Origin of the sequence: Promicromonospora sp. NPDC059942, assembly GCF_042731755.1 — a bacterium.
GTDB lineage: Bacteria > Actinomycetota > Actinomycetes > Actinomycetales > Cellulomonadaceae > Promicromonospora.
The window spans coordinates 1-57671 of the sequence record NZ_JBHWLR010000001.1; the positions used below are offsets into that span (position 1 = coordinate 1).

51 protein-coding genes (1 of these 51 running past the window's edge) are annotated in these 57671 nt (G+C 71.5%); 30 read left to right on the plus strand and 21 right to left on the minus strand.

Features of this window, described 5'->3' with window-relative positions; all coding sequences use genetic code 11:
• Positions 1-64: 64 nt before the first annotated feature.
• Together ACFV9Q_RS00005 and ACFV9Q_RS00010 are read right to left on the minus strand one after the other, a co-directional pair.
• On the minus strand, positions 65-337 hold the full coding sequence (locus tag ACFV9Q_RS00005; RefSeq protein ID WP_377232579.1) for a sulfurtransferase TusA family protein: 273 nt from the start codon (positions 335-337) through the stop codon (positions 65-67).
• A 45-nt stretch (positions 338-382) separates the two neighbouring features.
• Complete coding sequence (locus ACFV9Q_RS00010; protein WP_377232580.1) at positions 383-1555, minus strand: cysteine desulfurase family protein; 1173 nt, start codon at positions 1553-1555, stop codon at positions 383-385.
• Between the two features lie 366 nt (positions 1556-1921).
• On the opposite strand from ACFV9Q_RS00010, the gene coxB reads away from it, so the two are divergent.
• The 4 genes from coxB (at position 1922) to ACFV9Q_RS00030 (ending at position 6114) form a co-directional block, all read left to right on the plus strand.
• Entirely contained in the window at positions 1922-2845 is a 924-nt protein-coding gene (coxB, locus tag ACFV9Q_RS00015) for a cytochrome c oxidase subunit II (RefSeq protein WP_377232100.1), read from the plus strand.
• A complete protein-coding gene (gene ctaD / locus ACFV9Q_RS00020; RefSeq protein WP_377232581.1) occupies positions 2845-4659 on the plus strand; it encodes a cytochrome c oxidase subunit I in 1815 nt (604 codons plus the stop codon). Before coxB ends, ctaD begins: the two co-directional genes overlap by 1 nt.
• Positions 4656-5057, plus strand: coding sequence for a cytochrome c oxidase subunit 4 (locus ACFV9Q_RS00025; RefSeq protein WP_377232102.1), 402 nt, complete (start codon positions 4656-4658; stop codon positions 5055-5057). The genes ctaD and ACFV9Q_RS00025 overlap by 4 nt, the downstream gene beginning before the upstream one ends.
• Before the next feature lie 205 nt (positions 5058-5262).
• A complete protein-coding gene (locus ACFV9Q_RS00030) occupies positions 5263-6114 on the plus strand; it encodes a hypothetical protein (protein WP_377232582.1) in 852 nt (283 codons plus the stop codon).
• 87 nt (positions 6115-6201) lie between these two features.
• On the opposite strand, the gene trpD is transcribed toward ACFV9Q_RS00030, so the two are convergent.
• Both trpD and ACFV9Q_RS00040 read right to left on the minus strand, forming a co-directional pair.
• Positions 6202-7251, minus strand: a complete 1050-nt coding sequence (gene trpD, locus ACFV9Q_RS00035) for an anthranilate phosphoribosyltransferase (RefSeq protein ID WP_377232583.1) — start codon at positions 7249-7251, stop codon at positions 6202-6204.
• Entirely contained in the window at positions 7248-7709 is a 462-nt protein-coding gene (locus ACFV9Q_RS00040; protein ID WP_377229350.1) for a hypothetical protein, read from the minus strand. Before ACFV9Q_RS00040 ends, trpD begins: the two co-directional genes overlap by 4 nt.
• Before the next feature lie 178 nt (positions 7710-7887).
• On the opposite strand from ACFV9Q_RS00040, the gene ACFV9Q_RS00045 reads away from it, so the two are divergent.
• From ACFV9Q_RS00045 to ACFV9Q_RS00070, 6 genes are all read left to right on the plus strand, one after another.
• Positions 7888-8541, plus strand: a complete 654-nt coding sequence (locus tag ACFV9Q_RS00045; RefSeq protein WP_108495698.1) for a heme-copper oxidase subunit III — start codon at positions 7888-7890, stop codon at positions 8539-8541.
• 106 nt (positions 8542-8647) lie between these two features.
• On the plus strand, positions 8648-9427 hold the full coding sequence (locus ACFV9Q_RS00050; protein WP_377229351.1) for a c-type cytochrome: 780 nt from the start codon (positions 8648-8650) through the stop codon (positions 9425-9427).
• Positions 9424-10494, plus strand: a complete 1071-nt coding sequence (locus ACFV9Q_RS00055; protein WP_377232584.1) for a Rieske 2Fe-2S domain-containing protein — start codon at positions 9424-9426, stop codon at positions 10492-10494. Before ACFV9Q_RS00050 ends, ACFV9Q_RS00055 begins: the two co-directional genes overlap by 4 nt.
• On the plus strand, positions 10491-12203 hold the full coding sequence (locus ACFV9Q_RS00060) for a cytochrome bc complex cytochrome b subunit (protein ID WP_377229353.1): 1713 nt from the start codon (positions 10491-10493) through the stop codon (positions 12201-12203). The genes ACFV9Q_RS00055 and ACFV9Q_RS00060 overlap by 4 nt, the downstream gene beginning before the upstream one ends.
• A gap of 165 nt (positions 12204-12368) precedes the next feature.
• A complete protein-coding gene (locus ACFV9Q_RS00065) occupies positions 12369-12998 on the plus strand; it encodes a superoxide dismutase (RefSeq protein ID WP_377229354.1) in 630 nt (209 codons plus the stop codon).
• Between the two features lie 174 nt (positions 12999-13172).
• Entirely contained in the window at positions 13173-14972 is a 1800-nt protein-coding gene (locus tag ACFV9Q_RS00070; protein WP_377232585.1) for a cytochrome bc complex cytochrome b subunit, read from the plus strand.
• A 52-nt stretch (positions 14973-15024) separates the two neighbouring features.
• Here ACFV9Q_RS00070 and ACFV9Q_RS00075 read toward each other — a convergent pair whose 3' ends face one another.
• Both ACFV9Q_RS00075 and ACFV9Q_RS00080 read right to left on the minus strand, forming a co-directional pair.
• Entirely contained in the window at positions 15025-15306 is a 282-nt protein-coding gene (locus tag ACFV9Q_RS00075) for an Lrp/AsnC family transcriptional regulator (protein ID WP_253867636.1), read from the minus strand.
• Positions 15300-17174: a DEDD exonuclease domain-containing protein gene (locus ACFV9Q_RS00080; RefSeq protein WP_377232586.1), complete on the minus strand. Its 1875-nt coding sequence runs from the start codon at positions 17172-17174 to the stop codon at positions 15300-15302. Before ACFV9Q_RS00080 ends, ACFV9Q_RS00075 begins: the two co-directional genes overlap by 7 nt.
• A 165-nt stretch (positions 17175-17339) precedes the next feature.
• Between ACFV9Q_RS00080 and ACFV9Q_RS00085 the strand changes: the two genes are divergently transcribed.
• Together ACFV9Q_RS00085 and ACFV9Q_RS00090 are read left to right on the plus strand one after the other, a co-directional pair.
• Positions 17340-17609, plus strand: a complete 270-nt coding sequence (locus ACFV9Q_RS00085) for a hypothetical protein (protein ID WP_377232587.1) — start codon at positions 17340-17342, stop codon at positions 17607-17609.
• A 20-nt stretch (positions 17610-17629) separates the two neighbouring features.
• The gene (locus ACFV9Q_RS00090) at positions 17630-17875 is read left to right on the plus strand and encodes a type II toxin-antitoxin system RelE/ParE family toxin (protein ID WP_377229358.1); all 246 of its coding nucleotides are present in this window, start codon (positions 17630-17632) and stop codon (positions 17873-17875) included.
• 59 nt (positions 17876-17934) lie between these two features.
• On the opposite strand, the gene ACFV9Q_RS00095 is transcribed toward ACFV9Q_RS00090, so the two are convergent.
• Together ACFV9Q_RS00095 and ACFV9Q_RS00100 are read right to left on the minus strand one after the other, a co-directional pair.
• Positions 17935-18765: a phosphoribosylaminoimidazolesuccinocarboxamide synthase gene (locus ACFV9Q_RS00095; protein WP_377232588.1), complete on the minus strand. Its 831-nt coding sequence runs from the start codon at positions 18763-18765 to the stop codon at positions 17935-17937.
• Between the two features lie 47 nt (positions 18766-18812).
• The gene (locus ACFV9Q_RS00100; protein WP_377232589.1) at positions 18813-19883 is read right to left on the minus strand and encodes an acyl-CoA dehydrogenase family protein; all 1071 of its coding nucleotides are present in this window, start codon (positions 19881-19883) and stop codon (positions 18813-18815) included.
• 98 nt (positions 19884-19981) lie between these two features.
• On the opposite strand from ACFV9Q_RS00100, the gene ACFV9Q_RS00105 reads away from it, so the two are divergent.
• Positions 19982-20896 carry a cupin domain-containing protein gene (locus ACFV9Q_RS00105; protein WP_377232590.1) on the plus strand — a complete coding sequence of 305 codons (915 nt, stop codon included), beginning with the start codon at positions 19982-19984 and terminating at the stop codon, positions 20894-20896.
• Here ACFV9Q_RS00105 and ACFV9Q_RS00110 read toward each other — a convergent pair.
• The 6 genes from ACFV9Q_RS00110 to ACFV9Q_RS00135 form a co-directional block, all read right to left on the minus strand.
• Positions 20893-22587: an alpha-amylase family glycosyl hydrolase gene (locus ACFV9Q_RS00110; RefSeq protein ID WP_377232591.1), complete on the minus strand. Its 1695-nt coding sequence runs from the start codon at positions 22585-22587 to the stop codon at positions 20893-20895. The two genes, ACFV9Q_RS00105 and ACFV9Q_RS00110, sit on opposite strands and share 4 nt — an antisense overlap.
• Positions 22584-24176: a glucoamylase family protein gene (locus ACFV9Q_RS00115; RefSeq protein WP_377232592.1), complete on the minus strand. Its 1593-nt coding sequence runs from the start codon at positions 24174-24176 to the stop codon at positions 22584-22586. The genes ACFV9Q_RS00110 and ACFV9Q_RS00115 overlap by 4 nt, the downstream gene beginning before the upstream one ends.
• A gap of 84 nt (positions 24177-24260) precedes the next feature.
• Complete coding sequence (locus ACFV9Q_RS00120) at positions 24261-25448, minus strand: glycoside hydrolase family 1 protein (protein ID WP_377232593.1); 1188 nt, start codon at positions 25446-25448, stop codon at positions 24261-24263.
• Positions 25449-25458: 10 nt separating this feature from the next.
• Complete coding sequence (locus tag ACFV9Q_RS00125) at positions 25459-26355, minus strand: carbohydrate ABC transporter permease (RefSeq protein ID WP_377232594.1); 897 nt, start codon at positions 26353-26355, stop codon at positions 25459-25461.
• A complete protein-coding gene (locus ACFV9Q_RS00130; protein ID WP_377232595.1) occupies positions 26355-27245 on the minus strand; it encodes a carbohydrate ABC transporter permease in 891 nt (296 codons plus the stop codon). Before ACFV9Q_RS00130 ends, ACFV9Q_RS00125 begins: the two co-directional genes overlap by 1 nt.
• A gap of 3 nt (positions 27246-27248) precedes the next feature.
• The gene (locus tag ACFV9Q_RS00135) at positions 27249-28526 is read right to left on the minus strand and encodes an extracellular solute-binding protein (protein ID WP_377232596.1); all 1278 of its coding nucleotides are present in this window, start codon (positions 28524-28526) and stop codon (positions 27249-27251) included.
• Positions 28527-28728: 202 nt separating this feature from the next.
• On the opposite strand from ACFV9Q_RS00135, the gene ACFV9Q_RS00140 reads away from it, so the two are divergent.
• Positions 28729-29736 (plus strand): LacI family DNA-binding transcriptional regulator, encoded by a 1008-nt coding sequence (locus ACFV9Q_RS00140; RefSeq protein WP_377229368.1) that lies wholly within the window; start codon positions 28729-28731, stop codon positions 29734-29736.
• Positions 29737-29809: 73 nt separating this feature from the next.
• Here the strand turns inward: ACFV9Q_RS00140 and ACFV9Q_RS00145 are convergent, their stop codons facing one another.
• On the minus strand, positions 29810-30574 hold the full coding sequence (locus tag ACFV9Q_RS00145) for a lysophospholipid acyltransferase family protein (RefSeq protein ID WP_377229369.1): 765 nt from the start codon (positions 30572-30574) through the stop codon (positions 29810-29812).
• Between the two features lie 55 nt (positions 30575-30629).
• Here ACFV9Q_RS00145 and ACFV9Q_RS00150 point away from each other — a divergent pair, with 55 nt between their 5' ends.
• Entirely contained in the window at positions 30630-31355 is a 726-nt protein-coding gene (locus ACFV9Q_RS00150; RefSeq protein WP_377232597.1) for a hypothetical protein, read from the plus strand.
• Positions 31356-31517: 162 nt separating this feature from the next.
• Here the strand turns inward: ACFV9Q_RS00150 and ACFV9Q_RS00155 are convergent, their stop codons facing one another.
• Positions 31518-32462, minus strand: a complete 945-nt coding sequence (locus ACFV9Q_RS00155; RefSeq protein ID WP_377232598.1) for an ROK family glucokinase — start codon at positions 32460-32462, stop codon at positions 31518-31520.
• A 165-nt stretch (positions 32463-32627) separates the two neighbouring features.
• On the opposite strand from ACFV9Q_RS00155, the gene ACFV9Q_RS00160 reads away from it, so the two are divergent.
• Entirely contained in the window at positions 32628-34460 is a 1833-nt protein-coding gene (locus tag ACFV9Q_RS00160; RefSeq protein ID WP_377232470.1) for an AMP-dependent synthetase/ligase, read from the plus strand.
• Between the two features lie 90 nt (positions 34461-34550).
• Here ACFV9Q_RS00160 and ACFV9Q_RS00165 read toward each other — a convergent pair whose 3' ends face one another.
• Complete coding sequence (locus ACFV9Q_RS00165) at positions 34551-35099, minus strand: GNAT family N-acetyltransferase (protein ID WP_377232599.1); 549 nt, start codon at positions 35097-35099, stop codon at positions 34551-34553.
• Positions 35100-35341: 242 nt separating this feature from the next.
• Here ACFV9Q_RS00165 and ACFV9Q_RS00170 point away from each other — a divergent pair, with 242 nt between their 5' ends.
• Together ACFV9Q_RS00170 and ACFV9Q_RS00175 are read left to right on the plus strand one after the other, a co-directional pair.
• Positions 35342-36568, plus strand: coding sequence for a pyrophosphate--fructose-6-phosphate 1-phosphotransferase (locus ACFV9Q_RS00170; protein WP_377229187.1), 1227 nt, complete (start codon positions 35342-35344; stop codon positions 36566-36568).
• Positions 36569-36644: 76 nt separating this feature from the next.
• Positions 36645-38006, plus strand: coding sequence for a class II 3-deoxy-7-phosphoheptulonate synthase (locus ACFV9Q_RS00175; protein WP_377232600.1), 1362 nt, complete (start codon positions 36645-36647; stop codon positions 38004-38006).
• A 19-nt stretch (positions 38007-38025) separates the two neighbouring features.
• Here the strand turns inward: ACFV9Q_RS00175 and ACFV9Q_RS00180 are convergent, their stop codons facing one another.
• Positions 38026-38391 carry an Rv2175c family DNA-binding protein gene (locus ACFV9Q_RS00180; RefSeq protein ID WP_377229185.1) on the minus strand — a complete coding sequence of 122 codons (366 nt, stop codon included), beginning with the start codon at positions 38389-38391 and terminating at the stop codon, positions 38026-38028.
• 118 nt (positions 38392-38509) lie between these two features.
• Here ACFV9Q_RS00180 and pknB point away from each other — a divergent pair, with 118 nt between their 5' ends.
• Entirely contained in the window at positions 38510-40405 is a 1896-nt protein-coding gene (gene pknB / locus ACFV9Q_RS00185; RefSeq protein ID WP_377232601.1) for a Stk1 family PASTA domain-containing Ser/Thr kinase, read from the plus strand.
• A gap of 72 nt (positions 40406-40477) precedes the next feature.
• Here the strand turns inward: pknB and ACFV9Q_RS00190 are convergent, their stop codons facing one another.
• Both ACFV9Q_RS00190 and ACFV9Q_RS00195 read right to left on the minus strand, forming a co-directional pair.
• Positions 40478-41641 (minus strand): polyprenyl synthetase family protein, encoded by a 1164-nt coding sequence (locus tag ACFV9Q_RS00190; RefSeq protein WP_377232602.1) that lies wholly within the window; start codon positions 41639-41641, stop codon positions 40478-40480.
• Positions 41642-41650: 9 nt separating this feature from the next.
• Positions 41651-42262: a hypothetical protein gene (locus ACFV9Q_RS00195; protein WP_377232603.1), complete on the minus strand. Its 612-nt coding sequence runs from the start codon at positions 42260-42262 to the stop codon at positions 41651-41653.
• A 197-nt stretch (positions 42263-42459) separates the two neighbouring features.
• Between ACFV9Q_RS00195 and ACFV9Q_RS00200 the strand changes: the two genes are divergently transcribed.
• The 5 genes from ACFV9Q_RS00200 to ACFV9Q_RS00220 all read left to right on the plus strand — a co-directional run bounded on the left by ACFV9Q_RS00200 (position 42460) and on the right by ACFV9Q_RS00220 (position 51466).
• Positions 42460-44274: a DUF4192 domain-containing protein gene (locus ACFV9Q_RS00200; protein WP_377232604.1), complete on the plus strand. Its 1815-nt coding sequence runs from the start codon at positions 42460-42462 to the stop codon at positions 44272-44274.
• A 62-nt stretch (positions 44275-44336) separates the two neighbouring features.
• Entirely contained in the window at positions 44337-44702 is a 366-nt protein-coding gene (locus ACFV9Q_RS00205; protein WP_377232605.1) for a universal stress protein, read from the plus strand.
• A 596-nt stretch (positions 44703-45298) separates the two neighbouring features.
• Positions 45299-46990: an RNA polymerase sigma factor gene (locus tag ACFV9Q_RS00210; protein WP_377232606.1), complete on the plus strand. Its 1692-nt coding sequence runs from the start codon at positions 45299-45301 to the stop codon at positions 46988-46990.
• Between the two features lie 119 nt (positions 46991-47109).
• Entirely contained in the window at positions 47110-48702 is a 1593-nt protein-coding gene (locus ACFV9Q_RS00215; protein WP_377232607.1) for a SpoIID/LytB domain-containing protein, read from the plus strand.
• 103 nt (positions 48703-48805) lie between these two features.
• Positions 48806-51466: a LamG-like jellyroll fold domain-containing protein gene (locus ACFV9Q_RS00220; RefSeq protein WP_377232608.1), complete on the plus strand. Its 2661-nt coding sequence runs from the start codon at positions 48806-48808 to the stop codon at positions 51464-51466.
• Between the two features lie 147 nt (positions 51467-51613).
• On the opposite strand, the gene ACFV9Q_RS00225 is transcribed toward ACFV9Q_RS00220, so the two are convergent.
• Entirely contained in the window at positions 51614-51820 is a 207-nt protein-coding gene (locus ACFV9Q_RS00225) for a hypothetical protein (protein WP_020014335.1), read from the minus strand.
• 231 nt (positions 51821-52051) lie between these two features.
• Here ACFV9Q_RS00225 and ACFV9Q_RS00230 point away from each other — a divergent pair, with 231 nt between their 5' ends.
• The 6 genes from ACFV9Q_RS00230 to ACFV9Q_RS00255 all read left to right on the plus strand — a co-directional run.
• Positions 52052-54175, plus strand: a complete 2124-nt coding sequence (locus ACFV9Q_RS00230; RefSeq protein WP_377232609.1) for a type IIA DNA topoisomerase subunit B — start codon at positions 52052-52054, stop codon at positions 54173-54175.
• A 68-nt stretch (positions 54176-54243) separates the two neighbouring features.
• A complete protein-coding gene (locus tag ACFV9Q_RS00235; RefSeq protein WP_377232610.1) occupies positions 54244-54693 on the plus strand; it encodes a DUF4430 domain-containing protein in 450 nt (149 codons plus the stop codon).
• Positions 54672-55316, plus strand: a complete 645-nt coding sequence (locus ACFV9Q_RS00240; protein WP_377232611.1) for a DUF6580 family putative transport protein — start codon at positions 54672-54674, stop codon at positions 55314-55316. The genes ACFV9Q_RS00235 and ACFV9Q_RS00240 overlap by 22 nt, the downstream gene beginning before the upstream one ends.
• Positions 55317-55690: 374 nt before the next feature.
• Entirely contained in the window at positions 55691-57118 is a 1428-nt protein-coding gene (locus ACFV9Q_RS00245; RefSeq protein WP_377232612.1) for a lipase family protein, read from the plus strand.
• 225 nt (positions 57119-57343) lie between these two features.
• On the plus strand, positions 57344-57640 hold the full coding sequence (locus ACFV9Q_RS00250) for a WXG100 family type VII secretion target (protein ID WP_182617607.1): 297 nt from the start codon (positions 57344-57346) through the stop codon (positions 57638-57640).
• A 4-nt stretch (positions 57641-57644) separates the two neighbouring features.
• On the plus strand, positions 57645-57671 hold the 5' end (the start) of the coding sequence (locus ACFV9Q_RS00255; RefSeq protein WP_377229172.1) for a hypothetical protein. Its footprint extends 255 nt past the window's final position; the window shows 27 of its 282 coding nt (coding positions 1-27); it begins with the start codon at positions 57645-57647; the stop codon falls past the right edge of the window.

Below are 57671 nucleotides of genomic sequence, written 5' to 3' on the forward strand. Positions count from 1 at the left end.
GGGTTTTTTCGCTTTGGCGCCGTCAAAGGCGAGGAAACCCGGGCCTCAAAGGGAAGTTCACAAATCAGCCGAGGCGGACCGTGACGGCCCAGCCGTCCCAGTCGTCGTCCTGGTCGGCCGGGTCCTGGGCCGTCGGGGCCTGGGCCCGGTGCTCCCGGGTTCCCACGTGCTCGTGGCCGCGCATCCGGCACCACGCGGGGACGTCGTGCTTGGCCGCCGGGTCGGTCGACAGGACGGTCAGCTCCGTGCCCGCGGGCAGGCCCTTCGCGGCCGCGGCGAGCCGGATCACGGGCAACGGGCAGCGCAGCCCGCGGGCGTCCACCAACGTGTCAGACACACAGGTCACTCTAGTGACCTGTACGTCCGACACCGGCGACGTTTGTTAGAGGCCGCCGACGCCCAGCATCTCCCGCACCCTCGACACCGCGCCCGGGAGCACCGCGCAGAAGCGGTCGACCTCGTCGGCCGTGGTGGACCGGTCCAGGGCGATCCGCACGTTGCCGTGCGTGAGCACGCCCATCGCCGCCAGCACGTGCGACGGCTCCAGCGTGCTCGCGGTGCACGCCGAGCCCGAGCCGACGGCGAACCCGAGCCGGTCCAGCTCCGTCACGAGCGCCTCGCCGTCCACGTAGAGGAACGAGAACGTGGCCACGTGGGGGAGCCGGTCGTCCGGGTCGCCCACCACCTCGACGTCGGGGATGCGGGACACCTCGGCCCGCACCCGCTCCACCAGTGCCCGACGACGGGCCTCCTGCGCCACGCGGTCGGACTCGACCGCCTGCAGCGCCACCGCGGCGGCGAACGCGAGCGGCACGCTCACGCCGCCCGGGGCCCACGGGTCCTCGTCCTCGGGCCCGACGAGCGTGGTGCGCACCCGCTGCCGGACGGCGAGGACGCCGACGCCGGCGGGTCCGCCCCAGTCGGCCGGGTCGGCGGCGAGGAGGTCCCAGGTGTCGGGCACCGCCACGTGGCCGACGCTCGCGCCCGCGTCGACCAGCAGCGGGACGCCGGCCGTGCGGGCGGCGTCGTGCACGGCCTCGACGGGCTGGACCGTGCCCACCTCGCCGTTCGCGTGCTGGAGCGCGGCCAGGGCGACGCCGGGCGCCCGGACCGCGGCGACCATGGCGTCGACGTCGACCCGCCCGAGCCGATCGACGGGCACGGGGCCCGCCGGCAAGCCCGCGGGTTCGGCTCCCCGGGAGGCCAGGCTCGCCGCGTGCAGCACGGCGGCCCGTTCGACGGCGCTGACGACGACCGTGGAGCCGGCGCGCCGTCGGGCGGCGGCCGCCGACGCGACCGCGGTGTGGAGTGAGGCCGTGTGGCTCGGCGTGAACCGGACCTCCTGGGTGCGCGCGCCGAGCACGGCGGCGATCGCCTCGCGGGCGCCGTCGAGCAGCCGGGCCGCGCGGCGGCCCTCGGCGTGCAGCCGGCGCGGGTCGGCCCAGCCGTCGGCGAGGGCCTGCTCGAAGGCCTGCCGGGCGAGCGGGTGCCACGGGGCGCGTCCGCCGTTGTCGAGGTGGACCCGCTCGGGGATACCTGGGGTGGCGTGGCTCACACGTCCTCCTGCTGCTGTGACCTGGCTCGTCCGGCCGCTCGTCCGGCGGCTCACCAGGGGCCCGGTCGGGGCCTGATCTCGGCTTGTGACGGCGGCCTGCGGCGTGCCGCCGCCGTCGTCCACCTGATCCTCGCACCCCCGCCCGCCGGTCCGTCGCGGCGATCGTTCTGACACGACTTGGGTGGGTGTCCTGAACAGCGTCGATGTGTGCCCGAGGTGCGGAGTGCGTCACGCTCCCGTGAGGGCCTTCCGGGCATCATCAGGCCCCGGAGCGCGCTAGGCTGCATCCCATCGAGGACGAAGGTTCTGCGTGGAGCTCGGGAGGAAACCGGTGCGACGCGCCGGACGAGACGTGAAAGGCCTCCCTTGCACTCGAAGCCACCTACCCGCACCCGGCGGGCCATCCTGCGTGCGTCGGCTCTTGCCGCCGCAGTCGCAGTGCTGGCCTCCGGCTGCGCAAGTGAATCCGTCCAGCGCGGATACCTGCCCGGCTACAGCGACGGGGAGGTGACTAACCAGACCGAGCGCATCACCGACCTGTGGGTGGGCTCGTGGATCGCTGCTCTCGCCGTGGGCATCGTGACCTGGGGCCTGATGCTGTGGTGCATCGCGGCCTACCGGAAGCGCAAGGACGACCACCAGCTCCCGGTGCAGACGCGCTACCACCTGCCGCTCGAGCTCATGTACACGGCCGTGCCGATCATCATGGTGCTCGTGCTGTTCTGGTACACCGACCGCGACGTGACGGCCATCAAGACCGTCGACGGCACCGCGACCGAGCACATCCAGGTCATCGGCAAGCAGTGGAGCTGGGACTTCAACTACCTCGACGCCGACGTGTACGACTACGGCGAGCACGAGGCGGACCCCGGCAGCGTCACGGCCGAGGACGAGCTCGACGGCGCCGTCGGCACCTCGACGTCCTTCCCGACGCTCTACCTGCCGGTGAACGAGACGGTCGAGTTCACGCTCGACTCGCGTGACGTCATCCACTCGTTCTGGATCCCCGCGTTCCTGTACAAGCAGGACATGATCCCGAACCGGACCAACACGTTCCAGGTCACGCCGACCCGTGAGGGCACGTATGCCGGCAAGTGCGCCGAGCTCTGCGGCGAGTTCCACTCCGGCATGCTCTTCAACGTGAAGGTCGTGTCCGCCGAGGAGTACGACGCCCACATGGCGGAGCTCGAGGCGAAGGGTCAGACCGGCTCGCTCGGCATGGACCTCGCCCGCACCGCCGGCCCGGTCGACAACCCGGCGGCAACTGAGGAAGAGGAGGCTGGGCACTGATGGCCGCAGCGACCACGACCGAGCTGATCCCGGGCCTGGCGCCCGGGAGGCAGACGCTCGGCCGGACCGTCATCAAGTGGATCACGTCCACTGACCACAAGACGATCGGGTACCTCTACCTGATCACGTCGTTCATCTTCTTCTGCATCGGCGGCCTGATGGCCCTGCTGATCCGGGCCGAGCTCTTCGAGCCGGGCATCCAGCTCGTGCAGAGCAAGGAGCAGTACAACCAGCTCTTCACGATGCACGGCACCGTGATGCTGCTGCTGTTCGCGACCCCGCTGTTCGCGGGCTTCGCGAACGTGATCATGCCGCTCCAGATCGGCGCGCCCGACGTCGCGTTCCCGCGTCTGAACATGTTCGCCTACTGGCTGTTCCTGTTCGGTGGCCTCATCACCACCGCCGGGTTCCTCACGCCGCAGGGCGCCGCCTCGTTCGGCTGGTTCGCGTACGCGCCGCTGTCGACCACGACCTACAGTCCAGGGTTGGGTGGAGACCTCTGGGTCTTCGGCCTGGCGCTGGCCGGTTTCGGCACGATCCTCGGTGCGGTCAACTTCATCACCACGATCATCACGATGCGCGCGCCGGGCATGACCATGTTCCGGATGCCGATCTTCACCTGGAACACGCTGGTCACCAGCCTCCTGGTGCTGATGGCGTTCCCGCCCCTGGCCGCGGCCCTGTTCGCGCTGGGTGCCGACCGCCGTCTCGACGCGCAGATCTTCAACCCGGAGAACGGTGGCGCCATCCTCTGGCAGCACCTCTTCTGGTTCTTCGGGCACCCCGAGGTGTACATCATCGCGCTGCCGTTCTTCGGCATCGTGTCCGAGATCTTCCCGGTCTTCAGCCGCAAGCCGATCTTCGGCTACACGGGTCTCGTCTACGCGACCATCGCCATCGCCGCGCTGTCGGTGACGGTGTGGGCCCACCACATGTACGTGACCGGCGCCGTCATGCTGCCGTTCTTCGCGTTCATGACGATGCTCATCGCGGTGCCGACAGGCGTGAAGTTCTTCAACTGGATCGGCACGCTCTGGCGAGGAAAACTCACGTTCGAGACACCGATGCTCTGGTCCATCGGCTTCCTCGTGACCTTCCTCTTCGGTGGCCTGACCGGCATCATCCTGTCGAGCCCGGCGCTGGACTTCCAGCTCTCCGACTCGTACTTCGTGGTCGCGCACTTCCACTACGTGGTCTTCGGCACCGTCGTGTTCGCGATGTTCGCCGGCTTCTACTTCTGGTGGCCCAAGATGACCGGCCGCATGCTGTCGGAGCGGCTGGGCAAGGTGCACTTCTGGATGCTCTTCGTCGGCTTCCACACCACGTTCCTCATCCAGCACTGGCTGGGTGTGGAGGGCATGCCGCGCCGCTACGCGGACTACATGCCGCAGGAGGGCTTCACCTGGGAGAACCAGGTGTCCACGATCGGCGCGTTCATCCTCGCCGCGTCGACCCTGCCGTTCTTCTGGAACGTCTACATCACCTGGCGCAAGGCGCCCAAGGTCACGGTCGACGACCCGTGGGGCTACGGCCGCTCCCTGGAGTGGGCCACGTCCTGCCCGCCGCCGCGGCACAACTTCGCCTCGCTCCCGCGCATCCGCTCGGAGTCGCCGGCGTTCGACCTGCACCACCCCGAGGTCGTCGCGATGGAGCACCCGGAGTACAACCGCGGTGTGCTCGACAACATCTATGGCGAGGCGGACCGGCGCGGTCAGGACAAGCAGGCCCAGCAGCGCGCCGCGCACGGCGGTGGCGACTCGGGTCAGAGCAGCACGACCATCGTTGACCAGCCGGACGAGGGGACCAGCAAGTGAAGATCGAGAGCCGGCTGTTCCTCTGGGGCACGCCCTTCTTCGTCCTGGCCGGGGTCGTCTACGGCTTCATGACGGACTGGCAGGAGCCGGTCGGCTTCCTGGGCATGCCGCTGGTCGGCGCCCTGGTGGCGATGATCGGCGCGTACCTGACGCTGACGGCCCGGCGCATCGACGCCCGGCCCGAGGACGACCCGAACGGCAACATCGAGGACGCCGCCGGCGACCAGGGCGTGTACGCGCCCTGGAGCTGGTGGCCGCTCGCGATCGCGGGCTCCGCCGCGATCTGCTTCCTCGGCCTGGCCGTGGGCTGGTGGGTGCTCTACATCGGCTTCTGCGTGGCGATCATCGCCCTCGTGGGCTGGGTCTTCGAGTACTCGCGGGGCATCCACTCGCACTGAGAACTTCCGCTTCAACGACCGACCCGGCGTCGGAACGTGCCCTCACCCGAGGGCAGGTTCGGATGCCGGGTTTGTTCGTTTCACCCGCTAATTCACCCGCAGATGACGAGGTGCCGGCCGCCGACCGTGGTGAGATCGAACGTTCGCTGGCCGGTTCCCCGACGCAACCTGTGCGTCCCCCGGAAAGCGCGCAGGAAGGTCAACAGTGCGTTACTCCAAGACGGTGGTGCTGGCGACGGCGGGCGTGCTCGCGGTCGGTCTCGGCGGCTGCGCGGCGAGCTCGAACGGCTCCGCTGACGAGGCAGCTCCCACCGGGTCGGCGCAGGCCCAGGTCGAGCTGACCCAGGCCTCGTTCGTCGAGGAGCTCACCGCGGCGCAGACCGAGGCGGGCACCGTCCACATGTCGATGGGCTACTCGGGTGCGGGAGCGGAGGAGGCCGGACTGGCCGGTGCCCCCCTCGAGGCCGACATCGTCCTGTCCGACCCGAAGAACCCGGCGATGGCGATGACGACGGACATCGAGGGCGAGACCGCCGACATGGTCCTCTTCGACGGCGACTTCTACATGAACATGGGCGAGACGACGTCCGGCAAGTACCTGAGCCTGACCGAGGCGGGCGAGTCCGACAACCCGATGGGCATGCTCTTCAAGGGCATCGGTGACGTCATGCGGAGCAGCCTTGAGGACATGGACCCGGCCGCACAGCTCGAGGGCATGGAGGGGGCCATCACGTCGTTCGAGAAGACCGGCACGGAGGCCGTCGACGGTGTGGAGACGGACGTCTACACGCTGCTCGTGGACCCGGCCAAGATGACCGGCCCTCAGGTGGAGGGCATGCCCGAGGACGTGCTGGCACAGATGGGCGAGATGGAGATCGTCTACAACGTGGACGAGGACAACCTGGCGCGTGCGCTGGTCATGACGATGGACGTCGAGGGCAAGCCGCTGGTGGCCAGCGGCACCTTCTCCGGCTGGGGCGAGCCCGTCGACGTGGCCGCACCGACCGGCGACCAGCTCGTCACCATGGACGAGCTGACCGAGGGCATGCTCGGCTGACGATCGGTGTACCCGTGCGGCGTGCCGCACGGGTACACCGCGCTTGCCCAGCGGTTGGCCGCTTGCCCAGCGGCCGGCCGCTCTTGTCTATCGGCTGGCGGCGATCCAGCGGTCCAGGGTGGCCTGCGCCGCCCCGGAGTCCACGGCCTGGGCCGCGAGGTCGATGCCGGCGGTGAGGCGCTCCACGAGCGTCCCGGAGCCCGTACCGGGCAGCGTGCCGTCGGCGACGAGGCCCGAGGCCGCGTTGAGCAGCACGGTCTCGCGGACCGGGCCCGCCTCGCCCGCCAGCACCGCCCGGGCGACGCCCGCGTTGTAGGCCGCGTCGTGGCCGCGCAGGTCCTCGACCTTGATGCGCGTCAGCCCGAGGTCGTCGACGGGGTCGATGCGGTGCTCGGTGACCGTACCCCCGGACACCTCCCACACGGTGGCGCCCGCCGTCGCGGCGAGCTCGTCCAGCCCCTCGTCCCCGCGGAAGACCAGCGCGGACTTGCCCCGCTCGGCGAAGACGCCCGCCATCAGCGGCGCCATCCGCGCGTCGGCGCAGCCGACGGCGGCCGCGCGCGGCTGGGCCGGGTTGGTGAGCGGGCCCAGGAAGTTGAAGGCCGTGGGCACGCCCAGCTCCTTGCGGGTCACGCCCGCGTGGCGCATGGACGGGTGGAACGCCGCGGCGAAGCAGAAGGTGATGCCCGCCTCGCGCGCGATCTGCGCGACCCGCTCCGGCGGGTGGTCCAGGCGGATGCCGAGCTCCTCCAGCACGTCCGCGCTGCCCGACGACGACGACGCCGCCCGGTTGCCGTGCTTCACGACCCGCAGGCCGGCGCCCGCGATGACGACGGAGGCCATCGTGGAGATGTTCACGGTGTGCGCACGGTCGCCGCCGGTACCGACGATGTCCACCGACGGCCCGGGCACGTCGATGCGCACCGCGTGCTCGACCATGGACTCGGTCAGGCCCGCGAGCTCCTCGACGGTCTCGCCCTTGGCGCGCAGCGCCACGAGGAAACCGGCGAGCTGGACGGGCGAGACCTCACCGGTCATCACCCGGTCCATGGCCCAGCGGGCCTCCTGCTGGCTCAGGTCGGTGCCGGTCATCAGCCCGGCGAGCAGGCCGGACCACGTGGGTGCCTCGAGGTTCACGCGGTACCCGCCGGCGAGGGGGCGAGCAGGCGCGCGACGGCCTCCTGGACCTTGATGGCGTCGAGCGGACGCGCCACCACGCCGTCGGCCAGCGACCAGGTCGCGAGCCACGCGTCCGCCGGGCGGCCCGTGAGGACCAGCACCGGGGGGCACTCGTAGATCTCGTTCTTGAGCTGGCGGCACAGCCCCATGCCGCCGGCCTGGTCGGCCTCTCCGTCGAGGACGAGCAGGTCCCACGTCTCGTTGTCGGCCTTGTCCACCACGGCGGCCGCGGTGGCGGCCTCGGCCCACACGATGTCGGGCTCGCCCGCGTGCAGGCGCGGGCCCACGGCGAGGCGTACCTGCTCGCGCACCGTGCGGTCGTCGCTGTACAGGAGGACTCGCGGGCTCGACGTCGCGCTGGGGGAGGGCGTACCGCTCGTGCCTGCGCTGGTCACATCCGTCGTCATGCCGGTCATGCGTCGATCGTGGCACAGACCCCGCCCTGGCGGCAGATTTGTCCGCTCCCTTTTCATGGCACTCTGTTCAATCGCGTCAGCAAGAGACGGCCCACGTAGGACGTTGAAAGGACTTTGTGAGATTCGACGCGAGCGTCTGTGACGGTTCGGCGTTCGGGACACCCGAACGTCGGCCATAATGGCTGTCGTGTCGACCGCAACGGCTGCAGCCACCCCCACGCACCAGCACGTGACAGTCAATCGTCCGAACCCGGTCTCGGTCGGGACGATCGTCTGGCTCGCGAGCGAGCTCATGTTCTTCGCAGCGCTCTTCGCGATGTACTTCACCGTCCGGCAGACCATGCCGGCCGAGGAGTGGGCGCTACAGGCGGACAAGCTGAACATCACCTTCTCCACGATCAACACGATCGTCCTGGTGCTGTCCTCGTTCACCTGCCAGTGGGCGGTCTTCAAGGCTGAGCAGTTCAAGCCGTCGCGCTCCGGCAAGCTCTTCCAGTTCTGGACCTGGGGCATGCACGAGTGGCTGACCATGACCTACCTCATGGGTGCCTTCTTCATCGGCGGCCAGATCTTCGAGTACACCGAGCTGGTGCACGAGGGCCTGACCATCTCGTCCAGCGCGTACGGGTCGGTCTTCTACATGACCACCGGCTTCCACGGCCTGCACGTGACCGGCGGTCTGATCGCCTTCCTCTTCGTGCTCGGCCGGTCCTTCGCCGCCAAGCGCTTCGGTCACCACGAGGCCACCACCACGATTGTCACGTCCTACTACTGGCACTTCGTCGACGTGGTGTGGATCGCGCTCTTCGCGGTGATCTACCTGCTGCGCTGACCGGGCGCGCGGTCGCCCCCCGGGCAGCCGCGCCTCAGGGCCACGTGCGGTGGCATAGGTTGATAACAGAGAAGCTCAACACTCACAGCGAGACGAGGAAATTTTCGTGAAGGCACTCGCCGCCCGCAGGCATCACCGGCTGGCGCCGGTCGTTCTCCTGCTGCTGGCGCTGCTGACCACGGGCGGCGTCTACGCCGCCCTGGCTCCGAGCACGGCTAAGGCCGAGACCGTCAGCACCGCGGACATCGAGACCGGTAAGAAGCTGTTCCAGGCCAACTGCGCGACGTGCCACGGCGCGAATGCCGAGGGCACCGACGGCGTGCCGTCCCTGGTGGGCGTCGGCGCTGCCGCCGTCGACTTCCAGGTGTCGACCGGCCGCATGCCGATGCAGATGAACGGCCCGCAGGCCGAGGCCAAGCCGCCGCAGTTCGACGCGGAGCAGACCGCGGCGCTGGCCGGGTACGTCGCCTCGCTGGGCGCCGGTCCCGCCATCCCGACCGACGAGCAGGTCGACCCGACCAAGGGTGACCCCTCGAACGGCATGGCCCTCTTCCGCACCAACTGCGCCATGTGCCACAACGCCGTGGGCGCCGGCGGCGCACTCTCGGAGGGCAAGTTCGCACCCGCCCTCTGGGAGACGTCGGAGCGGAACATCTACCAGGCGATGCTCACCGGCCCGCAGTCGATGCCGGTGTTCAACGACGCGAACATCACGCCGGACGAGAAGCGCGACATCGTGTCGTTCCTCGTCGAGCAGCGCGAGGGTTCGGCCGGCGGTAACGCGCTCGGCGCCCTCGGACCGGTGTCCGAAGGCCTCTGGGCCTTCGTGATCGGCCTCGGCCTGCTCATCGGTGCCGCAGTGTGGATCGGAGCGAAGTCCTCGTGAGCGAGAACCAGAACACCCCCGCCGACACCTCGCACGAGGTGACGGTCACCCCTGAGGCGGGTACCGCCGTCGGGCACCCGGAGCGGTTCCCGGACCCGGGCGTCCCGGAGCACAAGCACCGCCTGACGGACACCGACCCGCGCGCCGCCAAGCGCGCCGAGCGGACCGTCACCATCCTGTTCGTCCTGTCGATCCTGGGCACGGTCGGCTCGATCGTCGCCTACGTGATGGTCCCGCCGGACGGCACGACCTCGGGCGTCCGCCTGTCGACCCTGCTGCTCGGCCTCGGCCTCGCGGTGTCGCTGCTCGGCATCGGCATCGCCGGCATCCACTGGGCCAAGTCGCTCATGGGCGACAAGGAGATGGTCCAGGAGCGGCACTCGCTCGCGACGAACGACGAGGACCGCGCCATCGCGGTCCAGGACCTGAACGAGGGTCTCGCCGACTCGGGCGTCGTCGGACGCCGCGGCGTGCTCAAGGGCGCCTTCTTCGGCGCCCTGGCGCTGTTCCCGCTGGCCATCGCGGTGCCGCTGATCGGCTCCGTGGGCGGTGACTGGAACGTCTCCAAGTTCAAGCACACCATCTGGAAGAACGGCACGCGCCTGGCGATCGACCCCTCGGGCCGGCCCATCAAGGCCGCCGACGTCACCGTCGGCTCCGTCTTCCACGTGGTCCCGGAGACCACCGAGGAGTTCCGCTCCACGCACGAGTGGATCAACGAGAAGTCCAAGGCCGTGGTCCTGATGGTCCGCCTCAACCCGGAGGACCTCCGCACGGACCAGTCGCCCGAGGGCGAGACCTGGTCGCACGAGGGAATCGTCGCCTACTCGAAGATCTGCACGCACGTGGGCTGCCCGGTGGCCCTGTACGAGCAGCAGACCCACCACCTCCTGTGCCCCTGCCACCAGTCGACGTTCGACATCGCGGACAGCGCGAAGGTCGTCTTCGGCCCGGCCAACCGCCGGCTGCCGCAGCTGCCGATCACGGTCGACGACGAGGGCTACCTCATCGCGCAGGACGACTTCGCCGAGCCCATCGGCCCGAGCTTCTGGGAGCGCCTTAAGTGAGCACCGCGACCCACGACACCAAGCCCGAGGCACCGGCCAAGCCGACGACGACCGTCGGCAAGGCTGCGGACTACCTCGACCAGCGCACCTCCATCGGCGTCGCCGTCAAGGAGTTCGCGCGCAAGGTCTTCCCGGACCACTGGTCCTTCATGCTCGGCGAGATCGCCCTGTTCTCGTTCGTCGTGCTGATCATCTCGGGCTTCTTCCTGACGATGTTCTTCGAGCCGTCGATGGCGCTCACCACGTACGAGGGTGAGCACCCCGCGACCATGCACGGTCAGCTCATGTCCGTCGCGTTCGCCTCGACCCTCGACATGTCGTTCGAGGTGCGCGGCGGCCTGCTGATGCGGCAGATCCACCACTGGTCGGCCCTGATCTTCATGGCCTCGATCGTGGTGCACATGATGCGCGTGTTCTTCACCGGCGCGTTCCGCAAGCCGCGCGAGATCAACTGGATCGTCGGCATCCTGCTCATGATCCTGGGCCTGGCGGCCGGCTTCACCGGCTACTCGCTGCCCGACGACGTGCTCTCCGGCAACGGCCTGCGCATCACCGACGGTGTGGTCAAGTCGATCCCGCTGATCGGCTCGTTCATGTCGTACATGATCTTCGGCGGCGAGTTCCCGGGCCACCACATCGTGCCGCGCCTGTTCACGCTGCACATCTTCGTGGTGCCGGGCATCCTGCTGGCGCTGATCGCGCTGCACCTGTTCCTGATGGTGCTGCAGAAGCACACCCAGTACCCGGGTGGCGGCCGCACCGACAAGAACGTCGTCGGCTACCCGGCGCTGCCGGTGTACGTCGCCAAGATGACCGGCAACTTCTTCATGGTCTTCGGCGTGCTGGCGCTCATGGGTGCCACGATGTCGATCAACAACGTGTGGAACTACGGGCCGTTCGACCCGTCGCCGGTCTCCGCGGGTGCCCAGCCGGACTGGTACATGCTGTTCCTGGAGGGCTCGCTGCGACTGATGCCGGGCCAGGGCACGGAATGGATCATCTTCGGCTACACGCTGCCGTTGAACGTGCTGATCCCCGCCGTGGTCATCCCGGGTCTGCTGTTCACGTTCCTCATCGTGTACCCGTTCCTCGAGGCACGGGTGACCGGCGACGACCGCGAGCACCACGTGCTGGACCGCCCGCGCAACAAGCCGGCGCGCACCGGCCTGGGCGTCGCGTTCCTGACGGCGTTCATCATCCTGGCCCTGGCCGGGTCGAACGACCTCATCGCCACGCACTTCGCGCTGTCGATCAACGCGATCACCTGGGTGTTCCGCGTCCTGTTCTTCGTGGGGCCGGTGTTCGCCTACTTCGTCACCAAGCGCATCTGCCTCGGGCTGCAGCGCAAGGACCGCGAGCTGGTGCTGCACGGCCACGAGTCGGGCCGCATCGTGCGCTTCGCCAACGGCGAGTACATCGAGGTCCACACGCCGCTCGACGAGCAGGAGCGCTGGCTGCGCGTCAACTACGAGGCGCCCGGCCCGCTGGCGATCGCCCCGAAGACCGACGCCCGCGGCGTGAAGCGCAAGGGCTACGGCGCCGACAAGCGCTGGCAGGGCCTGTCCCGGTTCTTCTACGAGGACCGCGTCTCGCCCGTGACCCCGGCCGAGGTGGCCGCCGCGCACTCGCACGGCGAGCACGACGAGCTGTCCGGCTCCGAGCGCCAGGCCGTCGAGGCGGGCGTCGGAACCACCTCGCGGGAGCACTGAGCGACCTGCGACACCAAGCGATGGCCTGTGTCTCCTGGTCCGCATCTGCGGCCGGGGACACGGGCCATTGCCGTCCCGGCGGGCACCACCTCGGCGCACGACCAGGACGGCGTCCCACCCTGCGCACCGTCCGGTGTGCGGACCGATCCTGGAGGTACCTCAGCAATGGCTGTTTACACGCTCCCTGACCTGACCTACGACTACGCCGCGCTCGAGCCGCACATCTCGGGCAAGATCATGGAGCTGCACCACTCCAAGCACCACGCGACGTACGTCAAGGGTGCCAACACTGCCCTGGAGCAGCTCGAGGAGGCCCGCGAGACGGGCAACCTGGCGAACGTCAACAAGATCGAGAAGGACCTCGCGTTCAACCTCGGTGGTCACATCAACCACTCGATCTTCTGGACGAACATGGCACCGGAGGCCGGCGGAGAGCCGACCGGCGACATCGCCACGGCGATCGACGAGCACTTCGGCTCGTTCGAGAAGTTCAAGGCGCACTTCACCGCCGTCGCCGCCGGCGTCCAGGGTTCCGGCTGGGCCGTCCTGGCCTGGGACTCCGTGGGCCAGAAGCTGGTCGTCGTGCAGCTGTTCGACCAGCAGGGCAACATCCCCTTCGCGCTCACCCCGGTCCTCATGCTGGACTGCTGGGAGCACGCCTACTACATCGACTACCTGAACGTCCGCCCGGACTACATCAAGGCCTGGTGGAACCTGGTGTCGTGGAGCAACGTCTCCGAGCGCCTGGCGCGGGCGAAGACGCAGACCGCGGGTCTCGTCGTCGCCTCGGCCTGACCGCCTGACCACAGATCCGGCGCACCCTCGGGAGGTCTCTCCCCGGGGTGCGCCGGATCTGTCATGTCACGTTCCGGTGCCCCGATTCGTCGCCGAGGGTGGAAGCAAAGCCCGGCACGGTGTCTACTGGAGGTCAACGGTAGGGCCCGTGCCGCCGAACTCAGGGGTGATGACGTGGCAACGAAGCAGCGTCCGAGTGCCGTCGGCAAGGCAGCCGACTACCTTGACCAGCGCACCACCATCGGGGTGCTGGTCAAGGAGCTGGCGCGCAAGGTCTTCCCCGACCACTGGTCCTTCATGCTCGGCGAGATCGCCCTGTTCTCGTTCGTCGTGCTCATCGCGTCCGGCTTCTTCCTGACGATGTTCTTCGAGCCGTCCATGGCGCTGGTGCGGTTCGAGGGCGACTATCCGCCGTCGATGCACGGGCAGCTCATGTCGGCGGCGTTCAGCTCCACCGTGGACATGTCGTTCGAGGTGCGTGGCGGTCTGCTGATGCGGCAGATCCACCACTGGTCGGCCCTGATCTTCATCGGCTCGATCGTGCTGCACATGTTCCGGATCTTCTTCACCGGCGCGTTCCGCAAGCCGCGCGAGATCAACTGGATCGTCGGCCTCACCATGCTGATCCTGGCTCTGGCGGCCGGCTTCACCGGCTACTCGCTGCCCGATGACGTGCTGAGCGGCAACGGCCTGCGCATCATCGACGGCGTGGTCAAGTCGATCCCGCTGATCGGCGCGTACCTGTCCTTCCTCGTCTTCGGCGGCGAGTTCCCGGGCGACCACATCATCCCGCGGCTGTTCACGCTGCACATCTTCGTGATCCCCGGGATCCTGATCGCCCTGATCGCGCTGCACCTGTTCCTCATGGTGGTGCAGAAGCACGGCCAGTACCCGGGCGGTGGCCGCACCGACAAGAACGTGGTGGGCTTCCCGGCCCTGCCGGTGTACGTGACCAAGATGACGGGCAACCTCTTCATCATCGCCGGGGTGCTGACCCTCATGGGCGCCACCATGGCGATCAACAACGTGTGGAACTACGGCCCGTACGACCCGGCGCCGGTGTCCGCCGGCACACAGCCCGACTGGTACATCCTCTTTGTCGACGGCGCCCTACGCCTGATGCCGGGACCGGGCTGGGAATGGGTCATCGGCGGCTACACGCTGAGCCTGAACATCCTGATCCCGGCGGTCGTGGTGCCGGGCATCCTGTTCACGCTCCTGTTCGCGTGGCCGTTCCTCGAGGCCCGCGTGACCGGGGACCATCGCGAGCACCACGTGCTGGACCGGCCGCGCAACCGGCCGGTGCGGACCGGTATCGGCGTCGCGTTGTTCGTCGCGTTCCTGGTGTGTGCCCTGGCGGCGACGAACGACATCATCGCCACGCACTTCTCGCTGAGCATCTTTGCGATCACGTGGGTGCTGCGCGTGCTCCTGTTCGTGGGCCCCGTGTTCGCGTTCTTCGTGACGAAACGGGTGTGCCTCGGGCTGCAGCGCAAGGACCGCGAGCTGGTGCTGCACGGGCACGAGTCCGGCCGCATCGTGCGCTTCGCCAACGGCGAGTACGTCGAGGTGCACACCCCGCTGGACCCGCAGGAGATCTGGCTGCGCACCCAGCACACGTCCCCGAAGCCCTTGGAGATCAAACCCGCGACGGACGCCCGCGGGGTCAAGCGCCGGGGCTACCGGTCCGACCGACGCTGGCAGCGGCTGTCCGAGTTCTTCTACGAGGACCGCGTGGAGCCGGCCACGCCCGCGGAGCTCGCGGCGGCCCACTCGCACGGCGAGCACGACGAGATCGAGGCCAGGACCCCGGCTGCTCTGGGGTCCGGGTCCGGGTCCGGGTTCGGCGCTGGCAGCGGCGGGCAGGGCACGTCCGGTCCGCGGGCTGCCGGACCGCGTACCTCCGGAGAGGGCGCCGCGAGCCGGGGCGACACGGGGCCGGGCGACGCCGGACGGGGCGAGGCGCCGCGGTAGCCGAGCCGCGGTAGCGGAGCCGAGCTAGCGGAGCCGCCGTGGCGGTGCCGAGCTAGTCGTCGAGCCCCAGGGCGAAGGCCTGCTCCAGGTCCGCCTTGGAGAACGCGCGGAACGCGATGAGCGTCTCGGTGTTCTGCACGCCCGGCACCTTGTTCACCGTGTCGGAGACGACGCCGGCGAGCTGCTCGTGCTCGGGCACGCGCACGATCGCCACGAGGTCGGTCTTGCCGGTCACGGAGAAGACCTCGCTCACACCATCGATGTTCGCGACCTCCTGCGCGACCTCGGGAATGCGGGACGTCTCGGCGTCGATGAGGACGATCGCGGTCAGCATGCCGTCATCGTATCCACGTGCCGCGGGTTCTCGGGTCCCGGGACGACGGCGACCTCGTCCGCGACCTCGTCCGCTGCGGCAGAGCCGTCGTCACCTGAGCCCTCGCCCGCGGAGTCCGTGGCGATCTCCGTCCGCACCCGCTCCGAGGCCCAGGTCAGGTCGGCGTGCGCCCCCGCCGCGCGCACCGGGCACGCCCAGGTGTCGCTGACGTGGACCAGCCGGACGCCGGGGGAGTCGAGCCAGGCGAGCAGCAGGTCGGTCTCCTCGGGGTGCGCGGCCGGGGCCGGGGCGACGGGCGGCTCGACGTGCTCCGCCGTCGTGCGCAGGGCGTCCACGAGGGGGAGCGGGCTGGCGCCCGGCGCCGACACGTCGGTCGCGGCGAGCCGGCCGTGCTTGATCACCACGATCTCCCAGCCGCCGGGCCTGCCCGGGGCGTCGCCGATGCCCGACGGGCGGGCGGCGACCAGCTCGGCGCAGGCGGCCAGCGGCCCGAGCCGCTGGGCGCGGTGCGCGCCCTGCACGAAGGCGCGCAGGCGTCGGGTGACCTCGCCGGCCTCCTCGTACCGTTCCTGGTGGGCGAGCGTCGCGATCCGGTCGGAGAGGGCCCGCACCACCGGGGCGGGGTCGCCGGTGAGGGCGGCGCGCGCGGCGTCGGCCACGTCGGCGTAGGACGCGTCGGGTGCCTCCGTGGCCACGCACGGGGCGGAGCAGCGGCCCATCCCCGCCAGGGCGCAGGGGCTGCCGGGGCGCTTGGAGACGAGCGGGATGCGGGCGGTGCACTGCCGCAGGTTCAGGGCGTCGTGCAGGGCGTGCACGGCCTCCTGCGCGGTGCGCCGGGACCCGAACGGGCCGATGTGCGCCGCGCCCGCCACGACGCCGCCCACGACCGACAGACGCGGGTAGGCCTCGTCGGTCAGGCGCACCCACGAGTGCCGCTCCGGGAACTTGGACCGCCGGTTGTAGCGGGGCGCGTGCTCGGTGATCAGCCGCAGCTCCCGCACCTGGGCCTCCAGCGGCGTGGCGCAGGCGACGGGCGTGACCCGCTCGGCGATGCGCACCATCTCGGTGATCCGCTTGCGCTTCTCCGCGGCGGTGAAGTACGAGCGCACCCGCTTGCGGATGTTGACCGACGTACCGACGTACAGCACCTCGTCGCCCGGGCCACGGAAGAGGTAGACGCCGGGCGACTCGGGCAGGCCGTCGGCCAGGTGCCGCTTGCGGCGCACCTCGGGCGGCACCGGATCGGCCGCCGTGGCGAGGTCCTCCAGGTGCGTGACGCCCATCGGCGCGAGGCGCTCGAAGAGCGCGTGCAGCACGTCGACGGTCGCGCGCGCGTCGGCCAGCGCGCGGTGGTCGGGGGACACGGTGGCGTGGAACAGGTTCGCCAGCGTGGACAGCTTGTGGTTGGGCGCCTCGTCCCGCGTGACCAGGCGGCGGGCCAGCGGCACCGTGTCCACGACGGTGAACCCGGGCCACGGGTAGTCCAGCCGGGCACACATCGCCTTGAGGAAGCCGACGTCGAACGGCGCGTTGTGGGCCACCAGCACCGTGTCGTGCGCGAACTCCAGGAAGCTCGGCAGCACCAGCGCGATGTCCGGCGCCGTTGCGACCATGGCGTTCGTGATGCCGGTCAGCCGGGCGACGAACGCCGGGACGGGCTGCCCGGGGTTGACCAGCGACTGGAACTCGCCCAGCACCTCGCCGCCGCGCACCTTGACCGCACCGATCTCGGTGATGCCGCCCTCTTTGGCGTTGGTCCCCGTGGTCTCCAGGTCAACGACGACGAAGGTCACGTCACGCAGCGGCGTGCCGAGCTCCTCGAAGGTGGCCTGGTAGGCCGACTGTTGGACGGATGCCGCGGTGCTCACGGGGCCGAGGCTAGCGGGAGACACTGACACGCTTGTTCGAGCCGCGCCGTCGGGCGGGGAAGGCCCCTGTACGGCCTCGTTCGTGGGCCCAGGAAGGAGCCACGAATCGGACCAGGTAGGTCGTCCGGATGGCGCGCTGTCCACAGGTGCGGCAAGCATGAGCACATGAACACAGACCTCGACCTGGACGAGACCGTCGACGAGTCCGACCTCGGTGCCGGGGCCGCCGACTTGCTGACGCGTGTCAGTACCGAGCATCTGAGGGTCGGGGTCGTCCGCGACGGCGAGGTCGTCGCGGTCCTCATCGACCCCGACGACGCTCGGATTCTCGAACGCTTGGAGCTGGCTGCCGAGGAGAAGTGGGCGGCCGAGCGGGACCCCGACGACGGGCAGCGTTTCAGCCTCGACGAACTGACGCGAGAACGGGACGCCTGATGGGCCGGTACAGGGTCGAGGTGACGAACGCCGCTGCGCGTGAGCTGCGCAAGTTGGAGAGACAGGATGCTGACCGCGTCAGCAGTGCGATCCGCAGGCTGGAGGACGACCCGCGACCTCATGGGGCAACCAAGTTGTCGGGCAGGGACGAGTATCGGATCCGGGTCGGTGACCACCGGGTGATCTACGAGATCGACGACGACAAGGTTGTCGTCACCGTCATCAAGATCGGCAACCGCAGGGACGTGTACAAGGGGGCCTGGTAGCGAGGCGGAGGTGTCCGAGACAGGCATGATGACGCGTGTGCAGCTTGCCCAGCGGCCCGTCAGGCCCAGCGTTCGCCCGTGAGCTGCTCGTAGATCTCGACGTAGCGCGCGCGGGTCTCCTTGACCACGTCGTCCGGGATCTCGGGGCCCGGGTAGGTGCGGTCCCAGCCGGTCAGGGTCGAGGACCAGTCCCGCACGAACTGCTTGTCGTAGGACCACTGGCCGCGGCCGGGCTCGTACTCGCTCGCCTTCCAGAAGCGCGAGGAGTCCGGGGTGAGCACCTCGTCGGCGAGGGTCAGGACGCCGTCGGCGTCGAACCCGAACTCCAGCTTCGTGTCGGCGATGATGACGCCGCGCTCGCGCGCGATCTCGGCGCCGCGGTCGTAGATCGCGAGCGTCAGCTCCCGCAGCCGGTCCGTCGTCTCGGTGCCGAGGTCCTTCGCGATCTCCTCGACGGAGATGTACTCGTCGTGCCCCTCGTCCGCCTTGGTGGACGGTGTGAACACCGGCTGCGGCAGGCGGTCGGCCTCGACCAGGCCCGGGGGGAACGCCACGCCGGACACGCTGCCGGTCGCGTTGTAGCTGTCCAGGCCGCCGCCCGCGAGGTAGCCGCGCGCGATGCACTCGACCGGCACGATGTCCAGCTTCTTGCAGCGGATCGCGCGGCCGGCCCACTCCGCGGGCACGTCCTCGCTGATCACGTGGTTGGGCACGAGGTCGGCGAACTGGCGGAACCACCACAGCGAGAGCTGGGTCAGGATCGCGCCCTTGTCGGGTACGGCCGTGGGCAGCACGACGTCGTACACCGACACGCGGTCGGAGGCCACCAGGATCACATCGTCGCCGTCCGCGTAGACCTCGCGAACCTTGCCCTTCCGGATCAGTTCCACGGGGCCAAGGCTAACCCGCCGGGCGGGGGAATCCGGGCCCCGTCCGCCTAGCCCGCGAGCGGTGCGACGAGTGCCGCGCCCAGGTCCTCGGTGGCGAGGTAGGGGTTCAGGTGCGGGTGCCGGCTGCCTACGGCGACGTCCCGCCAGACCCGCTGGAGCCGGTTGCCGGTGCGGAACCCGCTCGCCCCGTGCAGGTCCAGCATCAGCTCGACCGCGGCCCGGCAGTCGCGTGCGGCGTCCGCGAGGTCGAGGCGCTGCTGGTGGCCGTCCCGGTCGGACAGCACGCCGGTGTCCACCCGTGCGGCGACCGCGAGCATGGTGTTCTCGGCGCGGTGCACCAGGTGCGCCGCCTCCGCCAGCCAGTGCCGGACACCCGCCGACTCGCCCATCCGGGAGTGGGCGGACATGAACGGCCTGCGGTCCGAGGCGAACATCTCGGTCGTCGCGTCGAGCGCGCCCTGCGCCGCGCCGACCACGGGGGCGAGCACCGCGATCCCGTACAGCAGCCGGTCGCCGGGGCCGAACGGGCTCGCCGTGGCCAGCCGCCCGTCGGGCACGAGCAGCTCCCGTGCGACGAGCGTGTGGCTGCCCGTGCCCCGCATGCCCGCCATGTGCCAGGTCCGCTCGACGGTCAGCTCGGCGGTCGGCACGACGACGAAGAACATCGAGCCGTCGACCAGCACCCCCAGGCTGGCCCACCCGGCGTCCTCGCAGCCCGAGACGTTCGGCCAGCTCCCGGTGACGCGCACGCCGCCCGGCACGCGGTCGCCGCGCCCACCGGGGAGCCCCGATCCGCAGAACAGCGCGTCGGGGTCGGCGAACAGCTCCGCGGCCGTGGCCTCGGTGTAGGCGTGGCCGGCGAGGTTCTTCGCGGTCAGGCTCGTCCCGGCCACCCAGGCCGACGACGGGCACGCCCGTCCGACGGCGGCCAGCCGGCGCGCGATCGTCACGGCGTCCGCCTCGGCGCCGCTGTGGGCGCGCGGCGTCCGCAGCGCGAGGACGCCGAGGGAGCGCAGGGCGGCCAGGCTCTCCGGGGTCGGGCGTTCGTCCTGCTCGGTCTTCTCGGCCTGGTCCCGCAGGGCCGCGAGGAGCCCGTTCTTCGTGGTGTCGTCGTTCACGCTTCCGATCCCAGCAACCGGTGGGCCGCAGGGCCATACGCGAGAAGCGCGGGTCCATACGCGACCGTGCGCCGGGGCCACGGCGTTAGCATCTCGGCATGGACCTGGTCGGGGAGATGATCCGTTCCGTCCGCGTGGGCCACCCCGGTGCGCGGATGATCCGGCAGACCAACCGGCGCGGCGTCAGCTTCCCCGCCTTCGAGGGCAGCGGGTTCCACATCGTCCTTGCCGGCACCTGCTGGCTGATCACCGAGCACGACGACCCGATCGAGCTGCGGCCGGGCGACGTGGTGCTCACCTCCTCCGGTGCCGCGCACGGGCTCAGCCCGGTCCCCGCCCTGCTGCGGGACCTGACGCCCGTCGTGCTGGGCCCGTTCCCGCCGGAGCCCGGCCCGGCCGCCTTCGAGTTCCTGTGCGGCGCCTACCGGCTGGAGCACGGCGCGGTCCCGCAGTACCTGCGGGCGCTGCCCGATCTCGTCGTCGTGTCGCCGGACCCCCACCGCAGCCGGCGGCTGGGGGCGCTGACCGACCTGCTGCGCGCGGAGGTGTCCGCCAGCCCGGCGGGCGACGACGCGACGCTCCCGGCGCTGCTGGACCTGGTGCTCGTCCACGTGCTGCGGCAGTGGCACGAGGAGCACGACGTGGCCGGCCGCCCGGTGACCGACGACCCGGCGATCGCGGCCGCGCTCCGGCAGATCCACGAGAACCCCGGGCTCCCGTGGAGCGTGGAACGGCTCGGCCGGGCCGCGGGCCTGCCGCGCACCGCCTTCGCCCGGCGCTTTACCGAGGCGGTCGGACGGCCGCCCATGCGCTACCTCACGGACCGGCGTCTGGAGCGCGCGGCGAGCCTGCTGCGCGAGACGGACGCGCCGCTGGCCGCGATCGCCCGCCGCGTCGGGTACTCGACGGAGTTCGCCTTCTCGGCTGCCTTCCGCCGGGAGTACGGCACGTCCCCGGGCGGCTTCCGCCGGGGCCCGGAGAGCGGCCGGGCCCCGGCGAGCGGGCTGGGTTAGGCGGCGGGCGCGGGGTAGGGCGCCGTGCGGTCGGGCACCGTGTGGTTGGCTGCCGCGAGGTCGAGCACCGCGTAGCCGTGCCCCTCCAGGTGCACGACGTCGGTCCCGCCGTCGCCCGCCTCGCCGTCGCCGGCCTCGCCCACGCCTGCCTCGACCCGCAGGCCCCGGGCGACCAGCGGCCGCGCGCCCGCGGCGCCGTCCAGCGGGAGCCGCACGGCCGCGCGGCCCGGGTTGAGCACCACGGCGAGCGTGCCCCCGCGCACGTACGCCAGAGGGTATCCGGTGGCGAGCACCTCGACGGGGGCGGCCACGTCGAGCCGCTCGTCGCCGTGCCGCAGGGCGATGAGGTCGCGCACCAGCCGCAGCAGCGAGCCGTCGTCGTCGACCTGGGCGGCGACCGTGGGCCGGTCGGGGTCGGGGTCCTGCGGCAGGTACGTCGATGTCGCCGGCTTGCCGGGGCCATACGGGTCCGCGGGCAGGTCGCCCCACTGCATCGGCGTGCGCGAGCCCGCCCGGTCGTAGGCCGGGCCCAGCCGCGAGCCCTCCAGGGTCGGCGTGCCGGGCACGTATCGCATGCCGATCTCGTCGCCGTAATACACCGACGGCATCGCCGGCCACGTCATGGTGAGCACGTGCGCCACGCGCGCCTGCTCGGCGTCGCGCGGGCCCGCGACGAGCCGCGTGAAGTCGTGGTTCGACGTCGGCAGGCCCACGACGCCGCCGTGGCCCGCCGCCGCGATGGCATCCGTCGCCGTCTGCCAGGCCTGCACGAACGTGGCCGCGTCGCCGGTCCCGTCGGCTCCGGCCCAGGGCGCGAGCTCGCCCCAGCCGGGGCTCACCGTGCCGGCGCCGTTGTTCCACAGCGACCGCAGCGGCAGCCCGTCGTCGTCCCCGCCGAACTGGAGGAAGAAGTCGGCGTGGAAGCCCGCGGGGACGGCGACCTTCGGGTCGCCCCACTCGCTGATGATCACGCGGCCGGGGAACTCGCGGTCCAGCCAGGCGCGCATCTCGTGCCACAGCGTGGCCGTCTCCACGTGGCCGGGGTCGTCCTTGACCAGGGACGCCGCCATGTCCACGCGGAACCCGGCCACCCCCAGGCCGAACCAGTGCGCCATGATCTCGCGCAGCGCGGCCCGGTTGGCCAGCGGCCCTGGAGCGTCGACGGGCTGCCGCCACGGCTCGGCCGGGTCCGTCCGGGCGTACCCGAAGTTCAGCGCCGGCTGCACGGGGAAGAAGTTGGGCTTGAAGTACCCACCGCGCTTGCCGGGGCCGGGCTGGAAGCCCTCGGCGGGCACGTCGCTCCACACGAACCGGCCGTCCGCCGGGTCGTCGGCCGACGCGCGGAACCACGGGTGCTGGTCCGACGTGTGGCCCGCCACGAGGTCGAGCAGCACGGAGATGCCGCGGCGCCCGGCCTCCTGCGTCAGCCGCGCCATGTCCTCGTTCGTGCCGTAGCGCGGGGCGACGGTCATGAAGTCCGCGACGTCGTACCCGGCGTCGGCGAACGGCGAGACGAAGCAGGGGCTGAGCCAGATCGCGTCCACCCCGAGCCAGGCGAGGTAGTCCAGGCGGTCGGTGATCCCGGCGAGGTCGCCGATCCCGTCGCCGTTCGCGTCCGCGAAGGACTGCGGGTAGATCTGGTAGAGCACGGTGCGCCCGAGGCGCGAGGCGAGGTCCACGGCGTCGGTCACCTGTCCCACCCTACGGCGAACGTCTCCATCGCCATCAGTGGCCGGACGGTGCGCTCCAGGTCGCCGGGCGCGACGTAGCGGCGCATCGCGTCGTCGGCCAGCTCGTTGCCGAGCGCGGCCATGATCATGCCCTGGTCCAGCGACAGGTAGCGCTGCGAGACCTGGCCGCTGCGAACGGCGACGGCGTCGTAGAAGCCGCCCGGGCCGTAGGCGTCGAAGTCCGCCGTGATGTTCCGCAGGTTGCTCATCGCCTCCCGCGGCGCGTACCGCAGGGCGAGGAACGACGCGTGCGGCGTCACCACGCCGTCGCCGTACTCCGTGGGCGCCGGCGAGCCCTCGCGGCAGCCCTCGTACGGCTGGTCGACGGTCGTGCGCTCCTGGTCGGACGTGTAGCCCGGCCCGTCCATCCCGAGCTGGTCCACGCCGTACTCGCGGTATCCGCCGGCCGGGTTGTTCGACGGCGAGAAGCCCCAGTACCCGTAGTCCGCCTCCCGCAGGCCGTGCTCGATCTGACCCTGCACGTACAGCGGGTGGTTACGGCCCCACGACCGCGGGCCCCACTTCTCCTCGGGCACGAACAACGGCACCATGAGCGCCTCGAACATGCTGCCGCCCCAGGTCGGGACCACCCGCATGCCCCGGTACGGCAGCGCGCCCTCGAACACGGGAACGCCCAGGTACTCGGCCCACTCACCGACCGGGCGCGTCTCGGTCCACGACCAGTCGCACGTGTCCGGGAACGTCCGGTACGTACCGAAGTAGTGCTCCGCCGGGATCTGGCCCTCGGCGATGCCGAGGTACGAGGCGATCCGCGGCTCGGTGTTGAACGCGCCGTAGTGGTGGCCCGTGTACCAGACGTCGGCGCCCATCTCGCAGTAGTCGCCCGCGACGGGCGCGGTCTCCTGCGGGTCGACGTCCCAGAACCCGCCCCGGATCTGGTTCTGCGCCGGGTCGTAGTAGCAGCCGAAGTCCATGTCCTCGCGGACGGCGTCCGCCTCGTCGGCCAGGGACGGCTCCGCGCGGCTCGTCAGCAGCAGGCCCGTGGCCAGCCAGCCGTTGTCCACGCTCGACAGGAACGGCTTGATCCGGTCGCCGCTCGTCGGGAACGTCAGGAGCTTGTCGCCCGTCGCCGGGTCGTACCAGTTGTAGAACATGCCGCTGGGCTCGTGCTTCTCCAGCCCCGCCACGGTGTGCAGCGTGGTCGCCAGGCGCTCGCGGGCCTCCTTGCGCCCGATCAGGCCCGTGTCGCGCGCCACGACGGTGCTCCACAGGTACGCGCCGATGTTGGTCGGCGACGTGTAGCCGCCGCGGCTGGCCGGGTCCAGGTCGCCGCCGATGTTGTCGTCGGGCAGGCCCGTCTCCTCGTCGACCAGGGCCTCGAACGAGCGCCAGGTGTCGGCGGCCCAGGCGCGGAGCTGACGGCGGTCCTGTGCGGTGCTCCCGGCCTGGGCCTGCACTCCGGCCTGGGCGCTGCTTCCGGCCTGAGTCCCGGCCGGGGCCGACGTCGCCCCCGTGGCGCTCGCCGGCAGTGCGGCGAACCCCAGGGCGGCGACGGCGGCCGTCGCTACCGCGGTGCGGATCCTGCTCATGATGTGTCTCCTACGTCGTCGTAGTGGTGACAGGGCAGTGCTGGTGACAGGGCAGTGCTGTGCGGTCCAGCGGTGCGGGACGGGTCAGGCGGGCAGCTCGCCCGTCCGCGCGACCTTGCCGAGCCACGCGAGGCTCGGCTTGGGCGTGCGCTCGAAGGTGGTGCGGTCCACGGCGATCAGCCCGAACGTGGGCCGGAAGCCGCTCATCCACTCGTAGTTGTCGAGCAGCGACCAGTGCAGGTAGCCGTCGACGCGGCAGCCCGCGGACATCGCGCGGGCCATGCCCTGCAGGGCGCCGGTCGTGTAGTCGATGCGGCGGGCGTCGTCGGCGGTGGCCATGCCGTTCTCGGTGACGATCATCGGCACGCCGCCGGTGATCTTGTGGGTGTACTCCAGCGCCTCGCCGAGCGCCTGCGGGTAGTACTCCCAGCCGGTCAGCGTCTTCTCGACGTCGTCGCCGAAGGGGATGGGCTCGCCGTCGACCCCGATGATGGTGCGCAGGTAGCTCTGCACGCCCACGAAGTCGTCACCGCGCGCGACCTCCAGGAAGAAGTCCTCGCGCGGGTAGGCGTACGCGTCGCGGGCCTCCTCCGCGCCCGGCGCGGCCTGGAACACCTGGTTGGCGATGGTCCACCCGGCCTGCACGTGGCCCAGGCCGTGCAGGATGTCGACGGCGCGGCGGTGGGCCGTCGCCTGGATCTCGGAGGCGGCCTGGTCCGGGGCGGCGAGCCCGGCGGCGTCCAGGTTGGTGCGCCGGCTCGCGCCGAGCATCATCGAGGTGATGTTGGGTTCGTTGATGGTCACCACGTGGCGGACGTCGCCCAGGATCTGGCTGGCCGTCTCGACGTAGCGGCTGAACAGGTCGACGGCGTCGGGCGCGAACCACCCGCCGCGCTCGGCGAACCACCGCGGCAGCGTGAAGTGCAGCAGCGTGACCATCGGCGTCACGCCCGCCGCCAGGCAGGTGTCGATCATCCGCCGGTAGTGGTCGAGCTGCGCCCGCGAGAACTCGCCCTGCGCCGGCTCGATGCGCGCCCACTCGATCGAGAAGCGGTACGCGTTCAGGCCGGCGTCCGCCAGCAGCGCGATGTCCTCGCCGTAGCGGTGGTAGCTGTCGACGGCGTCGCCGGAGCTCTCCGCGCACAGCGACCCGGCGACGTGCTCCTTGGCCCACCAGTCGCTGTTGGTGTTGCCGCCCTCGATCTGGTGCGCGGCGGTGGAGGCACCCCACAGGAACGTGGGCGCGGTGGGCAGCGTGATCTGTTCGGTCACGGAAGAACTCCTACTTCAGGCCGGTGGTCGAGATGCCCTGCACGATGTGCCGCTGCAGGGCCAGGAAGACGATGAGGATGGGCAGCACGATGACGGTCGCGCCCGCCACGAGGAGGCCGTACTGCACGGTGTTCTGCCCCGTGGAGTACAGGGCCAGCGCGACGGGCAGCGTGTACTTGTCGGCCGACTGCACGGCGACCAGGGGCCACAGGAAGTTGTTCCAGGACCCGAGGAACGTCAGGATGCCGAGCGTCGCCAGCGCGGGCTTGGTCTGCGGCAGCACGACGGCGAAGAACGTCCGGAACTCGCCGGCCCCGTCGACGCGGGCGGCGTCGAGCAGCTCGTCCGGGATGTCGAGCATGAACTGCCGCATCAGGAACACGCCGAACGGCGCCGCCAGGAACGGCAGGATGAGGGCCGCGTAGGTGTTGATGAGGTCCAGGTTGGCCACGAGCACGAACAGCGGCACGAACGTGACCATGCCGGGGACCATGAGGGTGCCCATGATCAGCAGGAACAGGGCGCGGCGGCCGGGGAAGTCGAGCTTGGCCAGGGCGTAGCCGACCATGGCGCTGAACAGGACGGACCCGACGGTGACGACGAGCGCCACGATCACCGAGTTGGCGAAGAACCGCGGGAAGTCGAGCGACGCGAAGAGCTCGGTGTAGTTGTCCCACGTGGGCTGCTCGGGGAACAGGGTGGGCGGGAACTGCCGGATCTCGCCCTCGGGCTTGACCGACGAGACGACCATCCACACCAGCGGCCCGAGCGAGGCCGTCAGGCCCAGCAGGAGCACGACGTTGAGCAGGATCGCGCGCGGGGTGAAGCGGCGCGGGGCGGGCCCGCGCGTCGGGGAGGGACGCGGCGCGGTGCGGCGAGTGCCGGACCGCTCGGTGAGGACCGTCATCACTTCTCCGTCCTGAGCAGGCGGAACTGGAGGTAGGACAGGATCACGATGGCGACGAACAGCACGTAGCTCATCGCGGCCGACAGGCCGTAGTTCCCGAACCCGAACTGGTTGAAGATCTCGTAGGCCACCGAGTTGGTGGCCCCGAGCGGCCCGCCCTGCGTCATGACGAACGGCTCCTCGAAGAACTGCAGGTAGCCGATGCCGGTGATGACGGCGCAGAACAGCAGGGTGGGCCGCAGCAGCGGCACCGTGATGGACCGGAACTGCCGCACGGCACCCGCGCCGTCGATGGCCGAGGCCTCGTACAGGTCGCGCGGGACGCCCTGCAGCCCGGCCAGCAGGATCACCATGGAGTACCCGACGTTGCGCCAGGTCGCCATCATGATCAGCGCGGGCATGGCCCAGGTCTCGTCGGTGAGCCAGCGCGGCCCCTCGACGCCGACCAGGCCGAGGGCCGAGTTCACCAGCCCAAAGTCGGGCTGCAGGAGGAACCGCCACACCACCGCCACCGCGACGATCGACGTCACGACCGGTGCGTAGAAGCCGACGCGGAACACGGACCGGAACCAGGTCAGGCCCGAGTTCAGCAGGACCGCCAGCAGCAGCGCCACCCCGAGCGTGAGCGGCATGGCCACCCCGACGAAATAGAGCGTGTTGCCGGCGGCCTGCTGGAACTTCGGGTCGGCCAGCACGGCCGCGAAGTTGTCGAACCCCACGAAGTTCACGGCCCAGGGCGTCCGCAGGTCCTTGCCCTGCATGTCGGTGAACGCCATGTACAGCGAGGACGCCACCGGGACGAGCATGAACACGGCGAACAGGATCGTGAAGGGCAGCGCGAAGCCCCAGGCGGCGAGGCCCGTGCGACGGCGGCGTGCGGAGATGGCCACGGGTCAGTCCAGGCCCGTCCCGATCGAGGTGGCCGCTTCCTGCATCTTGGTGGCGGCTTCCTCCGGGGTCAGGTCGCCCGCGATGGTCTGCTCGATGATGAGGTCGAGCTCGTGCTCGATCTCCGACCAGGTGGGGATCGCGGGGGTGGAGCGCGCGGTCTCCAGCACGCCCTGGTACATGGCCACGGCCTCGTCGTCGGCCAGCGCGGGGTCGTCCCACGAGGTCTGGACCGCCGGCAGGTCGTTCGAGATGCCGAACCAGTCGACCTGGGTGGCCGGGTCGGTGGCGAACTGCACGAACTTCCAGGCCGAGTCGGGGTTCGCGGCGTCCGCGAGGACGGCGAGGTTGGAGCCGCCGATGAACGACGCCGTCGCCTCGTCGGCGGGCAGCGGCACCACGCCGAACTTGTCGGCGAAGTCGTCACCCGCGGTGGTCAGCAGGTTGGCGCGCTCCCAGGGGCCCGAGACGAACGAGCCGAGCTTGCCGTCGATGAAGTTCTGCACCTTCTCGTCCTCGACGAGCACCGGCGGGGCGAGCCCGTCGCGCATGAACGAGGAGTAGTACTCCAGCGCCTTGACCTGGGCGGCGTTGTCGAGCGTGAACTCGCCGGCGTCGTCCAGGATCTCGCCGCCCGCCTGCCAGTAGAACGGGAAGTACATCAGGGCGGTCGAGTTGCCGCGCGTCTGGAGCGCGATGCCGTGCTCGGCCCCGGCGTCCTGCAGCCCGGCCGCGAAGTCGGTGAGGCCCGCCCAGTCCGCGGGCGCCTCGACGCCGGCCTCCTCGGCGAGGTCGGTGCGGTAGTAGAGCACCCGCGACTCGACGTACCACGGCACGCCGTACGAGGTGCCGTCGACCTCCGTGGTCTCCCAGGCGCCCGGGAAGAACGCCGAGGAGTCGATGCTCTCGGGCGTGGGCGCGAGGCCGTCCAGGCCCACGAACCCGCTCATCAGGGTGGTGCCGACCTGCATGACGTCGGGCACCTCGCCGGTGGCGATGGCGGTGTTGATCTTCTCGGTGGACGACTCCCACGGCACGGGCGTCACGTTCACGGTGACGTCGGGGTTGTCGGCCTCGAACTGCTCGGCGAGCTCGGGCAGCAGCTCACCCTCCGTGCCCATCGCCCACACCTCGACGGTGCCCGTGGCGGGGCCCTCCGAGATGTCGCTGGCGCTGTCTGCCGTGGTGCCGGCCTCGTCGCTGCGTCCGCACCCGGTCAGGGCGAGGGCCAGCGTGAGGGTCGACGCCGTCGCCGCTGCGGCGAGGCGAGGTGTCCTGTTCACGATCACTCCTTTGTTGACCTGCTTCCGAAATTTCGAAGCCGAATCTCGGAAAGACCCCGGGAGGTTAGACGGGCCGCAGGGTGGTGTCAACCAGCCCGAGCCCCGCTACCGCTTGGTTTACCGGAGCACGCGACGCGATGGACTACCATCCTGATTTCGGAAACGCTCGCTTCTCGCTTCACCGATGTCCGACGGAGGACCCATGGCAACCGACCAGCCGCACATCCCGCTCGCCGTCGTGGCGGCCGAGGCGGGCGTCTCGGTCCCGACGGTCTCCAAGGTCCTCAACGCGCGCCCCGACGTGTCCGGCAAGACCCGGGCGCGCGTCACCGAGGCGCTCGCGCGGCACGGCTACGAGGTGCGTCCGCCGCAGGCCAAGCCCACCGGCATCATCGACGTCCGCATCGTCGACTTCGAGGGGACGTGGTCCGAGGCCGTGGTCCGGGGCGCCGTCGCCGGCGCCCGCCGGTTCGGGCTCGACGTCGTCCTGGCGGTCGAGCCCGACCCCGACGACTGCAGCTCCTGGGTGCGGCACGCGCTGGAGCGCGGCACGGACGGCCTGGTCAGCATCGTCGCGGTGCCCGACGCCGAGGCGCGGCGCGCCCTGGAGCAGACCGGCACCCCGCTCGTCGTCGTCGACCCGCGGCAGCGCCCGCCGGAGGGCATGCTCAGCGTGGGCGCCACCAACTTCCAGGGCGGCCTGGAGGCGACCGCGCACCTGCTGTCGCTGGGCCACACGCGCATCGCCACCATCACCGGCGCACTGGAGCAGGACAACGCCATCGCGCGGCTCGCGGGCTACCGCGCCGCCATGATCCGGGCGGGCCTGACCACCGACGACGACCTGGTCCACGTGGGCGCCTACGGCGTGACCTCCGGGTACGAGGGCGCGCAGCGGCTCCTGGGGCTGGACGACCCGCCCACCGCGATCTTCGCGAGCAGCGACGACACGGCGCTCGGCGCGCTGCGGGCGCTGCGCGAGGCCGGGCTCGTCGTGCCGCGCGACGTCTCGCTCGTGGGCTTCGACGACCTGCCCATCGCGCCGTGGATCGACCCTGCGCTCACCACGGTGCGCCAGCCGCTCGCGGAGATGGGCGCCACCGCCGTCGACCTGGTGTACCGCGCCCGCACGGCGAGCGGGCACACGCTGCGCACCGAGCTCGCGACCAGCCTCGTGGTGCGGAGCTCCACGGCGGCGCCGGTTCGCTAGGGACCAGCGCGGACCTGGCTCGTCAGCGGCGGCTGCGCGTCAGCGGCGCCCGGGCGTCAGCGGCGGCCGGGCGTCAGCGCTTGGGCCGGCGCGGCTTCTCGACCTCCGGCAGGGGCAGGCCGCCGGGGCCCTCCTCCGCCGTCGGGATCGCGGGCTCGCCGCGGGCCGCGCGCTCCTTCGCGCTGGCCGCGTACGCGTCCACGTACTCCTGGCCGGACAGGGCGAGGATCGCGTACTCGATCTCGTCGGCGACGGCGCGCAGCACGAACTTGTCGCTCTCCATGCCCTTGTACCGGCTGAAGTCGAGCGGCTCGCCGATCACGGCGCCGAGCGGCATGAACGTTGGGATCGTCTTGCCTACCGGCTGGGCGACCTCGGTGTCGACCATGGCGACGGGGATGACGGGGGCGCCCGACTCGAGCGCCATGCGGGCCACGCCCGTCTTCGCCTTGTAGAGGCGGCCGTCGGGGCTGCGGGTGCCCTCGGGGTAGATGCCGAACAGGCTGCCCTCGCGCAGCACGCGCAGGCCGGTGCGCAGCGCGGCCTCGCTCGCGGCGCCGCCGGAGCGGTCCACGGGGATGACGCCGATGCCCGTCATGAACCAGGCCACGATCTTGCCCTTGAGGCCCTTGCCCGTGAAGTAGTCGGACTTGCCGAGGAAGGTCACACGGCGCTTGATCAGCAGCGGCAGGATGAACGAGTCGATCACCGCCAGGTGGTTGCTGGCCACGATCGCGGCGCCGCTACGGGGCACGTTCTTGCCGCCGACGACCCACGGCTGGTACGCGAGGCGCAGCAGCGGGCCGACCAGCACGTTCCTCATCACCCAGTAGAACAAGATTCCTCCTCAAGACCCGCCCCCGCGGGCCCCCTGACGACAATAGAGTGTGCCCATGGCCGCATCGAACACCGACGACCGAGACGACGACGTGCCCGGCGACACCCCACGCGAGCTGGGCGACGACGACGTGGCATCGCGCTGGGCCGACATCGTCGCCACGCTCGGCGACATGGACGTCTCTCGGGCCGACGGGGAGACCGACGGCGCGGAGAAGTCCGCCGAATCTTCTCAGACATCGCGGCCCGATGACGAGGGCAGCGACGACGACGGGCGCGCGGACGGCGACCGGTCCGGTGACAGGTCCGGTGACGCCGGCGCCGGCCGGGGCGGCCGCCAGGTGGGCGGCTGGTCGGACGGCGGCTGGGCCGGCGGCGACTGGACGAGCACGGGTGACGCGGCCGACGAGCCGGGGTCGGGCTCGGCGTCGGCCGCGTCGTCGGACGCAACCGGGTCACGCACGCCCTCGGGCCCGCGCGACTGGCCGCTGTCGCCCGACGCCGAGGCGCTCGAGGAGGCGGAGTCCCACTTCACGCCGCCGGAGCCGCCCGCGCTGCTGTCCCGCGACCCGCTGCTCACCATGGCGTGGAGCTTCGTGGTCGGCGTGCCCGTGCTCGCGGTGATCGGCATGATCGTCTCCGCGGCGGTGCCGGCCGTCTCGATCCCGCCGCTCGCGGGTCAGATCGGGCTCGGCCTGTTCGTGGCCGGCCTGGGCGTGCTGATCTGGCGCATGCCGCACCAGCGCGACCCGGACGACGACGGGCCTGGTGCCGTCGTCTGAACCGGAGGCGCAGCGCAGGGTGAGGGCCGAGGAACGGAGGCATCTCGCCCGGAGCGGAGCCGCAGGTTCAGACGACAGAAAGCATCGTCTGAATGGTCAGGAAATGTCAGACCCTCAGATCACCCGGGTGATCTGAGGGTCTGACACGTTACGGGGACCGAGTCAGCGCCGCGCCAGGTCCGCCGCGCCGACGATGCCGGCCTCGTTGCCGTGCTCGGCCAGCTCGATCTTGGCCACGGGCCGGTGGCCCATCGCCGAGAGCTGCGCCTCGAAGCCGCGGCGCACCGGGCCGAGGAGCAGGTCGCCGGCCGCGCCGACGCCGCCGCCGATCACGATGAGCTCGGGGTCCAGCAGGGCCGCGACCGACGCGGAACCCTCGCCGATCCAGCGCCCGAGGGTCGCGAGCAGCTCGATCGACAGCTCGTCGCCCTCCTGGGCGGCCTCGGTCACCATCTTGCCGCGGATCTTCTCCGGGTCGCCGCCCGCGAGCTCGAGCAGTCGGCCCGCCTGGTCCACCCGGGCGACGGCGGCGTGCTGCGCGTCGCGCTCCAGGGCCCTGCCCGACGCGTACTGCTCCCAGCAGCCCTCGTGGCCGCACCCGCAGTAGTGGCCCTCCGGCACGACGCGCATGTGCCCGACCTCGGCGGCCATGCCCCACTTGCCGCGCACGAGCTCCCGCTCGGAGATGACGGCGCCGCCCAGGCCGGTGCCGACCGTGAGCATGAGCATGTCGGTGGCCTCGCGGCCCGCGCCGAACCGGAACTCGGCCCAGCCGGCTGCGTTGGCGTCGTTCTCGACCACGATCGGCAGGTCGGCGTCCACGAGCTCGGCGACCTTCGCCGCCAGCGGGTACTCCCGCCAGGCGATGTTCGGCGCGAAGTTCACGGACGTGCGGTCTGGGCTCACGAAGCCGGCCGCGGCCAGGCCGATCGCCCCCACCTCGTGCTCCTTGACGAGCTCGTTGCACGCGTCCGCGATGGCCCTGTCGATGTGCGCGACGTCGTCGGCGTCGGTCTCCCGGCGCACCTGGGCGAGGATCTTGCCCTCCTCGTCGACGACTCCCACAGCGATCTTGGTGCCGCCGATGTCGACCCCGATGGCGTGCATTCGTCCTCACGTTCTCTCGTTGCGCGACGGCCGCGTGGACCGTCGAAAAGGGGGCTGCACCGAGAAGGTGCGCACACCCAGGGTAGCGACCGCGAGGAGTGCAACACGCGGAGTCCGTTTCCCGGTATCTTTGCAGGCACGGTCAGTACTGCCACTGGAGTCAGAATGGACGAGATCTTCAGCCCGATCCTCATCGAGCTGCCCCCCACCTCCAATCTCAACGATGTTCTCGCCGAGCGGGTCGGTGCCGGCGCCGACAAGCCGATGATGGAGGTTCCTGCGGGGAAGGGCGAGCCCTGGCGGGTCGTCAGCGCCGGCGAGTTCGACGCCCAGGTGGTCGCTGTGGCGAAGGGCCTGGTGGCCCACGGGATCGAGCCCGGGGACCGCGTCGGCATCATGTGCCGCACGCGGTACGAGTGGGCCGTGCTGGACTTCGCGGCGTGGGCCGCGGGCGCGGTGCCCGTCCCGGTCTACGAGACCTCCTCGGCCGAGCAGGTCGAGTGGATCCTCTCCGACGCCGAGGTGAAGCTGGTCTTCGCCGAGACCGCGGCCAACGCCGCCACCGTCGCCGAGGTGCGCGACGCGACCCCGCTCGTGACCGACGTGCTCGTCATCGACGACGGTGCGCTCGACGCGGTCGCGGCCGAGGGCGCGGACGTGTCCGACGACGAGATCGCCCGGCGCCGGGGCCTGTCCGGCCTCGACGACCTGGCCACGATCATCTACACCTCGGGGACCACGGGTCGCCCCAAGGGCGCCGAGCTGACGCACCGCAACTTCGCGTCGCTCGCCGTGAACGCCGTCGAGGCCGTGCCGGAGGTGTTCGCCAAGGAGGGCGGACGCACCCTCCTGTTCATCCCGATGGCGCACGTCTTCGCCCGCTACATCCACGTGCTCGCGGTGGCCGGCGGTGTGGTCACCGGGCACTGGGGCGACACGTCCACGCTGGTCGACGCGCTGGGCGAGTTCAAGCCGACCTTCATCCTCGCGGTGCCGCGGGTGTTCGAGAAGGTCTACAACACGGCGGAGCAGACGGCGGCGGCCGGCGGCAAGGCGAAGATCTTCCACTGGGCCACGGCGACGGGCATCGCGTGGTCGCGGGCGCTCGACACGCCGTCGGGCCCGGGGATCGGTCTGCGGCTGCAGCACGCGGTCGCCAGCGCGCTGGTCTTCTCCAAGCTGCGCGCCAAGCTCGGCGGGCGCGCGGAGTTCGCGGTGTCCGGCGGCGGTCCGCTCGGCGAGCGGCTCGGCCACTTCTACCGGGGCCTGGGCCTGAAGGTGCTCGAGGGCTACGGCCTCACCGAGTCGACCGCCCCGACCAGCGTGAACCGGCCCACGGCGACGAAGATCGGCTCGGTCGGCCTGCAGCTTCCCGGCTGCGGCGTCAAGATCGCCGCGGACAGCGAGATCCTGCTCAAGGGCCACCACATCTTCCGGGCGTACCACAAGAACGAGGCCGCCACGGCGGAGGCGTTCACCGAGGACGGCTGGTTCCGCACCGGCGACCTGGGCGTGCTGGACGACGACGGGTTCCTCACGATCACCGGCCGCAAGAAGGAGATCATCGTCACGGCCGGCGGCAAGAACGTGGCGCCCTCGATGCTGGAGGACCGCATCCGCGCACACGCCCTGGTGAGCCAGTGCGTCGTGGTCGGCGACGGCAAGCCGTTCATCGGTGCGCTCTTCACGCTCGACGCCGAGGGCCTGCCGGGCTGGCTCAAGATGCACGGCAAGCCGGCGATGTCGGTCGACGAGGCGCGCAAGGACCCCGACGTCCTCGCGGCCCTGGACGGCGCGGTGCAGCGGGCGAACAAGGCGGTCTCGAAGGCCGAGTCGATCCGCAAGTACACGGTGCTCGCGGGCGACCTGACGATCGAGAACGGGTACCTCACGCCCAAGCAGAGCGTGAAGCGGGCGGTGTTCCTCAAGGACTTCGACGCCGACGTCGAGCGCCTGTACGCGGACAAGAACAAGGACAGCCTGCACCTCCTCAACTGAGGGTTCGGGGTAGGGGACTCGACTTCGGTCGGTTGCTTCGAGATCGGTCCGACGACGGACCGATCTCGAAGCAACCGACCGATCTCGTTCCTAGCTGGTCGTGAACGAGATCCAGGTGTCCGGCGGCAGGTCCGGGCGGCCCGGGACGGCGCGGTGCTCCTCCGTCCAGGCCGCGCCGACGGCGTCCGTGGCCACCGTCCGCCAGAACCGGACCGCCGGCGGGTTGGCGTCCTGGAACGCGACGTCCCAGCGGCCGGGGAACGCGGCCAGCACGTGGGCCGCGAGCTCCCGCCCGACGCCGATGCTCCGCACGCCGCGCACCACGAAGAACGAGCTGAGCACGCGGGTCGGCTCGTCGAGCCCGCGCACCAGCGCGAACCCGACGGGTGACGGCGGCGCACCGGCGGGTTCCAGGTGCGCGACGACGCCGCGCCAGCCCGGTTCGGTGAACGCCGCGTCCAGCCGCTCGCGCCGGAACTGGCCGCTCGGATCGGGCAGCGCGCCGGAGACCTCGGACATGTCGTGCCGGAACAGGAGCCACAGCCGTTCCAGGACCGGCTGGTCGGCCGGGGTCGTGGGCCGGATCGTCAGTCGTGCGGGCGGGGTCTGCGGCGAGTTCGTCATCACGTAGTTCGTCATAACGGAAAGCCTCCCGGGCCGCTAGGCGCCGGGAGGCTCATCGACATTCTCTCATGCGCGGGCCGCCGTCCGACAGTGCCCGTCCGGAAGTGCCGTCCGACAGGGCCCGTCCGGGGGTGCTCAGTCACCGGACGTGCCGAGCGCCACCCCCGGCGCTCAGTAGGATGACGACGAAGGGTGCCGCGCGGGCGAACGCCGGCCGTGGTGCCCCCGAAATTTCCCTGATGAGAGGTGCTCCTCCGATGGCTGTTCGTCGTGTGGCCCTGCTGACCGCCGGCGGCTTCGCGCCCTGCCTGTCGTCCTCGGTAGGCGGTCTGATCGAGCGTTACACCGAGCTCGACCCCGAGATCGAGATCATTGCCTACCTGCACGGCTACCACGGCCTGCTGACGGGCAACAAGATCGAGATCGGCGACGAGGCTCGCAAGCAGGCCCCTGCCCTGCACAAGTTCGGCGGCTCGCCGATCGGCAACTCGCGCGTGAAGCTGACCAACGTCAAGGACGCGATCAAGCGCGGCCTCGTCAAGGAGGGTCAGGACCCGCTGCACGTCGCCGCGGAGCAGCTCAAGGCCGACGGCGTGGACGTGCTGCACACCATCGGTGGTGACGACACCAACACGACGGCCGCCGACCTCGCCGCCTACCTGCACGAGAACGGCTACGAGCTGACTGTCGTGGGCCTGCCCAAGACGATCGACAACGACGTGGTGCCGATCAAGCAGTCGCTCGGTGCCTGGACCGCCGCCGAGGAGGGCGCGAAGTTCGCGGCCAACGTCATCGGCGAGAACCGCGTGGGCCCGCGCATGCTGATCGTGCACGAGGTCATGGGCCGCCACTGCGGCTGGCTGACCGCGGCCACGGCGCAGTCCTACCGCGGCTGGCTCGACGAGCAGGAGTGGGCCCCGGCCCTCGGCCTGTCGCGCGAGCGCTGGGACGTGCACGCCGTGTTCCTGCCGGAGCTCGAGATCGACCTGGAGGGCGAGGCCAAGCGCCTGCGCGGCGTCATGGACGAGATCGGCAACGTCAACATCTTCCTGTCGGAGGGTGCGGGCATGCACGAGATCGTGGCCCAGCTCGAGGCGGCCGGCGAGACCGTGGAGCGCGACCCGTTCGGGCACGTCAAGCTCGACACGATCAACCCCGGCCAGTGGTTCGCCAAGCAGTTCGCGGAGAAGCTGGGCGCCGAGAAGGTCATGGTGCAGAAGTCCGGCTACTTCTCGCGCGCCGCGGCCGCCAACTCCGAGGACCTGCGCCTCATCAAGTCGATGACCGACTACGCGGTCGAGTGCGCGCTGCGCGGCGAGTCCGGCGTCATCGGCCACGACGAGGAGGACGGCGACCGGCTCAAGGCCATCGCGTTCCCGCGGATCGCCGGCGGCAAGGCGTTCGACGTCTCGCAGGAGTGGTTCGGCCAGATCCTCGCCGAGATCGGCCAGCCGCTCGTGCCGGCCGCTCCCGCGGAGCACTGAGCACCGTGCGGGCACCACTGGCGTCACAGGCAGTAGCGGTATCGCTGGTAGCACCGGCACGGCGGGCGGCGGTCCGATGAGCACCGTCGCCGACCCGGCCGAGCGCGCCGCCGGTCCGGCGGGGCTGGACCACTACCGCACGCTGGAGGCGCGCCAGCAGCCGACGTGGCCGGACCCGGCCGCGCTGGCGGCCGCCACCGGCCGCCTGGCCCAGGCCGCGCCCATCGTGGTGCCCGCACAGGCCGACACCCTGACCGAGCGGCTCGCCGCCGCCGGCCGGGGCGAGGCGTTCCTGCTCCAGGGCGGGGACTGCGCGGAGACGTTCGCCGAGGCGAACGCCGACCGCATCCGCAACAAGATCCGCACCATCCTCCAGATGGCGGTGGTGCTCACCCACGGCGCGAGCACGCCCGTGGTGAAGATGGGCCGCATGGCGGGCCAGTACGCCAAGCCGCGCTCCAGCGACACCGAGACGCGCGACGGCGAGACGCTGCCCGCCTACCGCGGCGACATGATCAACGGGTTCCCGTTCACGCCGCAGTCCCGGATCCCCGACCCGGAGCGGCTGGAGCAGGCCTACCGGATCTCGTCGGCCACGGCCAACGTCGTGCGGGCCTTCACGCAGGGCGGCTTCGCCGACCTGCGGCAGGTGCACGAGTGGAACCGCGGCTTCATGAGCAACCCCGCCTACGCGCGGTACGAGAAGACGGCGGACGAGATCGACCGGGCCATCCGGTTCATGCACGCGTGCGGCGCCGACTTCGACGCGCTGCGCTCCGTCGAGTTCTACCTGAGCCACGAGGCCCTGGTGCTCGACTACGAGCGGGCGCTGACCCGCACCGACCAGCGCACAGGCAACGCCTACGACACCAGCGCGCACTTCCTGTGGATCGGCGAGCGCACGCGCCAGCTCGACGGCGCCCACGTCGACTTCATGTCCCGGATCGCCAACCCCATCGGCGTGAAGCTGGGCCCGACGACGACGCCGCACGACGCGCTGGCGCTCACCGAGCGGCTCAACCCGGACAACGTCCCCGGGCGCCTCACGTTCATCACGCGCATGGGCGCGGGCCGGGTCCGCGACGTGCTGCCGTCCCTGGTCGAGGCCGTGACCTGGTCCGGCGCGAACGTCACCTGGGTCACCGACCCCATGCACGGCAACACCATCACGTCGGACAGCGGGTACAAGACCCGCCGGCTGACGGACGTGCTCGACGAGGTTGCCGGGTTCTTCGAGGTGCACAAGGCGCTGGGCACCGTCCCGGGCGGCCTGCACATGGAGCTCACGGGCGACGACGTCACCGAGGTGCTCGGCGGCAGCGAGGAGATCTCCGACGCCGGCCTCGCGCTGCGCTACGAGACGCTCGTCGACCCGCGGCTGAACCACCAGCAGTCGCTGGAGCTGGCCTTCCAGGTCGCGGAGATGCTCCGCCGGTAGCGGGGCGGAGCAGCGCGGGTCAGAGCAGCGTCTGCGCCACCCGCCGCACCGCTGCGCGCTTGCCGCCGATCAGGGCGTCCACGGGCCGCTCACCGAGCTCGTCGTTGGGCGTGAACAGCCACTCGAGGATCTCCGCCTCGGTGAACTGCGCGTCGGACAGCACCATGATGGTGCCGCGGAGCGTCGGGATCACGCCGGGGCGGCCCTCGACGTCGGGCAGCACGAAGATCGCCGGGACCTGGAAGGTCGTGCGCTCGCCGCGCTTGATGCCGACGACGTGCCGGTCGCTCACCAGGCCGCGGGCCTTGCCGACCTCGATGTCGAGGGACTCGGCGAGGTCAGGGAGGGTCAGCCATTCGCCCACGAGGGCGTCGAGATCTGTCACGGGAGAAGCCTAGGCGACGCGGCCCGGGCCCGTGACACGGCAACGATCCGGCAACGGCCCGCCGTCCGGTATGCGCGTTCCGGCCTGGCCGTGGGTGGTCACCCGTACACTCCCACCCGTGGCTCAGGTGACGGCAGACCCTCTCATCGGCCGCCTGGTCGACGGGCGGTACGAGATAGTCGCGCGCGTGGCGCGCGGAGGAATGGCCACGGTGTACCGCGCCCACGACACGCGGCTCAACCGTGAGATCGCCCTGAAGGTGATGCACCCGCACCTCGCCGAGGGGGACCAGGCCGCGAGCTTCCGGCAGCGGTTCGAGCGCGAGGCCCGGTCGGCCGCCGGCCTGCAGCACCACGGCGTCGTCGCCGTCTACGACCAGGGCACCGACGGCGACATGCGCTACCTGACCATGGAGTACGTGCCGGGTACCAACCTGCGCCAGCTCATCCGCGACGGCGACCTCACGCTGCGCCGCTCGTTCGCGATCCTCGACGTGGTGCTCTCCGCGCTCGCCGCCGCGCACGCCAAGGGGATCGTGCACCGCGACATCAAGCCGGAGAACGTGCTGCTGGAGGAGGGCACCGGGCGGCCCAAGGTGGCCGACTTCGGCCTGGCCCGCGCCATCTCCGAGGTGTCGAACACGACGACGGGCACGATCCTCGGCACGGTGGCCTACCTCGCGCCGGAGACCATCGCCACGGGCCACGTCGACGCGCGCGCCGACGTGTACGCCGTCGGGATCCTCGCGTTCGAGCTGTTCACCGGTCGCCTGCCGCACGAGGGGGAGGGGCCCATCCAGGTCGCGTTCGCGCACGTCAACACCGACGTGCCGCCCGTGAGCGCGTTCGCCGGCCACCTGGGCCGCCCGCTCGACGTCCTGGTCCGCGCGCTGACCGCGCGGGACCCGGACCGGCGCCCGCACGACGCCGCGGTGGCGCTCGACGCCCTGCGCAGCACGTTCCGGCAGATCCCGAACGAGGTGCTGGACATCCCCACGAAGGCGGCGCCGCCGCCGTCGTCCGCCGCGGTGAAGGCGGCGCGCACCGCGGTCGTGGAGCGGCCGCCGGCCGGCCAGTGGGCGGTGCCGCGGCAGCAGACGCCGCCGCCTCCGCCGCCGCCCGCGCCCCGGCCGCGCCGCGCCGGCAAGATCCTGCTCGGCATCGCGCTGGTCGCGGTCCTGTTCAGCGCCTGGTGGTACACGCAGTACGGCCCGGGCGCCTACGCGGTGGTCCCCGACGGCGTGGTGGGCGTGGCCGTGGCCCAGGCCGAGGAGGCGCTGAACGAGGCCGGCCTGACGTCGAAGAACGTGAAGCAGCACGACTCGGACGTGCCCGAGGGCGAGGTCATCTCGGTGGCCCCCGACGAGGGGCGGCGCTCGCTGCGCGACGAGCCCGTGCGCCTGGTGGTCTCGCTCGGGCCGGAGGTGGCCGAGGTGCCGGCGGGGCTGGTGGGCATGACCGAGGAGCAGGCCCGCGCGGCGCTGCGCGACGTCGGCCTCGTCGACGTCGAGGTCTCGCGGGAGTACTCCGCCGACGTGGCGCGCGACCAGGTCATCTGGGCCTCCGTGCGCGACGGCGGCACCGTCCCGACCGACGAGACCGTGCGGCTCACCGTCTCCGACGGGCCCCCGCCGGTGACCGTGCCGGAGCTGACGGGCCTGTCCGCGGCCGAGGCCGAGGACGCGCTGGCCGCCCAGGGGTTCGACGTCGCCCGGGAGGACAAGTTCGACAAGAAGGCCGAGGCCGGGACCGTGATCCGGACCCAGCCGGGCGGGGGCAAGGGCGCCGAGCCGGGCAGCACCGTCACGATCGTGGTGAGCATGGGCGCCCAGGGCACCGTGCCCGACGTCGTCGGGATGTCCGTCGAGGACGCCCAGGCCCTGCTCGACGAGGCCGGCTACACGTCGACGGTGCGCGGGTTCGGCGAGCTGTTCGACGAGGGTGTCAAGGAGACCGAGCCCGTGGCGGGGGAGAAGCTGAAGAAGGGCGAAGAGGTCACCATCTGGACCTGGTGAGCTGGACCTGGTGAGCCGGGCCTGGTGAGCCGGGGCTCGGTGTGAGGCTGGGCTGGACTGGGCCGGTGAGGCTCAGGCCGTCCGGTCGACCGCCGCGTGGGCCAGGTCGGTGAGCAGGCCGCGGCCGGGCTCCGCCAGGTCTGCCAGGTCCAGCAGCGCGTGGCCGCGCACGGCGAGGTCGGCGATGAGCTGCTCGACGGCGTCCAGCGCGCCGGAGCCGACGATGACCTCGCGCACCCGCGCCACGTCGTCGTCGGACAGGTCGGGGTTGCCGAGCGCGGCGACCAGGACGGCCGCCTCGGGGCCGTCGGCGTCGGGCAGCAGCGCCAGGGTGCGGGCCACGACCACCGTGCGCTTGCCCTCGCGCAGGTCGTCACCGGCGGGCTTGCCCGTGACGGCCGGATCGCCGAAGACGCCCAGCACGTCGTCGCGGAGCTGGAACGCCTCGCCCAGCGGCTTGCCCGCCGCCTCGATCCCGGCCGCCGCCTGCGGGCCCGCGCCGGCCAGCAGCGCCCCCAGGGCGAGCGGGGCGGCCACGGAGTAGCTCGCGGTCTTGGCGCGCAGCACGTTCCGGGCGCGCTCCTCGTCGGCGGCGGGGTCCTGGCCCCACGGCTCCGCCTGGACCAGGACGTCGAGGAACTGGCCCACCACCACCTCGCTCTGCATCGCGTCGAAGCGGGCGCGGGTCGCCTCGGCGACGTCCGCGGGCAGCGGCGCGAGTGCCGCCGACAGCTCGCGCTGGGCGGCCAGGAGCACCAGGTCGCCGATCAGGATGGCGGCGGAGTCGCCGAACCGCACCGGCTCGCCGGCCCAGGCCGCGACGGCGTGCTTCGCGGCGAACGCGCGGTGCGCCGTCGGGCGGCCGCGGCGGGTGTCGGAGTTGTCCATCACGTCGTCGTGCAGCAGGGCCGCGGCCTGGAACAGCTCGAGCGCGGCGCCCACCCGGACCGTCGCGATGCGGGCGGGGTCGGCCGGGTCGGCGGAACCGCCGTGCGCGCGGAACGACCAGTAGCAGAACGCGGCCCGCAGCCGCTTGCCGCCCGCGAGCAGCCCGGCGGCCTCCTCGACCATGGCCTCGGCGCTCGGGCTGATCGCCCCGACCTCGGCCGCCAGCCGGGCGAGGTGGGCGCTCACGGCGGCGTCGACGTCGCCGCGGAGATGCTCGGCGTCGACGAGGGCGGCGGGGTTCAGGGGGGTGGGGCTCAGAGCGGTGGGACGGGCAGGTGAGACGGGCACGGCACCAGCCTATGGGGTGCGGACGGTGCCGCTGATCGAGCCGAGGCGGCGCTCGCCGTCGTCGAGCACGCCCACCACGAGCGACTCCTGCACCTCGCCCGACTTCTCCTTCGTGATGCGCAGGAACGCGGTCTGGGCGGTGAGGCCGCTCGCGTCCGGCGCGTCGATGCGCCGGAAACCCTGCGCCGTGAGGATCTTCTCGGCCTGCTTGATCACCTGGTCCGTCGGCCGGCTCGACGACAGGTTGAGCGTGACCTGGGTCATCGGGACGCCCTTGGTCTTCGACCCCTTCGACCCCGCGGCCGCGGGCACGGGCTGCGCCGACGAGGCGAGCAGCGTCGCGTCGTCGGGCATCGGGAACAGCTCGGGCGGGAAGCCCTGCGCGTAGGTGGCCACCGCGGACGACGGGTCGAAGGTCGGCAGATCGGTGGGTCCGCCGGTCGCGGTGCTGCTCGGGCCTGGGCTGGCAGTGCCGCCCGTGGTGGTGTCGTCCGTGGTGCTGCCGGTGGTGCTGCCCGCCGCGGACTGCTCGGTCCCGGCGCCGCACCCCGTGGCGGCGAGCGCCAGCCCGACGGCGGCGGCGAGCGCGGCCGTGCGGCGGGCTGTGGCGAAGCGGGGCACGTCGCACACCGTAGCCGTACGGGCCCGGGTGACGACAGCGTGCGGTGTTCGGTGGTGATGCGCGTGCCGTCATGAGCGTGCGTGATGAGACCGTCGGGACGGGGCGGTGCGGGAGCGAGCGCGACCACAGGAAGCGCGTTGTCCACACGGCCCGCCCGGGCGCGCAGCGGCCCCGCCGGCGGGCTGAGATCGTCCACATGAACCCCGACAACGGCACGGACCGGGACGGCGTCCCGAACGACAACTCCGCGTATGCCTGCCCTGCTCATGCCGGCCCTGCCTCTGCCAGCCCTGCCTCTGCCAGCCCTGCCTCTGCCAGCCCTGCGTACGGCGGCCCCGCCAACGACAACTCCCGTCGCGACCTCCCGGGGAACGCCATCCCCGGGTACGGCATCTCCCCGGACGACCTCCGCCGGACGGCGGTCCCGAACCCCCGACAGGTCTCTAGCGCTGTACAGGTCCCGAACGCTCTGGTGGTCCGCGTCGCCGGGCCGGAGGACCTCCTCGCCTACGTCCCGTACCGGCTCGGTTTCGAGCCCGTCGAGTCCGCGGTGGTGGTGAGTCTGACCGGCCCCCGCCAGCGGGTCGGGCTCGTGGCCCGGGTCGACCTGGGCGACCTCCGCCTGCGCCGTCCGGGCGACCCCGACGGTCCCGACGGCGCGGCCACGGCCCGCTGGCTCGCCGACCACGTAGTGGCGGACGGTGCGGACCGCGCCGTCGTGGTGCTGTACACCGCCACGGACGTCACGGCGCCGTCCGGTGCCGCACGGCGCGCGGCGGACCTGCTCCGGGCGCGGCTCGACCGGCGGCTCCCGGGGACCGAGGTCTGGCTCGTGACGCCGACGGGTTTCCGGGCGCTCGACTGCGCCGACCCCATGTGCTGCCCCGCGCAGGGCCGGCCGCTGTCCGCGCTCCAGGGCACCCGCGTCGCCGCCCACATGGTCCTGGAGGGCCGCACCGTGGCCGGCACCCGCGAGGAGCGGTACACCCTGCGGGCCGCGCCGGAGGGTGCCCGCACGCAGGCGCGGCGGGCCGCGGCGCGCTGGACCGACACCTACCGCCGGCTGCTGAGCCGGACCAGGTTCCCGGGCGGTGGCGGCCCGGTCGGCGGTCCCGTCGCAGGCGCTGCATTCGGCCTGCGGCCGGCCGGGAACACCGCCGGAACCTCCGCCGGAGGCACGGCCAGCAGCACAGCCGGCAGCACGGCCAGGGGCGCGGCCCGGACCGCGGCCGCAAGCCCCGCCGGGGGCACCGCCCGGAGTGTCGCCCGGAGCGCCGGCCGAGGCATCGCCGTGCGGGCCGAGCAGGTCGCGCAGGCCGAACGGGCGCTCGCCGACTGGGGAGCGGAGAGCCTGGGCCTGTGGCGCGCCGCGGTGCGGGCCACGGCGCGCGCGACGCCCGGGGAACGCGTGCCGCTCTCCCCGGTGGACCTGGGCAAGATCGGCGCGGCGCTCGCGGACACGCCCGTCCGGGACGCGGTGCTGCTCAGCCTCGTGCCGGGCACGGCGGAGACGGCGCTCCGCACCGCGCGGCGGGAGGCCGACGGCGACACGGACCGGTCCACCGGAGCGGTCATGGCGCAGATCGTCGACCCGCAACGGGGCATCCCGCCCGACGAGGACATCACCCGGCCGGCCCGCGCCGTGCTGGAGGCCGTGGTCAGGCACGTGCCCCGGAACCGGAGGGCCCCGGCGTACCTGCTGCTGGCGCTCGTGGCCTGGTGGCACGGCGACGGTGGGCTGGCGACCGAGCGGGTGTCGGACGCGCTGGGGGTGGACCCGGACTACCGGCTCGCGCTCCTGCTGCGCAGCGCGATCGTCGGGGGTGTCCCGCCGGGCTGGGTGCGGCGGGAGCAGGCCCTGTTCCACGGCGACTCCCGGAGTGACTCCCGCAGCGATTCCCGCGGTGACGCCCGCGCCGACGCCTGCGCCGATTCAGGTGCCGATTCTTGCGCCGATTCGTCAGGCGACCCTCGCGGCGACGGCGGTTCGGACGCGATGGCTGCCGTGTGAGTGCGGTGCGAGCGCCGTGTGCGGCATCGACCGGGCCGCGGTGTGGGGTAGCGTCGGCTGACATGACGATCGTCGTCGGCCACCTCGCCACGTCCGAGGGCCGTGAGGCCCTCAGCACCGCTGTCACCGAGGCCCGGGAGCGCAGTGCCCCGCTGGTCGTCGTCACGAGCGGGAAGCGTCCCGTCGGCGAGTGCCAGGCCGAGCTCGACGAGCTCGCGAGCGGCCCGGCGGCCGGTCTCGACGTGCGCGTCGAGGAGGGCACCGGCGATCTCGCCGAGGACTTGATCCGTGCTGCCACGAGGACCGGCGCCGAGCTGATCGTGATCGGCCTGCGCAAGCGCAGCCCCGTCGGCAAGCTCATCCTCGGCGCGGGTGCGCAGCGGATCCTCGTCGAGGCGCCGTGCCCGGTGCTCGCCGTCAAGGTCTGAGTTCGCGACGCCTGATCCCGCGGGCGTCCAGTCCCGCGGCGTTCGATCTGCTTGCGGGTGATCCTGCGGCGACTGATCCTGCCGGCGACTGATCCGGCCGCGACTGATCCGGCTGAACGGATCCGGCGGCGTTGGCCCGGGCGGCGTTGGCCCGGGCGGCGTCGGCTCAGTCGGCCGCGGGTGAGCTGCGGGTGATCCCGAGGCGACCTTCGATCAGGTCCGGACCCGGTCGGTCGTCCGGGTCTCGACCAGGTCGAGGCCGGCCCTGACCAGGTGCGTCAGGCCATGATCGGGTCCAGCGCTGCCGGACCGCCGGCCTGGGCCCGGTCCCACGCCTGGTCTCGCGCCTGGTCCAGGACGGATTCGCCGCAGATTCGCCGAACTGGGAATGGTGCGGGGGTGCCAGTCGTTGACTCTTGGCACGCGAAATCAGAAACCCCGTGGGATGGTCCCGCCCGACGTGACTTCGCACTGACTTTGCCCATATCACCGCGTTCGTCGCGGGGTACAGGGAGGCCGACGGTACAATATATATGTTCGCCGGCGGAAGAAGAAGGTCCAGTGACGGCCCCGCCGGCGGTACACCGCCCCCTCGAATGCCGAAAGGTCGGTTTGTGGCGCCCACTCCGCTGAAAGCCCCCCAGGACACCGCTCCTGTCCCTGCACGCGACAACCTGCCCCGTGAGTTCGAGCATCCTGCCTTGCAGGAGCTCCTCGCTCGCGGTGCCGCCGACGGCTCGGTCGACGCCGAGAACTTCCGGCGTGCATGCGAGACGGCGCAGGTCGGTGACGCCAAGCGGCTGAAGGCGGTGCTGCGCGCACTGGCCAACGCCGGTGTGCAGGTGGGGCTCCCTACTGTTACCAAGGTGGCCGCGGCGTCGGCCACCCGTTCCACAGCGGTCGCCGCCAAGGCGCCCGCCGACGAGGCGGAGGCCTCCGCGAAGCCGGCCCGGCGCACCCGGGCGACGGCGGCGAAGACCACGACCGCCAAGAAGTCGACTCCGGCGCGCTCCACGGCGAAGCCGAAGGACGACGACGAGATGCCCGACGACGTCGATCTCGAGTTCGACGACGTCGACGAAGATGATGACGAGGCAACGACGAGCACGCGCAAGAAGCCGGCGGCGAAGGCCGGCGCGAAGAAGCCTGCTGCTCGGGGCAAGTCGAAGTACGACAACATCGAGCCCGACGGCGTCGCCGTCGAGGACCCCGAGGACGAGACCGACTCCGGTCCCGAGACCGTCACCAAGACGACTCGCGGCCGAGCCGGCAAGACGGCCAAGGAAGGTGACGAGAGCTCCGGCTTCGTCGTCTCCGACCGGGACGACGACGACCAGCCCGCACAGCAGGTCGTCACCGCCGGTGCCACGGCCGACCCGGTCAAGGACTACCTGAAGCAGATCGGCAAGGTCGCGCTGCTGAACGCGGAGCAGGAGGTCGAGCTCGCGAAGCGCATCGAGGCCGGCCTGTTCGCGGAGGAGCGCCTTGCCACGACGGAGTTCGACCGGAACGACAAGGACCAGCGCCGCTTCGAGCGCGACCTCAAGTGGATCGCGCACGACGGCAAGCGGGCCAAGAACCACCTGCTGGAGGCCAACCTCCGCCTCGTGGTCTCGCTCGCCAAGCGCTACACGGGCCGCGGCATGCTGTTCCTGGACCTGATCCAGGAGGGCAACCTCGGTCTGATCCGTGCGGTCGAGAAGTTCGACTACACCAAGGGCTACAAGTTCTCGACCTACGCGACCTGGTGGATCCGGCAGGCGATCACGCGTGCCATGGCCGACCAGGCCCGCACCATCCGCATCCCGGTGCACATGGTCGAGGTCATCAACAAGCTGGCCCGCGTCCAGCGCCAGATGCTCCAGGACCTGGGCCGCGAGCCCACGCCGGAGGAGCTGGCCAAGGAGCTGGACATGACCCCCGAGAAGGTGGTCGAGGTCCAGAAGTACGGCCGCGAGCCCATCTCGCTGAGCACCCCGCTCGGCGAGGACGGCGACAGCGAGTTCGGTGACCTCATCGAGGACTCCGAGGCCGTCGTCCCCGCGGACGCCGTGTCGTTCACGCTGCTCCAGGAGCAGCTGCACCAGGTTCTCGACACCCTCTCGGAGCGTGAGGCCGGCGTGGTCTCCATGCGGTTCGGCCTGCAGGACGGCCAGCCCAAGACGCTCGACGAGATCGGCAAGGTCTACGGCGTGACGCGCGAGCGCATCCGGCAGATCGAGTCCAAGACGATGTCGAAGCTGCGCCACCCCTCGCGGTCGCAGGTGCTGCGCGACTACCTCGACTGACCGCGAACGACTGGGCGCGATCTACCCAGCCCCGGGCGACGACCCGGGACCGACGCCGGGCGGGTGAACTTCTTCGGAAGGTCACCCGCCCGGCGTCTTCGTATGGGAGCGTGCCCGATGTGTCCCCATCGATCAGCGCCGCTCCCGGAGCACGACGTGTCCGGACGCTCGCGGCAGTCCTCGTCACGTTTCTCACCGCCACGTTCCTCACGGTCGGCCTGTCCGCCGTCCCCGCCGCCGCGGCGGGGTACACGCTGACGGCGTCCGGCACGGCCACGACCACGGCGGCCACCGCCAAGACGCTCTCGGTGGTCTACCGCTACAACGGCGCCGCCCGGAAGAACGCGTCGGTGGCCGTCCAGCAGTACCGGGACGGCGCCTGGGTCCGGATCAAGACCGTGACCACGGGCTCGACCGGCAAGGCGACGACGTCGGTGAAGCCGTCCGCCACCACCAAGTACCGTTTCAAGACGGTCAATGCCACCAGCGCCACCCTCACGGTGACGGTCGTGCCGGGTTCGTGGGCGATCGCCGGCTCGGGCAACGGGCACGGCGTGGGCATGGCGCAGTACGGCGCCTACCAGATGGCGCGCACCGGGAGCACGGCGGCGCAGATCCTGGGGTACTACTACCCGGGCGCGACCGTGGGCACCGCCGCCAACCCGCTGACGTCGATCGACGTCCAGGTGCTGGGCAAGGCGGCCGACCCGGCCACCACCACGATCAGCCTGTCCGCGGGCTCGTGGCGGCTGCTCGACGGCGCGCAGGCGCAGCTCGCCACCGGCACGTCGGCCCGCAAGCTCTCGATCGCCCGGACCACGGCGGGCGTGACCGCCAAGATCACCGAGAACGGCACGGTGCGCCAGACGATCAGCGCCCGCCGCACGCTCTTTCTCGAGTGGACGGGCACCGACTACTGGACGGGTACCCCCGGCACCGTGACCGTCTCCGGGGCGCAGGGCAGCTACCGGCACGGCCGCCTGCGGCTCACCAGCCCCAACCCGCGGCCCAACGTGGTCAACCAGGTGGTCCTCAACGACGAGTACCTCTACGGGCTCGACGAGATGCCGTCCCTGTGGGGCACCAGCGGCTACGGCGGCGCCGCCGCGCTCCAGGCGCAGGCGATCGTCGCGCGCAACTACGCCGTCCTGGCCAAGACCGCGGGCCTGAAGACCTCGTGCGACTGCCACCTCTACGACGACACGAGCAGCCAGAACTACACCGGCTGGAAGAAGGAGGGCGGCGAGGCGGGCTCGACGTGGCGCGCCGCCGTCGACGCGACCCGGCAGGACGCCGCCTCGACCGTCTCGATCGTGCGCAACCCCGCCGGCGGGATCGCCGAGACGCCGTACTTCGCCTCGACCGGCCGCGGCGGCAGCTACTCCGGCACCACGAACAACCAGGACGCGTTCGGCACCGCCGCGCAGTCCCACCTCGCGCACGTCGCCGACCCCTACTCGGCGCAGGCGCCGGGCAACCCGAACACCTCCTGGACCGGGACGCTCACGCAGACGAAGGCGAAGGCCGTCTTCGACCTGGCCTGGGTCAAGTCCGTCAAGGTCACGGCCCGCTACTCCAGCGGCCAGATCAAGACGATGCAGGCGGTCTCGGTCCAGGGCACCACCCGGAACCTGACCAAGACGGCGGAGGGGTGGCGCACGACGCTCGGGTTCCGGGCCTCGTGGGCGGACACGGTGACGGCGCGGAAGTGAGCTGAATGTGGGGTAGGCGGCGCGACAGCCGGACGTTACGGTAGCCCCTGGCAACGATGCCTCCGTGTTGCCGACCGTGTTCGGGACCAGAAAGGTGACGCCGATGTCGCTAGCAAGGTCGCACCGCAGCCCGTCGTCCGCCCACCCCGCACCAGCCGACGCCCCACCTCGTGCAGGCCGTCGTCCCACCCGTCAGGCGAGCCGCCGCACCCGACGTCGCCTCGGCGCGGCGTTCGCGGCCCTGGCCACGAGCGCCGTGCTCGCCGTCGTACCGGGGACGGCCGCTCCGGCCGCCACCCCGGAAGCGAGCCCGGCTGCCGGTCAGGCGACGTGGCCGGTCACCGACGCCCACCTGCCCACCCCGTGGACGCAGGACGTGACGCCCGACAACGCGCTGCCGGAGTACCCACGGCCGCAGCTCACGCGCGACCGCTGGGAGAACCTCAACGGCCTGTGGGAGTTCGCGGGAGCGGCCGAGGGCGAGGCCCCGCCGTTCGGCGAGACGCTCGCCGAGGAGATCCTGGTGCCCTACCCGACGGAGTCGGAGCTGTCGGGCGTCGACCGGCACGAGGACCACATGTGGTACCGCCGCACGGTCGAGGTCCCGGCGTCCTGGCGCACCGGCGGCCAGCGCGTGGTGCTCAACTTCGGCGCCGTGGACCACACGGCCACCGTCTGGGTCAACGGGCAGGAGGTGGCCCACCACGAGGGCGGCTACGGCCGGTTCTCCGCGGACGTCACCGACGCCCTGACGGCGTCGGGCCCGCAGGAGGTGCTGGTCGGGGTCGCCGACCGCACGGACGCGACCTGGCAGCCCGTCGGCAAGCAGCGCAACGTCCCGGACCGCGGCATCTTCTACGAGGGCGCTTCCGGGATCTGGCAGACCGTCTGGATGGAGCCGGTCGCCGCGAGCCACGCCACGAGGCTCGACATGACCACCGACGTCGACACCAGCACCCTGACGCTCACCGTCGAGGGCAGCGCGCCGGCCGACGGCCGGCAGGTCGACGTCGTCGTCCGCGCGAGCAGCACGAAGGGCAGCGCCGTCGCGAAGGGCAAGGCCGGCAAGGGCAAGGCCGTGGCCCAGGCGGCCGGGACCGTGGGCGACGCGATCTCGGTACGCGTGCCCCGCGCCCACCTGTGGACGCCGGACGACCCGTACCTCTACGACCTGGAGGTCCGCGTCCGCGACGCGCGCGGCAAGGTCGTCGACACGGTCGGCTCGTACTTCGGCATGCGCGAGATCGGGATCGCGCCGGGCGCGGACGGGCGCAACCGCGTCACGCTCAACGGCGAGGTCGTCTTCCTGCTCTCCACGCTCGACCAGGGCTACTGGCCGGACGGCATCTACACCGCGCCGACCGACGAGGCGCTCGCGTTCGACCTGGAGCAGCACAAGGAGCTGGGTTTCAACACGGTGCGCAAGCACATCAAGGTGGAGCCGGACCGCTGGTTCTACCACGCCGACCGGCTCGGCCTGCTGGTGTGGCAGGACATGCCGGCGATGAAGCCCGGCCGTCCGCCGGTCGAGGCGCAGGAGCGGTTCGAGCGCGAGCTGCACGAGATGGTCGACCAGAACTCGAGCTGGACCTCGGTGATCGGCTGGGTGCCCTTCAACGAGGGCTGGGGCGAGTGGTCCCAGGAGGCGACCGGGCGGATCGCCCGTGAGGTCAAGGCGCAGGACCCGACCCGGCTCGTCGACGCGCACTCCGGCGTCAACTGCTGCGACTCGCTGGGGGACAGCGGCGCGGGCGACGTCATCGACTGGCACCAGTACGTGGGCCCGGCCCAGCCGGTCCCGGACGCCACGCGCGCCTCGATCGACGGCGAGCACGGCGGGTTCGGCCTCGAGGTGGACGGCCACATGTGGTTCGAGGACGGCCACGCCTACGAGATGACGCCCGACGTCGCCACCCTCACCCGGCGCTACGTCGAGAACCAGGAGGACGTGCTCACCGCCGCGCAGCAGTGCGGCATCAGCGGGTCGATCTACACGCAGATCACGGACGTCGAGCACGAGGTCAACGGCTTCTTCACCTACGACCGGCAGGTCGAGAAGATGGACTTCGGGCAGGTGCGTGCGGTGAACGACTCGATCATCGAGGGCGCGGACGGCTCGGGCGCGGAGCCGCCCGTCGTCGACCCCGGGACGCCCGGCCTGGCCGGGGTGCACGCGTGGGGCCTCGACGAGGGTGCGGGCACCGTGGCCGCGGACGGCGTCGGCGATGCCGACGCGACGCTGGCGGGCACCACCTGGACCGATGGCGTGACGGGCGGCGCCCTGTCCTTCGACGGCGCCGGCGAGGCCGACACGGGGCGGACGCTGGTGCGCACCGACGGCTCGTACAGCGTCTCGGCGTGGGCTCGGCTGGACGTGGCCGACGGCGGTTTCCAGACCGTCGTCAGCCAAGACACCGGCGGCAACAGCGCGTTCTTCCTGCAGTACTCGGGGCAGGACCAGCGCTGGGCGATGAGCTTCGTGGGTGCGCGTGCGCTGTCGCCGACCAAGCCGGAGCCGGGCCGCTGGTACCACCTGACGGGCGTGCGCGACGCCGCGACGGGCGAGCTGTCGCTCTACGTGGACGGTGAGCGGGTCGCGACGAGGAACGTCTGCACCGCGCCGGAGACGCAGGGGTCGCTCGTGATCGGCCGCGGCCAGTACGGCGGCAACGAGGTCGACCACCTGCGCGGTGACGTCGACGACGTCCGGGTCTTCGACCGGGCGCTGACCGCCGAGGAGGTCGCGCAGCTCGCCGCGGGCTGAGGCGGCGGGCCTGACGCCCTGCGGATCTGTCCCGACATGAGTCGGGCCCGGACATGACGACGCCGGCGGTGGGTCACCCTTCGGGGTGGCTCACCGCCGGCGGCGGTCTGTCGGCGTCTGTGGTCCGGTGGTCGTCCGGCCTGGGTGTCAGGCCTGGCCGTGCTCCGCGTGGAGCCGGTCGGTCTCGTCCTGGACATGGGTGGCGACGTCCGCGTAGGCGGACGCGTGTGCGCGCGCGTGGTGGCCGCAGAAGAGCAGCTCGCCCACGGGCAGAACGACGCGCACGTAGGCCTGCGCGCCGCAGCGGTCGCAGCGGTCGAGGGCGGTGAGCGGTTCGGTCGTCAAGGTCGTCACATCTCCATCCAACCATTCGCTCGCGCGGTTCATGCCGGCCCGGGTGGGCGGTTCGCTGCGAGCATAGCGGCGTCGCTCACACTTCTGGTCCCCTTCCGCCCCCAATTGCGCTGAAAGGGTAATTTCCGTCATCGGGTGAAAACCGGCGTCACACGGCCGTTCGCAGGGCGTTCGCGTCGCGTCACGGGGTGCCTGACGTGGGTTGTCGGTGACCTCGTCTACGCTGTCGCCGTGACCGCAACGTCCGAGTCGTACACCGCTCGCCACCTGTCCGTCCTCGAGGGCCTCGAGGCGGTTCGTAAGCGTCCCGGTATGTACATCGGGACCACCGACTCCCGTGGCCTGATGCACTGCCTCTGGGAAGTCATCGACAACTCCGTCGACGAGGCCCTGGGCGGCCACGCCACGAAGATCGGGGTCGTGCTGCACGCCGACACCTCGGTGACCGTCTCGGACGACGGGCGCGGCATCCCTGTCGACATCGAGCCAAAGACGGGCCTGAGCGGCGTCGAGGTGGTCTACACCAAGCTGCACGCGGGCGGTAAGTTCGGCGGCGGCTCCTACCAGGCGTCCGGTGGTCTGCACGGCGTCGGCGCCTCCGTGGTGAACGCGCTGTCCTCGCGCCTCGACGTCGAGGTGGACCGCGGCGGCAAGACGCACCGCATGACCTTCCACCGGGGCGAGCCGGGCACGTTCGCCGACCCGGCCTCGGGCCCGAGCCCGGACGCGGCGTTCCACCCCTTCGTGGACCACTCCGAGCTCGGCGTGGTCGGCAAGGTGCCGCGCGGCCGCACCGGCACGCGCGTGCGCTACTGGGCCGACCGGCAGATCTTCCCCAAGTCCGCGGTGTTCAGCTACGACGAGCTGGTCACCCGCGTCCGGCAGACCACGTTCCTGGTGCCGGGCCTCGAGATCGTGGTGCGGGACGAGCGCGGCCTGGCCGGCACGCCGGGCGAGAACGGCCCGCACGAGGAGTCCTTCAAGCACACCGGCGGCGCGGCCGACTTCGTGGAGTTCCTGGCCCCCGACTCGCCCGTCACGGCGACGTGGGTGCTGCAGGGCTCGGGCAGCTTCACCGAGACGGTGCCGGTGCTGGACGAGCGCGGCCACATGTCGCCGCGCGAGGTGCAGCGCGAGTGCGAGGTCGACATCGCGCTGCGCTGGGGCACGGGCTATGACACCGAGGTGCGCTCGTTCGTCAACATCATCTCGACCCCCAAGGGCGGCACGCACCTGACGGGCTTCGAGCAGGGACTGCTCAAGGTGATCCGCAAGGGCGTGGAGACCAACGCCCGCAAGCTGAAGGTCTCCACCAAGGACGGCGCGGAGCGCATCGAGAAGGACGACGTGCTCGCGGGCCTCACGGCCGTGGTCACCGTCCGTCTCGCGGAGCCGCAGTTCGAGGGCCAGACCAAGGAGGTGCTGGGCACCGGCCCGGTGCGCCAGATCGTCTCCCGCGTCGTCGAGAAGGAGATCCAGGCCCGCCTGACCTCCGCGACGCGCGACGGCAAGACCCAGGCCTCGCTGCTCCTGGACAAGATCGTCGCCGAGATGCGCGCCCGCATCACGGCCCGCAAGCAGAAGGAGATCTCGCGCCGCAAGAACGCGCTGGAGACCTCGTCGCTGCCGGCCAAGCTGGCGGACTGCCGCTCGAACGACGTGGACCGCTCCGAGCTGTTCATCGTCGAGGGCGACAGCGCGCTCGGCACCGCCAAGCTGGCCCGGTCCAGCGACTTCCAGGCGCTGCTGCCGATCCGCGGCAAGATCCTGAACGTCCAGAAGGCGTCGATCAGCGACATGCTCCGCAACGCGGAGTGCGCGGCCATCATCCAGGTGCTCGGCGCGGGCTCCGGCCGGTCCTTCGACATCGAGGCCGCGCGCTACGGCAAGATCATCATGATGACCGACGCCGACGTGGACGGCGCGCACATCCGCACCCTCCTGCTGACCCTCTTCTACCGCTACATGAAGCCGATGGTGGAGGCCGGCCGGGTGTTCGCGGCGGTGCCCCCGCTGCACCGGGTCGAGGTGATCGGCAACGGCCGGCGCAAGAACGAGTACATCTACACGTACTCCGAGGCCGAGCTGGGTGTCACGCTGAAGAAGCTCGACCGGGCGGGCCGGCGCTACAAGCCGGACATCCAGCGGTACAAGGGCCTGGGCGAGATGGACGCCGACCAGCTCGCGGAGACCACGATGGACCCGCGCCACCGCACGCTGCGCCGCGTGACCGCGGAGCACGCCGAGGCGGCCGAGCGGGCCTTCGAGCTGCTCATGGGCACCGACGTGGCGCCGCGCAAGGAGTTCCTCATCGCGGGGGCCGCCGAGCTCGACCGGTCCCGGATCGACGCCTGAGATCGACGCCGGGATCGACGCCTGAGACGGCGGCGCCGTCGTGTGCACGCCGACCTAGACTGGCCGGCGTGAACACGACCTTCCGCCATCCCCTCCGGACCGTCGCCTCCGCGGCGGCCGCCCTGCTCGTCGCCGGCCTGCTCGGGGCCTGCGCCGGTACGACGGCGGAGCCGGAGCCGATGGTCTCGGCCACGCTGGGCCAGCAGTCGGCCGCCGGGGCGGCGCCGTCCGCCGAGGCGTCGCTGTCGACCGATGCGTCGGGCGAGGTCGAGGGCCTGACCTACGGCGGCCGGACCGGTGCCACCGCCCTGGAGCTGCTGCTGGAGGCGGACCCGTCGGCCGAGGTCACGGGGGAGGGCGCCAACGCGTTCGTCACCGCTATCGGCGGCCGGGTCGCCGACGACTCGAAGAGCGAGTTCTGGTCGCTCACCGTGGACGGTGAGCTCGCGCAGGTCGGCGCCGGGGCGCTGGAGACCGAGGACGGTCAGGAGATCACGTGGACCCTCGAGACGTACTGATGCCGGCGTCGGACGGGCGCGACCAACCGGGCCATGATGCGGCGCGTCGTGACCTGACCTTCCAGGAGCTGGCCCACCGCTGGTGGCGGCCCGCCATCGTGGTGCTCGTGCTGGCCGCCGCGGTGGTGTGGCGGCTCGTCGCGCCGGGGCTCGGCGCACCCCCGAACCTGGAGATCGCCACCGCGGCGACCTTCCTCGCCGTGCTCCTGCTGCGCAACCGCTGGGCGGCCGTGGTGCCGTTCGCCGTGGTCGCGGTGAGCGACGCGGTGCTCGGCAACACGCAGATCATGTGGTTCACCTGGTCGGCGTGGGCCGTGGTGGGTGTCGGCGCGATCCTCGCGCGGCACCTGCGCGGACCCGGCCGGTACGCGGCCGCACTCGGGGTGGGCGTGGGCGGTTCGCTGTGGTTCTTCGCGTGGACCAACTTCGGCGTCTGGCTGCTGGACGGGATGTACCCGTCGACCCTGGACGGGCTGCTGGCGAGCTATGTGGCGGGGCTGCCGTTCCTGCGCACCATGCTGCTCGGCAACCTGGTGCTGGTGCCGTTCGCCGCACTGCTCGCCGGCCTGGTGGAGCGCGCCGAGACGGCCGCGTCGCCGGCCGCTGCGGTCGCCAAGGGCTGAGCCGCGCCTGCGGCTGAGCTCGGCTGATTGCCGTGCAGCTGTTCCCGACTTCGGTCGGTTGCACCGAGATCGGTCGGTTGCATCGAGATCGGTCCATCGAGCGACCGATCTCGGTGCAACCGACCGATCTCAGTTATCCGGGGCTGGAGGCCGGCCAGCCGTGCCAGCCGTGCCAGCCGTGCCAGCCGTGCCCGGCGTGCCAGCCGTGCCGGGTGTGCCAGCCCTTGATCGCAGTGCTGGGCTCCGGCGGGGAAGCGGACACTTTTGTCCGGCTGCTGTTGTCTGCGCGCTATTGCGGTTAGAGTCAGTAGCGGCCCGCTCGCGGGTGCGGGCGCTCAATGCCGAGCGTCCGAGGACCTCACCGAGGAGATCCGATGCCGCTCGTCAACCGTTCGAACGCTTCCCACGCCTCGTCCGCCGTCCCGGAGGCCGTACCCGACGCCGTCCGCGAGAGGGGTCGCAGGGCTGTTTCCCCGGCAGTCCGGCGCCGAGTTCCGCTGCGCTGGACCGCCGTCGTCGCGGCCCTGACCGTGCTGGCCCTGCCCGCGGTCGCCGTCCCGGCCGCGGCGACGTCCGACCCGTCCGGCCCGTCCGGCGCTGCGTCCGCGTCGTCCGGCCCGTCCGATCAGGCAGACTCGGCGACCGGCCCTGTGTCCAGCCCTGCCTCTGACCCGGCGTCCACCCCTGCGTCCGACGTGCCCGACGTCCCCGTCGTGCCGAACCAGGCCGTCCCGCTCGACGACTTCTACACCCCGCCGACGCCCCTGCCCGACGGCGCGAACGGCGAGGTGGTGCGGTGGCGCGAGGAGCCGCGGCAGCTCAGCGCCCGCAACTACCTGGTGATGTACCACTCGACGAACGCCACCGGCCAGGACATCCCCGTGACCGGCCGGGTGCTGGTGCCGACCACGCCCTGGCGGGGCGAGGGGCCGCGGCCGATCGTGTCCGTGGCGAGCGGGACGCGCGGCGTCGGCGACACGTGCGCGCCGTCGCGGTGGCTCGACTACGAGCGGCCGTTCATCGAGCCGATGCTGCTGGCGGGCTGGGCGGTCGTGGTGACCGACTACGAGGGGCTCGGCACGCCGGGCGGGCACACCTACGTCGTCGGGCAGTCGGAGGGGCGCACCGTCATCGACATCGTGCGCGCCGCGACGAACCTGCCGGCCACCGGGCTGCAGGCCGGGGGCAAGGTCGCGTTCTCCGGGTACTCGCAGGGCGGCGGGGGAGCGATGTGGGCGGGCGAGCTGCAGCCGGAGTACGCGCCGGAGCTCGACCTGGTCGGCGTCGCGGCGGGCGGCGTGCCCGCCGACCTCAGCGAGGTCGCCGACGGCCTCGACGGGAAGGTCGGCTTCGGGTTCCTCCTGTTCGCGGCCTACGGGCTCGACGCCGCCTACCCCGAGCTCGATCTCGGGTCCTACCTCAACGAGCGGGGCCGCGAGACGTACGAGCGCGAGAAGGACGCCTGCGTCGAGGCGACGATCGCCCACGCGTTCCAGAACATCGGGATGTTCACCTCGTCCAACCCGCTCAAGTCGCCGCAGTGGCAGGCTCGGCTCGACGAGAACCGGCTCGGGGCCAACCCGCCCGACGTCCCGATCCGCCTCTTCCACGGGACGCACGACGAGATCGTCGCGCCGGGCCAGGCCAGGGCGCTGCGGGACGAGTACTGCGCCGCCGGCGCGGAGGTCCAGTGGGAGTGGCACCTCGGCGAGCACGTCTCGACGATGGTGACCGGGGCGCCCGGCGTCATCACGTTCCTCGACCGGCGCTTCAAGGACCGGCCGTTCCTCGCCCACTGCTGAGCGCACTGCCGGGCGCACTGCTGAAGTCCATGCAAAAGCGCAGGTAGAGGCCACTTTTCGCGCGACCGACGACGGGTCCGGGGTGATCCCCGGGCCCGTCGTCGCCATGCCGTGTGCCGTTCCCCGGCTGTTCACTCTCGCGTCGCCGTCCGGTTAGTCCGGTTGATGACGATTACCGCGTACGTGAGTCCGTCCGAGAACGACCAACGCACGAGGGGTTCTGCCATGGCCAACATCAATGTGACCTTCCAGCAGATGGAAGACGCTTCCCAGCGCATGAAGCAGGAGGCGGACGACATGCAGGCGAAGCTGGACCAGCTGCGCACCATGGTCGACAACCTGGTGCAGGACGGCTATGTCACGGACAAGTCCTCCAAGCGGTTCGACGAGTCCTACAAGGAGCTCGACAAGGGTGGCAAGCAGGTCATGGAGGGTCTGACCGGCATCGGCGAGTACCTGAAGCAGGCCGCCGAGGCGCTCCGCAAGACCGACGAAGAGCTCGCGAACGCCCTGAACAAGTAGTCCCGTGGCCGACCTCGTAGTCACGTCGGTC

Coding starts and splice junctions, on each gene's coding strand:
- ACFV9Q_RS00205 (WP_377232605.1), top strand. CDS start 44,337: ATGACGATCGTCGTCGGCCACCTCGCCACGTCCGAGGGCCGTGAGGCC.
- ACFV9Q_RS00085 (WP_377232587.1), top strand. CDS start 17,340: ATGAACACAGACCTCGACCTGGACGAGACCGTCGACGAGTCCGACCTC.
- ACFV9Q_RS00140 (WP_377229368.1), top strand. CDS start 28,729: ATGGCAACCGACCAGCCGCACATCCCGCTCGCCGTCGTGGCGGCCGAG.
- ACFV9Q_RS00115 (WP_377232592.1), bottom strand. CDS start 24,176: ATGAGCAGGATCCGCACCGCGGTAGCGACGGCCGCCGTCGCCGCCCTG.
- ACFV9Q_RS00170 (WP_377229187.1), top strand. CDS start 35,342: ATGGCTGTTCGTCGTGTGGCCCTGCTGACCGCCGGCGGCTTCGCGCCC.
- ctaD (WP_377232581.1), top strand. CDS start 2,845: ATGGCCGCAGCGACCACGACCGAGCTGATCCCGGGCCTGGCGCCCGGG.
- ACFV9Q_RS00045 (WP_108495698.1), top strand. CDS start 7,888: ATGGCTGTCGTGTCGACCGCAACGGCTGCAGCCACCCCCACGCACCAG.
- ACFV9Q_RS00220 (WP_377232608.1), top strand. CDS start 48,806: ATGTCGCTAGCAAGGTCGCACCGCAGCCCGTCGTCCGCCCACCCCGCA.
- ACFV9Q_RS00160 (WP_377232470.1), top strand. CDS start 32,628: ATGGACGAGATCTTCAGCCCGATCCTCATCGAGCTGCCCCCCACCTCC.
- ACFV9Q_RS00250 (WP_182617607.1), top strand. CDS start 57,344: ATGGCCAACATCAATGTGACCTTCCAGCAGATGGAAGACGCTTCCCAG.
- ACFV9Q_RS00210 (WP_377232606.1), top strand. CDS start 45,299: ATGCCGAAAGGTCGGTTTGTGGCGCCCACTCCGCTGAAAGCCCCCCAG.
- ACFV9Q_RS00245 (WP_377232612.1), top strand. CDS start 55,691: ATGCCGCTCGTCAACCGTTCGAACGCTTCCCACGCCTCGTCCGCCGTC.
- ACFV9Q_RS00075 (WP_253867636.1), bottom strand. CDS start 15,306: ATGCTGACCGCGATCGTCCTCATCGACGCCGAGACGTCCCGCATTCCC.
- ACFV9Q_RS00175 (WP_377232600.1), top strand. CDS start 36,645: ATGAGCACCGTCGCCGACCCGGCCGAGCGCGCCGCCGGTCCGGCGGGG.
- ACFV9Q_RS00065 (WP_377229354.1), top strand. CDS start 12,369: ATGGCTGTTTACACGCTCCCTGACCTGACCTACGACTACGCCGCGCTC.
- ACFV9Q_RS00165 (WP_377232599.1), bottom strand. CDS start 35,099: ATGACGAACTACGTGATGACGAACTCGCCGCAGACCCCGCCCGCACGA.
- ACFV9Q_RS00125 (WP_377232594.1), bottom strand. CDS start 26,355: ATGACGGTCCTCACCGAGCGGTCCGGCACTCGCCGCACCGCGCCGCGT.
- ACFV9Q_RS00040 (WP_377229350.1), bottom strand. CDS start 7,709: ATGACCGGCATGACGACGGATGTGACCAGCGCAGGCACGAGCGGTACG.
- ACFV9Q_RS00105 (WP_377232590.1), top strand. CDS start 19,982: ATGGACCTGGTCGGGGAGATGATCCGTTCCGTCCGCGTGGGCCACCCC.
- ACFV9Q_RS00150 (WP_377232597.1), top strand. CDS start 30,630: ATGGCCGCATCGAACACCGACGACCGAGACGACGACGTGCCCGGCGAC.
- ACFV9Q_RS00200 (WP_377232604.1), top strand. CDS start 42,460: ATGAACCCCGACAACGGCACGGACCGGGACGGCGTCCCGAACGACAAC.
- ACFV9Q_RS00155 (WP_377232598.1), bottom strand. CDS start 32,462: ATGCACGCCATCGGGGTCGACATCGGCGGCACCAAGATCGCTGTGGGA.